The 44,931-nt window shown below is 71.6% G+C and carries 36 protein-coding genes (1 of these 36 cut by a window edge); 21 read left to right on the top strand and 15 right to left on the bottom strand.

Annotation, left to right across the window (positions count from 1 at the left end; all coding sequences use genetic code 11):
* Window positions 1-422: 422 nt before the first annotated feature.
* Window positions 423-902 (bottom strand): DUF2000 family protein, encoded by a 480-nt coding sequence (locus tag ACFZAX_RS18195; RefSeq protein WP_390962591.1) that lies wholly within the window; start codon window positions 900-902, stop codon window positions 423-425.
* Between the two features lie 49 nt (window positions 903-951).
* On the opposite strand from ACFZAX_RS18195, the gene ACFZAX_RS18190 reads away from it, so the two are divergent.
* Window positions 952-1,857: a helix-turn-helix domain-containing protein gene (locus tag ACFZAX_RS18190; RefSeq protein ID WP_390962590.1), complete on the top strand. Its 906-nt coding sequence runs from the start codon at window positions 952-954 to the stop codon at window positions 1,855-1,857.
* Here ACFZAX_RS18190 and glgB read toward each other — a convergent pair.
* The 4 genes from glgB to ACFZAX_RS18170 form a co-directional block, all read right to left on the bottom strand.
* On the bottom strand, window positions 1,808-4,246 hold the full coding sequence (gene glgB, locus ACFZAX_RS18185) for a 1,4-alpha-glucan branching enzyme (protein WP_390962589.1): 2,439 nt from the start codon (window positions 4,244-4,246) through the stop codon (window positions 1,808-1,810). The two genes, ACFZAX_RS18190 and glgB, sit on opposite strands and share 50 nt — an antisense overlap.
* Before the next feature lie 131 nt (window positions 4,247-4,377).
* The gene (locus ACFZAX_RS18180; RefSeq protein ID WP_390962588.1) at window positions 4,378-5,820 is read right to left on the bottom strand and encodes a maltokinase; all 1,443 of its coding nucleotides are present in this window, start codon (window positions 5,818-5,820) and stop codon (window positions 4,378-4,380) included.
* Between the two features lie 239 nt (window positions 5,821-6,059).
* Window positions 6,060-7,766, bottom strand: a complete 1,707-nt coding sequence (gene treS / locus ACFZAX_RS18175) for a maltose alpha-D-glucosyltransferase (protein WP_266709274.1) — start codon at window positions 7,764-7,766, stop codon at window positions 6,060-6,062.
* Window positions 7,763-9,763 (bottom strand): maltotransferase domain-containing protein, encoded by a 2,001-nt coding sequence (locus ACFZAX_RS18170; RefSeq protein WP_390962587.1) that lies wholly within the window; start codon window positions 9,761-9,763, stop codon window positions 7,763-7,765. The genes treS and ACFZAX_RS18170 overlap by 4 nt, the downstream gene beginning before the upstream one ends.
* A gap of 696 nt (window positions 9,764-10,459) precedes the next feature.
* Between ACFZAX_RS18170 and glgP the strand changes: the two genes are divergently transcribed.
* Window positions 10,460-13,195: an alpha-glucan family phosphorylase gene (glgP, locus tag ACFZAX_RS18165; protein WP_390962586.1), complete on the top strand. Its 2,736-nt coding sequence runs from the start codon at window positions 10,460-10,462 to the stop codon at window positions 13,193-13,195.
* A 137-nt stretch (window positions 13,196-13,332) separates the two neighbouring features.
* On the opposite strand, the gene ACFZAX_RS18160 is transcribed toward glgP, so the two are convergent.
* Complete coding sequence (locus ACFZAX_RS18160) at window positions 13,333-15,375, bottom strand: M4 family metallopeptidase (RefSeq protein ID WP_390962585.1); 2,043 nt, start codon at window positions 15,373-15,375, stop codon at window positions 13,333-13,335.
* 917 nt (window positions 15,376-16,292) lie between these two features.
* Here ACFZAX_RS18160 and ACFZAX_RS18155 point away from each other — a divergent pair.
* From ACFZAX_RS18155 to ACFZAX_RS18135, 5 genes are read left to right on the top strand one after another with little or no spacing between them, the layout of a single operon-like run.
* The gene (locus tag ACFZAX_RS18155; RefSeq protein ID WP_390962584.1) at window positions 16,293-17,756 is read left to right on the top strand and encodes a nucleotide sugar dehydrogenase; all 1,464 of its coding nucleotides are present in this window, start codon (window positions 16,293-16,295) and stop codon (window positions 17,754-17,756) included.
* Window positions 17,753-19,297, top strand: coding sequence for a glycosyltransferase (locus ACFZAX_RS18150; RefSeq protein WP_390962583.1), 1,545 nt, complete (start codon window positions 17,753-17,755; stop codon window positions 19,295-19,297). The genes ACFZAX_RS18155 and ACFZAX_RS18150 overlap by 4 nt, the downstream gene beginning before the upstream one ends.
* On the top strand, window positions 19,294-19,488 hold the full coding sequence (locus tag ACFZAX_RS18145) for a hypothetical protein (protein WP_390962582.1): 195 nt from the start codon (window positions 19,294-19,296) through the stop codon (window positions 19,486-19,488). The genes ACFZAX_RS18150 and ACFZAX_RS18145 overlap by 4 nt, the downstream gene beginning before the upstream one ends.
* Entirely contained in the window at window positions 19,485-21,149 is a 1,665-nt protein-coding gene (locus ACFZAX_RS18140) for a polysaccharide deacetylase family protein (protein WP_390962581.1), read from the top strand. The genes ACFZAX_RS18145 and ACFZAX_RS18140 overlap by 4 nt, the downstream gene beginning before the upstream one ends.
* A complete protein-coding gene (locus tag ACFZAX_RS18135) occupies window positions 21,146-22,132 on the top strand; it encodes a hypothetical protein (RefSeq protein ID WP_390962580.1) in 987 nt (328 codons plus the stop codon). The genes ACFZAX_RS18140 and ACFZAX_RS18135 overlap by 4 nt, the downstream gene beginning before the upstream one ends.
* Before the next feature lie 26 nt (window positions 22,133-22,158).
* Here the strand turns inward: ACFZAX_RS18135 and ACFZAX_RS18130 are convergent, their stop codons facing one another.
* A complete protein-coding gene (locus tag ACFZAX_RS18130) occupies window positions 22,159-22,605 on the bottom strand; it encodes a VOC family protein (protein WP_390962579.1) in 447 nt (148 codons plus the stop codon).
* Window positions 22,606-22,798: 193 nt separating this feature from the next.
* Here ACFZAX_RS18130 and ACFZAX_RS18125 point away from each other — a divergent pair, with 193 nt between their 5' ends.
* The 7 genes from ACFZAX_RS18125 (at window position 22,799) to ACFZAX_RS18095 (ending at window position 28,547) form a co-directional block, all read left to right on the top strand.
* Window positions 22,799-23,686 (top strand): DUF6461 domain-containing protein, encoded by an 888-nt coding sequence (locus tag ACFZAX_RS18125; protein ID WP_390962577.1) that lies wholly within the window; start codon window positions 22,799-22,801, stop codon window positions 23,684-23,686.
* A gap of 448 nt (window positions 23,687-24,134) precedes the next feature.
* A complete protein-coding gene (locus ACFZAX_RS18120) occupies window positions 24,135-25,346 on the top strand; it encodes a MarR family transcriptional regulator (RefSeq protein WP_390962576.1) in 1,212 nt (403 codons plus the stop codon).
* A 327-nt stretch (window positions 25,347-25,673) separates the two neighbouring features.
* Window positions 25,674-26,837 carry a helix-turn-helix domain-containing protein gene (locus ACFZAX_RS18115; protein WP_390962575.1) on the top strand — a complete coding sequence of 388 codons (1,164 nt, stop codon included), beginning with the start codon at window positions 25,674-25,676 and terminating at the stop codon, window positions 26,835-26,837.
* 221 nt (window positions 26,838-27,058) lie between these two features.
* Window positions 27,059-27,274, top strand: coding sequence for a hypothetical protein (locus ACFZAX_RS18110; protein WP_390962574.1), 216 nt, complete (start codon window positions 27,059-27,061; stop codon window positions 27,272-27,274).
* An 11-nt stretch (window positions 27,275-27,285) separates the two neighbouring features.
* Entirely contained in the window at window positions 27,286-27,480 is a 195-nt protein-coding gene (locus ACFZAX_RS18105) for a hypothetical protein (protein WP_390962573.1), read from the top strand.
* 300 nt (window positions 27,481-27,780) lie between these two features.
* Window positions 27,781-28,212 carry a hypothetical protein gene (locus ACFZAX_RS18100; protein WP_390962571.1) on the top strand — a complete coding sequence of 144 codons (432 nt, stop codon included), beginning with the start codon at window positions 27,781-27,783 and terminating at the stop codon, window positions 28,210-28,212.
* Window positions 28,209-28,547 (top strand): hypothetical protein, encoded by a 339-nt coding sequence (locus ACFZAX_RS18095; protein WP_390962570.1) that lies wholly within the window; start codon window positions 28,209-28,211, stop codon window positions 28,545-28,547. The genes ACFZAX_RS18100 and ACFZAX_RS18095 overlap by 4 nt, the downstream gene beginning before the upstream one ends.
* Window positions 28,548-28,771: 224 nt before the next feature.
* Here the strand turns inward: ACFZAX_RS18095 and ACFZAX_RS18090 are convergent, their stop codons facing one another.
* Complete coding sequence (locus tag ACFZAX_RS18090; protein ID WP_390962568.1) at window positions 28,772-29,743, bottom strand: SDR family NAD(P)-dependent oxidoreductase; 972 nt, start codon at window positions 29,741-29,743, stop codon at window positions 28,772-28,774.
* 63 nt (window positions 29,744-29,806) lie between these two features.
* Here ACFZAX_RS18090 and ACFZAX_RS18085 point away from each other — a divergent pair, with 63 nt between their 5' ends.
* Window positions 29,807-30,379, top strand: a complete 573-nt coding sequence (locus ACFZAX_RS18085) for a TetR family transcriptional regulator (RefSeq protein WP_390962567.1) — start codon at window positions 29,807-29,809, stop codon at window positions 30,377-30,379.
* Between the two features lie 35 nt (window positions 30,380-30,414).
* Here the strand turns inward: ACFZAX_RS18085 and ACFZAX_RS18080 are convergent, their stop codons facing one another.
* A complete protein-coding gene (locus ACFZAX_RS18080) occupies window positions 30,415-30,906 on the bottom strand; it encodes an ArsI/CadI family heavy metal resistance metalloenzyme (protein WP_390962566.1) in 492 nt (163 codons plus the stop codon).
* 80 nt (window positions 30,907-30,986) lie between these two features.
* Here ACFZAX_RS18080 and ACFZAX_RS18075 point away from each other — a divergent pair, with 80 nt between their 5' ends.
* From ACFZAX_RS18075 to ACFZAX_RS18065, 3 genes are read left to right on the top strand one after another with little or no spacing between them, the layout of a single operon-like run.
* Window positions 30,987-31,451: a metalloregulator ArsR/SmtB family transcription factor gene (locus ACFZAX_RS18075; RefSeq protein WP_390962565.1), complete on the top strand. Its 465-nt coding sequence runs from the start codon at window positions 30,987-30,989 to the stop codon at window positions 31,449-31,451.
* Window positions 31,448-32,584, top strand: a complete 1,137-nt coding sequence (arsB, locus tag ACFZAX_RS18070) for an ACR3 family arsenite efflux transporter (protein ID WP_390962564.1) — start codon at window positions 31,448-31,450, stop codon at window positions 32,582-32,584. Before ACFZAX_RS18075 ends, arsB begins: the two co-directional genes overlap by 4 nt.
* A 28-nt stretch (window positions 32,585-32,612) precedes the next feature.
* On the top strand, window positions 32,613-33,080 hold the full coding sequence (locus ACFZAX_RS18065; RefSeq protein WP_390962614.1) for an arsenate reductase ArsC: 468 nt from the start codon (window positions 32,613-32,615) through the stop codon (window positions 33,078-33,080).
* 130 nt (window positions 33,081-33,210) lie between these two features.
* On the opposite strand, the gene ACFZAX_RS18060 is transcribed toward ACFZAX_RS18065, so the two are convergent.
* On the bottom strand, window positions 33,211-33,372 hold the full coding sequence (locus ACFZAX_RS18060; RefSeq protein WP_390962563.1) for an MFS transporter: 162 nt from the start codon (window positions 33,370-33,372) through the stop codon (window positions 33,211-33,213).
* 121 nt (window positions 33,373-33,493) lie between these two features.
* On the bottom strand, window positions 33,494-34,339 hold the full coding sequence (locus ACFZAX_RS18055; RefSeq protein WP_390962562.1) for an alpha/beta fold hydrolase: 846 nt from the start codon (window positions 34,337-34,339) through the stop codon (window positions 33,494-33,496).
* Window positions 34,340-34,430: 91 nt separating this feature from the next.
* Between ACFZAX_RS18055 and ACFZAX_RS18050 the strand changes: the two genes are divergently transcribed.
* Entirely contained in the window at window positions 34,431-35,504 is a 1,074-nt protein-coding gene (locus tag ACFZAX_RS18050) for a LysR substrate-binding domain-containing protein (protein WP_390962561.1), read from the top strand.
* Here ACFZAX_RS18050 and ACFZAX_RS18045 read toward each other — a convergent pair.
* The 3 genes from ACFZAX_RS18045 to glgX form a co-directional block, all read right to left on the bottom strand.
* Window positions 35,443-37,320 (bottom strand): ATP-binding cassette domain-containing protein, encoded by a 1,878-nt coding sequence (locus tag ACFZAX_RS18045; RefSeq protein ID WP_390962559.1) that lies wholly within the window; start codon window positions 37,318-37,320, stop codon window positions 35,443-35,445. The two genes, ACFZAX_RS18050 and ACFZAX_RS18045, sit on opposite strands and share 62 nt — an antisense overlap.
* Entirely contained in the window at window positions 37,317-39,131 is a 1,815-nt protein-coding gene (locus ACFZAX_RS18040; protein WP_390962558.1) for an ABC transporter transmembrane domain-containing protein, read from the bottom strand. The genes ACFZAX_RS18045 and ACFZAX_RS18040 overlap by 4 nt, the downstream gene beginning before the upstream one ends.
* 99 nt (window positions 39,132-39,230) lie before the next feature.
* Window positions 39,231-41,519, bottom strand: a complete 2,289-nt coding sequence (glgX, locus tag ACFZAX_RS18035; RefSeq protein ID WP_390962557.1) for a glycogen debranching protein GlgX — start codon at window positions 41,517-41,519, stop codon at window positions 39,231-39,233.
* Between the two features lie 153 nt (window positions 41,520-41,672).
* On the opposite strand from glgX, the gene ACFZAX_RS18030 reads away from it, so the two are divergent.
* Together ACFZAX_RS18030 and ACFZAX_RS18025 are read left to right on the top strand one after the other, a co-directional pair.
* On the top strand, window positions 41,673-42,893 hold the full coding sequence (locus tag ACFZAX_RS18030; protein ID WP_390962556.1) for an Ig-like domain-containing protein: 1,221 nt from the start codon (window positions 41,673-41,675) through the stop codon (window positions 42,891-42,893).
* A 255-nt stretch (window positions 42,894-43,148) separates the two neighbouring features.
* The gene (locus ACFZAX_RS18025) at window positions 43,149-44,414 is read left to right on the top strand and encodes an Ig-like domain-containing protein (RefSeq protein ID WP_390962555.1); all 1,266 of its coding nucleotides are present in this window, start codon (window positions 43,149-43,151) and stop codon (window positions 44,412-44,414) included.
* 173 nt (window positions 44,415-44,587) lie between these two features.
* Here the strand turns inward: ACFZAX_RS18025 and ACFZAX_RS18020 are convergent, their stop codons facing one another.
* On the bottom strand, window positions 44,588-44,931 hold the final stretch of the coding sequence (locus ACFZAX_RS18020; protein ID WP_390962554.1) for an alpha/beta fold hydrolase. 538 nt of this gene lie beyond the right edge of the window; the window shows 344 of its 882 coding nt (coding positions 539-882); the start codon falls outside the window, past its right edge; its stop codon occupies window positions 44,588-44,590.

Raw genomic sequence — 44,931 nt, 5'->3', positions numbered from 1 at the left:
CAGCGCCGATGGTACTGCAGGGGGGACCCTGTGGGAGAGTAGGACGCCGCCGAACAATTTTTCCGGGAGACCCCCGTGCCTTGTGGCACGGGGGTCTTCTGCGTTTACGGGGCACTGACGAGACGAGGTCGAGCGTGTATACGAAGGGTTGGAACGGAGCGCATGTCCACGCGGCGCCCGTCGGGGAACGCGTCCCACAACGCACGCTCCGGTGAGGTCAGCTCGTCGTAGGTGACATCCCCGCAGCCTGAGGGCTGCCCTGGTGGGGTCGCCGCGTGCAGCTCATCGGCAGCGCCTTCGTGAGCGCTGCAGGCGGACGACTTCGTTGCCGGCAGGCGACGACCCCTGTGGTGCGGCATGTCCTCGGAGCGGCCCCGCCCGGTGTGGACGGCGAGGTCCTCGCGCACGACGGACGCCCCCGCTCAGGGGTGCATGCGGGCGCCCTTGAGTACCTTGTCCACCGCGTTGCGCGGCCCGTACACCGCGAGGCCCACCAGGTCGAGCGCGCCCGTGCCCACGGCCCGTACGGCCGCCCGGTTGTCCCGGTCGTTGCCCGTGGCGAACAGGTCGGAAGTGAACAGGGACCTTGGCAGCGCACGGGAGAGCGCCCGGCTGTGCGCGGCCGTCAGTACCTCCTTCGTCCCCTCGAAGACCAGGACGGGCTGGCGGAACATCGGCATGTACGGGGTTCCGTCGGCGTCCTCGTACGGCTCGCCGACCACCTCGGGCGCCACCGTGCCGAGCCCGCTGACCAGGAAGGCGGTCACGTTCAGGCGCTGCCAGGTCTCCAGGTCCTCGCGGAGCAGGACGGCGATCTTGTTGTCGAAGCGGACGGGGGCGTTCTCGTCCGGGGCGGTGACCTGGGTGGCGTTCGGGGCTGCGTTCTCGTTCTCGGTGTTCATCCTCCGAGACTCCGCGATGCCGTCCCGTCCCGTCTTGTACGTTCTTTGCGTGACGTCCGAGCAGGAGATCTCCGCGTGGCGCCCGCACGTCGCGGGCGTCGTCGAGGTCCTGCACGCCCACTTCACCGAGCACGCCTACCCCATGCACGTCCACGACTCCTGGACCCTCCTGATCGTCGACGACGGAGCCGTCCGTTACGACCTCGACCGGTACGAGCGCGGCACCCCGCGCGACACCGTGAGCCTGCTGCCGCCGCAGGTCCCGCACAACGGCTCGCCCGCCACGGCGCACGGCTTCCGCAAGCGCGTCGTCTACCTCGACATGACGCAGCTCGACGCGAGCCTCATCGGGCCGGCCGTCGATCACCCGGACTTCACCGACCCGCTGCTGCGCGCCCGCGTCGGGCAGCTGCACGCGGCGCTCGCGCACCCCGGTGACGCCTTCGAGGCGGAGAGCCGGCTGGCCTTCGTCGGCGAACGGCTCCGCACGCTCCTGAGCCCCGCAGCCGAGCACAGCAGTGCTGTAGCCGACGGCCACGGCGTCGCCCGGGACCTGCGTGACCTGCTCGACGAGCGGCTGCCCGAGGGGCTCACTCTGACCGAGGCCGCGCGGCTGGTGCACGCCCACCCCACCCATCTCGTGCGGGCCTTCAGCGGCGCGTTCGGCATCGCCCCGCACCAGTACCTGACCTCCCGCCGCGTCGACCTGGCCCGCCGCCTGCTGCTCGACGGGCTGCCGCCGGGTGAGGTGGCCACCGCCGCCGGGTTCCACGACCAGTCGCACCTCACCCGGCACTTCAAGCGGATCATGGGCACCACCCCGGGCCGGTACGCCGGCGGGACGCCGGGAAGCCCGGACCGCGGGGTCCGGGCTTCCGGTGGTGCGGGGGTCCGACCGCGGCGGGTCAGGCCGGGCGGAACCAGACCGTCGCCAGCGGCGGCAGGGTCACCGTGATGCTGGCCCGGCGGCCGTGCGCCGGTACCTCCTCCGGCTTCAGCGGCTCCTCGTTGCGGACGTCGCTGCCGCCGTAGCGGGCCGCGTCGGTGTTCAGCACCTCGACCCAGCTCTCGGCGGACTCCGGAACTCCGAGCCGGTAGTCGTGGCGGACCACCGGGGAGAAGTGGGAGACCGCGAGCAGCGGGGAGCCGTCCGCGTCGTAACGGAGGAACGCGAGGACGTTGTCCTCCGCCGCGCCGCCGTCCACCCAGCTGAAGCCGCCCGGGTCGGTGTCGCGCTGCCAGAGCGCGGGGACCGCGCCGTACACCGCGTTCAGGTCGCCGACCAGGTCGCGTACGCCGCGGTGGTCGCCGGACGCCTCGTACGCCGGGTCGAGCAGCCACCAGTCCGGGCCGTGGCCCTCCGACCACTCGGCGCCCTGCGCGAACTCCTGCCCCATGAAGAGGAGTTGCTTGCCCGGGTGGGCCCACATGAAGCCGAGGTACGCGCGGTGGTTGGCGCGCTGCTGCCACCAGTCGCCGGGCATCTTCGAGACCAGCGACTGCTTGCCGTGCACCACCTCGTCGTGCGAGATCGGCAGCACGTAGTTCTCGCTGTACGCGTACACCATCGAGAAGGTCATCTCGTTGTGGTGGTACTTGCGGTGTACCGGCTCCTTCTCCATGTAGGTGAGGGAGTCGTGCATCCAGCCCATGTTCCACTTCAGCCCGAACCCGAGCCCGCCGAAGCCGTCCGGGCCGGTGTGGTGGGTGGCGCGGGTGACGCCGTTCCAGGCGGTGGACTCCTCGGCGATCGTCACCACCCCGGGGTTGCGGCGGTAGACGGTCGCGTTCATCTCCTGCAGGAAGGCCACCGCGTCCAGGTTCTCCCGGCCGCCGTGCTCGTTGGGCGACCACTGGCCGTCCTCGCGGGAGTAGTCGAGGTAGAGCATGGAGGCGACCGCGTCGACCCGCAGCCCGTCGATGTGGAACTCCTCGCACCAGTAAGTGGCGTTGGAGACGAGGAAGTTGCGCACCTCGGTGCGGCCGTAGTCGAACTCCAGGGTGCCCCAGTCCGGGTGTGCCGCGCGGGACGGGTCGGAGTGCTCGTACAGCGGACGTCCGTCGAACTCCGCCAGGGCCCACTCGTCGCGCGGGAAGTGTGCGGGCACCCAGTCCATGATCACGCCGATGCCCGCCCGGTGCAGCGAGTCCACCAGGTGGCGGAAGTCGTCGGGGGTGCCCATGCGGGAGGTCGGCGCGTAGAAACCGGTCACCTGGTAGCCCCAGGAGCCACCGAACGGATGCTCGGACACTGGCATCAGCTCGACATGCGTGAAACCCAGTTCCTTGACGTAGGCCGGCAGTTGGTCCGCGAGCTGGCGGTACGTCAGGCGCGGGCGCCAGGAGGGGAGGTGGATTTCGTATACGGAGAACGGGGCCTCGTGCACCGGACGGTCGCCGCGCCGGTCCATCCAGTCGCCGTCCTGCCACACGTAGTGCGAGGCCGTGACGACCGAGGCGGTGGCGGGCGGTACCTCCGTGGCGCGGGCCATCGGGTCGGCGCGCAGGGTGTGCGAGCCGTCCGGGCGGCAGATGTCGAACTTGTAGAGCGCGCCCTCGCCCACGCCGGGGAGGAACAGCTCCCACACCCCCGTCGACCCGAGCGAACGCATCGGCAGCCCGGTGCTGTCCCAGTAGGTGAAGTCGCCCGCGATCCGCACCCCCCGTGCGTTGGGCGCCCACACCGTGAACCGCGTTCCGGCGACCCCCTGGTGCTCCATGATCCGTGAGCCCAGCGCGGTCCACAGCTCCTCGTGCCTGCCCTCGCCGATCAGGTGCAGGTCCAGCTCACCGATGGCGGGCAGGAAGCGGTACGGGTCGTCGATCTCGACCTCGTCGTCCGCGTAGGCGACCAGCAGCCGGTACTCCGGCACGGCCCCGAGCGGCAGCACGCCGGAGAAGAAGCCGTCTCCGTCGTCCAGGAGTTCGGCGCGGAGCCCGTCCGCGAGCACCGTCACGGCACGCGCGTACGGACGCAGCACCCGCACCAGCACTCCGCCGTCGTACGGGTGTGCTCCCAGCAGGTCGTGCGGGGCGTGGTGCTCGCCGGCGAGCAGCCGGCCCCGGTCCGCGTCGTGCAGCGCGGGCGCGGGCCGGACGCCCTCGCGGACGTCGGTGCCGCCGCGTCGGGGGTGCGGCGGCACACCGGTCTGCCGCTCGGCCTTGGGGCGCTTCGCCGGGGGAGCGTCTGCCGGGGCGGGCGCGGTCGTGGTGACCGTGGCGGTCGCGGCGGAGGCCGCAGGCTCCGGCACGTCGGCCGTCCCGGTCGTCACCGGCTGCGGGGCTGGTACGACCTCGGTTTCGACGGGGGTGGGCTTCTTCCTGGACGGCTTACGGGCGGTCACGGGGGACGGCCTCCTCGGGGGGTCGGTCGGTGCGGGGGAGGGGCGGGGCGTGCGGAAGGGGCGGACCGACGGGCCGGGGTGCGCCCGCGGGTCCACCGGGCCGCGCGGCGGGGATGCCGCGCGGACCCGGATCAGGTGGACGCGGCCAGCCGCTGGATGGCGGCCATCGGGACGGGCAGCCAGTCGGGGCGGTGCCGTGCCTCGTACAGGACCTCGTACACCGCCTTGTCCGTCTCGTGGGCGCGCAGCAGCTCGGGTTCGCTGCGCGGGTCGGTGCCCGAGACGTCGGCGTACCCCTCGCAGTACGCGGAGCGGCAGCGCTCCGCCCACGCGTCGCTCCACGGGCGGTGGGAGCGGGCCGCGTAGTCGAAGGACCGGAGCATTCCGGCGACGTCGCGCACCGGCGGCTGCGGGCTGCGGCGTTCGGCGAGCGGCCGGGCGGGTTCGCCCTCGAAGTCGATCAGTGACCAGAACCCGTCGGCGGCGCGGAGGGTCTGTCCGAGGTGCAGATCGCCGTGGACCCGGTGGGTGGCCCAGGAGCGGCCCCGGTGTCCGAGCTCCGCCACCGCGTCGAAGGCGGCGCGCAGCGCGGGGACGTACGGCAGGAGCGCGGGGACCGCCTGCGCGGTCGACTCCAGCCGCTGGGTCATCCCGGCGACCAGCTGCTCGATGGCGGGCAGGCGCAGGTCCGGGCCCGGCAGGGCGGAGGCGAGCGCGGTGTGGACCTCGGCGGTGGCCCGGCCGAGCGCGTGCGCTTCGGGGACGAAGTCGCGTCCCCCCGCGAGCGCGGCGAGCGCCAGTTGCCAGCCGTCCTCGGCACCGCGCAGGAAGGGTTGCAGCACTCCGAGGGTGAGCGGTTCCGGGGTGGTGGCCTCGAACCAGGCGACGGGTGCGGGCACCCGTCCGCAGCCCTCGCCGACGAGGGCGAGCGGCAGTTCCAGGTCCGGGTTGGTCCCGGGGAAGACTCTCCGCAGGATCTTCAGGATGTACGCGTCGCCGAAGACGAGCGAGGAGTTGGACTGCTCGGTGTCCAGCAGCCGGGGCGCGAGCCCCGCCGGAATCGTTTCCGCGCGCTCGAAGCGGAGCGCTCCGAGCGGCCCCGGGCGGCGGAACCGTTCCAGCAGCAGTCCCGCGAGGCGGGGGTCGTGGAGGCCCTCGTACACGGTGCGGCCGGCCAGCGGGCCGTCCGTCACCCGCCCGATGAGGGCGGAGGCCAGGCTCGGCGGCAGGTCGGTCCGGACTCCCAGCAGGAGCTGGTAGCAGTCACCTGTGGCGCGGGCGGGCAGGCCCGGCTGGTGGACCCGGACCAGGAGGTGGAGCAGTCCGGGGCCGGTCGCCGAGGAGTCCACCGGCAGTATCTCGGTCGCGGAGACCAGGGTGAACCCGGCCACCGGGTGGCCCTTGCCGGCGAACCACCGTTGCCGGGGCAGCCAGTCGTGGAGCAGTGGGGCGAGTGAGGGCAGCAGTGCCGTCCCTGCCGCGACGCCCCCGGGCCGCGGATGGGGTTGCGGGTGGGGCGCCTGTTTCGTGGTGCTCTTCGCCAGGGCGACGTGAGTGGATGCAGCCTCCGACATGGCATCGCGTCCTTTCCCCGGGCACACAGATGCGAGGAGTGTCCCGGATTGCGGCAATGGCTGTCCGGCTGTGCGGGACGTGTCGGGTGAGGATGGTCCGTACGGACTCGAATGGCCCAACGGCCGTCCGGGTCCTCCAGCGCTCGATGTGGGGGAGAGTGCCCCGTGCGGGACGGTGGAAACCGTCCCGCAGGAGCCGTGCGTACCGTTCTCCGGTCGTAACGACCCGGTGAAGCCCGTCAGATGGCCGGGGCTTCCTTCCGCAGGCGGAACCAGTAGAAGCCGTGGCCGGCGAGAGTGAGCAGGTAGGGCCACTCGCCGACGGCCGGGAACCGCACGCCGCCGATCAGTTCGACCGGGTGGCGTCCGTTGAACGAGCGCAGATCGAGCTCGGTCGGCTGTGCGAACCGCGAGAAGTTGTGGACGCACAGCACGAGATCGTCCCCGTATTCGCGGGTGAACGCGAGCACCGCCGGGTTGGACGACGGAAGTTCGGTGTACTCGCCCAGTCCGAAGGCCGGGTTCTGCTTGCGGATCTCGATCATCCGGCGGGTCCAGTGCAGCAGCGAGGAGGGCGACGCCATCGACGCCTCGACGTTGGTGACCTGGTAGCCGTAGACCGGGTCCATGATCGTGGGCAGGAAGAGCCGGCCGGGGTCGCTGGAGGAGAAGCCGGCGTTGCGGTCGGGTGTCCACTGCATCGGGGTGCGCACCCCGTCGCGGTCGCCCAGCCAGATGTTGTCGCCCATCCCGATCTCGTCCCCGTAGTAGAGGATCGGGGAGCCGGGCAGCGACAGCAGCAGGGCGGTGAACAGCTCGATCTGGTTGCGGTCGTTGTCCAGCAGCGGGGCGAGGCGGCGCCGGATGCCGATGTTGGCGCGCATCCGCGGATCCTTGGCGTACTCCGCGTACATGTAGTCGCGCTCTTCGTCCGTGACCATTTCGAGGGTGAGCTCGTCGTGGTTGCGCAGGAAGATGCCCCACTGGCAGTTCTTCGGGATCGCGGGTGTCTTGGCGAGGACTTCGGAGACCGGGTAGCGGCTCTCCCGCCGGACCGCCATGAAGATGCGCGGCATCACCGGGAAGTGGAACGCCATGTGGCACTCGTCGCCGCCGGCCTGGTAGTCGCCGAAGTAGTCGACGACGTCCTCGGGCCACTGGTTGGCCTCGGCGAGCAGCACGGTGTCCGGGTAGTTGGCGTCGATCTCCTTGCGGACCCGCTTGAGGAAGCCGTGGGTCTCGGGCAGGTTCTCGCAGTTGGTGCCCTCGCGCTGGTAGAGGTACGGCACGGCGTCCACGCGGAATCCGTCGATGCCGAGGTCCAGCCAGAACCGGAGGGCGGAGATGATCTCCTCCTGCACCGCCGGGTTGTCGTAGTTGAGGTCGGGCTGGTGCGAGAAGAACCGGTGCCAGTAGTACTGCTTGCGCACCGGGTCGAAGGTCCAGTTCGAGGTCTCCGTGTCGACGAAGATGATCCTCGCGTCGGGGAACTGCTTGTCGTCGTCGGCCCAGACGTAGTAGTCGCCGTACGGCCCGTCGGGGTCCGACCGGGACTGCTGGAACCACTCGTGCTGGTCGCTCGTGTGGTTCATGACGAAGTCGATGATGACGCGCATGCCGCGCTGGTGCGCGGCGTCCACGAACTCCACGAAGTCGGCGAGGTCGCCGAACTCCGGAAGGACCGCGGTGTAGTCCGAGACGTCGTAACCGCCGTCGCGCAGTGGCGACTTGAAGAACGGCGGCAGCCAGAGGCAGTCGATGCCCAGCCACTGGAGGTAGTCCAGCTTGGCGGTGATGCCCTTGAGGTCTCCGATGCCGTCGCCGTTGGAGTCCTGGAAGGACCGGACGAGTACCTCGTAGAAGACGGCGCGCTTGAACCAGTCGGGGTCCCGGTCCTTGGCGGGTGTGTCCTCGAAGGTGTCGGGAACAGGCTCATTCACGATCATGGTGTGGGTGACCCTCCGGTCGGCGGGGACGGTCGCAGGACGACGATGTGCGCGGGCGTGATACCCGGCTCTAGGCGCACATAGAAGGCCCTGCCCCAGTGATAGGTGGCGCCGGTGAGCTCGTCGCGCACCGGCACGCTCTCGTGCCAGTCGAGGCCGAGTTGCGGCATGTCCAACGAGACCGTGGCCTCCTGGGTGTGGTGCGGGTCGAGGTTCACGACCACCAGGAGGGTGTTCGATCCTGAGCGCTTGCTGTACGCGATCAGCGCGTCGTTGTCGACGGAGTGGAAGTGGACGTCACGCAGCTGCCGGAGGGCCGGATGGCGGCGCCTGATGCGGTTGAGCGACGTGATCAGCGGAGCCAGCGAGCGTCCCTCCCGCTCGGCCGACTCCCAGTCCCTGGGCTTGAGTTCGTACTTCTCCGAGTGCAGGTACTCCTCGCTCCCCGGGCGCACCGGGGTGTTCTCGCACAGCTCGAATCCCGCGTACACGCCCCAGGACGGGGAGAGCGTCGCGGCCAGCACGGCCCGTGCCTCGAAGGCCGGCCGTCCGCCCTCCTGGAGGTAACCGGGAAGGATGTCGGGGGTGTTCACGAAGAAGTTGGGCCGCATGTACGCGGCGGCATCGCCGGAGACCTCGGTGGCGTACTCCGTGAGCTCCTGCTTCGTGTTCCGCCAGGTGAAATACGTGTACGACTGCTGGAAACCGACCTTCGCCAGCGTGTGCATCATCGCCGGGCGGGTGAACGCCTCGGCGAGGAAGAGCACGTCCGGGTCGGAGCCGTTGATCTCCCCGATCACCCGCTCCCAGAAAACGACCGGCTTGGTGTGCGGGTTGTCCACCCGGAAGATCCGCACCCCCCGGTCCATCCAGAACCGCAGCACCCGCACGGTCTCGGTGACCAGCCCGCGCATGTCCTTGTCGAAGGCGATCGGGTAGATGTCCTGGTACTTCTTCGGCGGGTTCTCGGCGTACGCGATCGAGCCGTCCGGGCGGTGGTGGAACCACTCCGGGTGCTCCTTCACCCAGGGGTGGTCGGGGGAGCACTGGAGCGCGAAGTCCAGCGCGATCTCCATCCGCAGGGTGCGGGCGGTCTCCACGAAGTGGTCGAAGTCCTCCAGCGTGCCGAGGTCGGGATGGACCGCGTCGTGGCCGCCGTCCGCCGAACCGATCGCCCAGGGCACGCCCGGGTCGTCGGCGCCCGCCGTCAGGGTGTTGTTCGGACCCTTGCGGTGGGAGGTGCCGATGGGGTGGACCGGTGGCAGGTAGACGACGTCGAAGCCCATCGCGGCCACCGCCGGCAGCCGCTCGGCCGCCGTCCGGAACGTGCCGCTGACCAGCCGCGTTCCGCCGCCGGGGAGGGTTTCACGGCGGGCGCCCTCGGAGCGCGGGAAGAGTTCGTACCACGCGCCGTACAGCGCACGCGGGCGCTCGACGACCAGCGGAAGGGGGCGCGAAGCGGTGACCAGTTCGCGCAGCGGGAAGCGGGCGAGCGGGTCGGCCACCGCCGGGGTGAGCGCCGCCGCCAGCCGGTCGGCGGGCGTGCGCGTGGCATCGCGCAACGCGTCGACGGCGGCCAGAACCGCCTCCCGCCCGTCCTTCTTCGGAACGCCCGACGCGGCACGCTCGTGGAGCGCCGCACCCTCGGCGAGCACCAGTTCGGTGTCGATGCCGGCCGGGATCTTGATCTGCGCGAGCCGCCGCCAGGTGGTCAGCGGGTCGCTCCACGCCTCGACCTTGTACGTCCAGCGCCCCTCGGAGTCCGGGGTGACGTCGGCTCCCCACCGGTCCGTGCCGGGGGCCAGTTCGCGCAGCGGCACGAAGGGGCCGCGCCGACCGCTCGGGTCGCGCAGTACGACGTTGGCCGCCACCGCGTCATGGCCTTCGCGGAAGACGGTGGCGGAGACCTGGAAGGTCTCGCCCACCACCGCCTTCGCCGGGCGTCTGCCGCAGTCGACGAGCGGGCGGACGTCCAGGACGGGGATACGACCGATCATGACATCACCTGAAAGCTGGAGCGGGGCGTGCGGGGATGACGGCACGCGCGGCGAGGACCGCATCCGCGTGCCGCGAGAATGGGGATCAGTCCTTTGTAGCTGCTCAGCTGTCTGCTGACGGGCTGTGGGCATGGCCGCTCCTGTCCGCGTTCACTCGAATGGCACTCGAATGGCTGGCATGCGCGGGGACGGTGCGCACGCTGCGGGGTGTGCGCGAGGACGTGTGATGCCGGGTCGGCTGCGTACGCGGGTAGCCTTCCCACCGATTTCGCGTGGTCAACCCGTCGCCGTGTTAACTACTGGGTCGTCATCCGGACGCCGCGCGCGTCCGACGCCGGACTCCGGGCGTGCGGCGTCACACGAGTCACCGGGTACCCGCGCTCAGGCGACTCGCACCTCCCGGTGGGTTCGCCACCCCGGAAGCCTCTCCCGGCCGGCCCGGGCCCACAAGGTCGCCCGAGGGGGTGAAATCAGCCATATCCGTTCGGAGCGGCCGGGGTTGCCGGGACCAACGGGGCTTTTGGGGCGGCCGAGGAGGGCGGCGCGAGGGCTCGCGGACGTGCGCCGGACCGCGCCGCCACTCCGTGCGCCGTGGCCGTGCGGGGCGGCAGGCCGTTACCGTCGTCGTGGTGGAGCGGCGCACACCGTGGTGCGGCGTCCCCTCGGATTCGCAACTCCCCTGTAAAGGTGGAACGCGTGAAGGCCATTCGTCGGTTCACCGTACGTCCCGTCCTCCCCGACTCCCTGCGACCCCTGCACGACCTCGCGCGCAATCTGCGGTGGTCGTGGCATACCGAGACCCAGGAGCTCTTCCGGTCCGTCGACCCCGAGGGGTGGCGGCCGGAGGACGCCGACCCCGTGCGGCTCCTGGGCTCCGTCTCCGCCTCCCGGCTGGCCGAACTCGCCCGCGACGAGGAGTTCCTCCGCCGCCTCGGCGAGGCCGCCGACGAGCTCGACGGGTACCTCACCGGAGACCGGTGGTACCAGAGCCGGCTCGACCAGGGCAGCCAACTACCCAGCTCCATCGCCTACTTCTCACCCGAGTTCGGAGTGACGGCCGCGCTGCCGCAGTACTCCGGCGGACTCGGCATCCTCGCCGGCGACCACCTCAAGGCCGCCAGCGACCTCGGCGTCCCGCTCATCGGCGTCGGCCTGCTCTACCGGCACGGCTACTTCCGCCAGTCGCTCTCCCGCGACGGCTGGCAGCAGGAGACCTATCCGGTGCTCGACCCCAACGAGCTCCCGGTCACCCTGCTGCGCGAACACGACGGAACCCCCGCCCGGGTGGTGCTCGCCCTGCCCGGCGGACGCTCCCTGCACGCCTGCGTCTGGAAGGCCCAGGTCGGCCGCGTCCCCCTCCTCATGCTCGACTCCGACGTGGAGGAGAACGCCCCCGGCGAACGCGACGTCACCGACCGGCTGTACGGCGGCGGCAGCGACCACCGGCTCCTCCAGGAGATGCTCCTCGGCATCGGCGGGGTGCGCGCCGTGCGCACCTGGTGCCGGCTCACCGGCGCACCCGCCCCCGAGGTGTTCCACACCAACGAGGGCCACGCCGGGTTCCTGGGACTCGAACGCGTCCGGGAGCTCATCGGCGCCGACCGGGCACCCGGACACCCTGGCGGACCGGACCAGGCGACCGGACAACTCGGGGGCGGAGAACTCGACTTCGACTCCGCGCTCGAAATCGTCCGGGCCGGTGCCGTCTTCACCACCCACACCCCCGTCCCCGCCGGGATAGACCGTTTCGACCGCCAGCTCGTCGCCCGGCACTTCGGTGACGACGGGGAACTCCCCGGAGTCCCCGTCGACCGCGTCCTCGCCCTCGGCGAGGAGACGTACGAGGGCGGCACCCCCGGCATCTTCAACATGGCGGTCATGGGACTCAGGCTCGCCCAGCGCGCCAACGGCGTCTCCACCCTCCACGGGGCCGTCAGCCGGGAGATGTTCTCCGGGCTCTGGCCGGGATTCGACCCGGCGGAGGTGCCCATCACCTCCGTCACCAACGGCGTGCACGCCCCGACCTGGGTCGCCCCCGAGGTGCTGCGCCTGGGCGCCCGGCAGGTCGGCGAGGACCGTGCCCGGGACGCGCTCGCCGGCGGGGAGGTGGCCACCGGGAACGGCGTCGACCGCACCGGCACACCCCGCCGCTGGGACGCGGTCTCCGCCATCCCCGACCGCGAGATCTGGGACCTGCGCCGGGTGCTGCGCGAACAGCTCGTCACCGAGGTCCGCAAACGGCTCTACGCCTCCTGGCGCAGGCGCGGCGCCGGCACCGCCGAACTCGGCTGGATCGACGGGGTCCTCGACCCCGACGTCCTCACCATCGGCTTCGCCCGCCGGGTCCCCTCGTACAAGCGGCTCACCCTGATGCTCCGGGACAAGGACCGGCTGACCCGGCTGCTGCTCCACCCGGCCCGGCCCATCCAGATCGTCGTCGCGGGCAAGGCCCACCCTGCCGACGACGGCGGGAAGCGGCTGATCCAGGAGCTGGTCCGCTTCGCCGACGACGCCCAGGTCCGCCACCGGATCGTCTTCCTGCCCGACTACGGCATGGCCATGGCGCAGAAGCTCTACCCCGGCTGCGACGTCTGGCTCAACAATCCGCTGCGCCCGCTGGAGGCGTGCGGCACGAGCGGGATGAAGGCCGCCCTCAACGGCAGTCTCAACCTCTCGGTGCGCGACGGCTGGTGGGACGAGTGGTTCGAGCCGGACTTCGGCTGGGCGATCCCGACCGCCGACGGCAGTGCCGTGGACGACGACCGGCGCGACGAACTGGAGGCCGACGCCCTCTACGCGCTGATCGAGGACAGGATCGCCCCGCGCTTCTACGACCGGGGCGAGCACGGGCTGCCCGAGCGGTGGATCGAGATGGTCCGCCGCACCCTGGTCGCCCTCGGTCCGAAACTCCTCGCCGGACGCATGGTCCGGGAGTACGTGGAGGGGCTCTACGCCCCCGCCGCGGTGTCCCGGCGGGCGCTCGACGCCCCGGCCGCGCGGGACCTCGCCGCGTGGAAGTCGAAGGTACGGGCAGCGTGGCCGCAGGTGGCCGTCGACCACGTCGAGACGGTCACCGAAGCCGCCGCGAGCGGCTCGGCCGAGCTGGGCGCCACCCTCGCGCTGCGGGTCCGCATCGCGCTGGGCGGGCTCGCCCCGGAGGACCTGGAGGTGCAGGTCGTCGCCGGGCGCGTGGACTCCGGCGACGCTCTCGTCGACGCCCAGACCACCCCGCTGAAGGTCACCGGTACCGGTGACCTGGCGGACCACCGGATCTACGAGGGCCCGCTCTCGCTGGACCGTACCGGTCCGTACGGCTATACCGTCCGCGTCCTGCCGTCGCACCCGCTGCTGGCCTCCGGGGCCGAGCTCGGCCTGGTGGCCCTGCCGGACGCGACGGTCGGGGAGGAGGAGGGCGGCCCGGTGCTCCGCTGACCGGGAGCGCCCTTCGGGGAACGCGTGGACGGCCCGGGAGGAGAGGTGATCCCCTCCCGGGCCGTCCGGTGTGCGTGACCGGCCGCCCGCCCGGCGGCCGGTGGCCGTCCGGTTCGTGACCGGGCCGGCCGGGTGGGTCAGAAGGTGAGCTTGAAGCTGTTGATCTTGCCGGTGTCGCTCGAGGCGACGTCCTGCACCTTCAGCTTCCAGACACCGTTGGCGACCTGTGCCGAGGCGTTGACCGTGTAGGTCGCCACCACGTTGTCGGCCGAGTCGCTCGACGAGGAGCTCTTCAGCCGGTACGAGGTCCCGTTCGGGCCGACGAGGTCGACGACCAGGTCACCGCGCCAGGTGTGGGTGATGTCCACGCCGACCTGGAGGGTGCTGGGGGCGTTGCCGGTGACACCGGAGACGGTGATCGAGCTGGTGACCGCGGCGCCGTTGTCCGGGATCGAGACGGCGGTGCTGTTGGTGAAGACGGTCCCGGTGGGGGGCGTCGTACCACCGGGACGCGTGCCGACGTTGATACCGGCCCAGGCGTTGGCCACGGCGGTGTACTCGGCGCTCGTCGTGCCGTACAGCTCACCGGCGGCGGCGAGGGTACCGGTACGCGCGGAGGCGTAGTTGGTCGTCGTGGTGAACTTCGTGGTGAGCGCCCGGTACCAGATCGCCAGCGCCTTGTCGCGGCCGATACCGGTCACGGCGAGGCCGTCCGAGGTCGGCGAGTTGTAGGAGACGCCGTTGACGGTCTTGGCGCCGCTGCCCTCGGAGAGCAGGTAGAAGAAGTGGTTCGCCGGGCCCGAGGAGTAGTGGACGTCGGAGCTGCCGATGCCGGAGAACCACGAGTCGTACGACCCGCCGTCCTTGCTCGGCTTGTCCATGTAGCGCAGCGGGGTGCCGTCGCCGTTGATGTCGATCTTCTCGCCGACGAGGTAGTCGCCCGGGTCGGCCGTGGTGTTGGAGTAGAACTCCACACCCGCCGCGAAGATGTCGCTGGTCGCCTCGTTGAGGCCACCGGACTCACCGCTGTAGACCAGGCCGGCGGTGGCGGCGGTGACACCGTGCGACATCTCGTGGGCCGCGACGTCGAGCGAGGTCAGCGGGGCGGCGTTGCCCGACCCGTCGCCGTACGTCATGCAGAAGCAGCTGTCGGTCCAGAAGGCGTTGACGTAGTTGTTGCCGTAGTGGACGCGGGAGTAGGCGGCGACGCCGTTGCCCTTGATGCCGGTGCGGCCGTGGACGTTCTTGTAGTAGTCCCACGTCTCGGCGGCGCCGTAGTGGGCGTCCGCGGCGGCGGTCTCGGTGTTGGTGCCGACGCCGTTGCCCCAGACGTCGTCCGCGCCGGAGAAGAGCGTCCCGGTGCCCGAGGTGCCGTGGTTCAGGTTGTACGTCTTGTGCCCGCCACGCGTGGAGTCGGTCAGGTTGTACGAACCCGTGGTGCCCGAGGTGCCGAGGGTGACGGTGCCGCTGTACTGCGTGTTGCCGGTACCGGTCTCGATGCCCTGCCACTCGAAGAGCTTGGCACCGGAGGTGGCGTCGGTGACGACGTGCAGCTCGTTGGGGGTGCCGTCCTCCTGGAGGCCGCCGACCACCGTCTCGAAGGCGAGCTTCGGGGTCCCGCCCGCCAGCCAGACCACCTTGCGGGGAGCCCGGCTCGCCGCGGTGGCCTTCGAACCGTCGGCCGAGGCCGCGCTGAGCGCCTGCTTCTCAGCGGTGGCCGGGGCGACGTCGGCGACGGTGCCGACGGCCTTCAGCTGCGCGGTGGTGGCGGGGGACGCCTTGGTGACGGACTCGGTGGTGCCGGCCGTGTCCGACGTGACGACCAGGTCGCCGCCGAGGACCGGCAGCCCGCCGAGGGTGCGCTCGTAACGGGTGTGCACCGTGCCGTCGGCGTCCTTGACGACGTCACGGACGACGAGCTTCTCCGTCGAACCGAGCCCGAGCTCCTTGGCGGTGGTCGCCTTGTCCGCGTCGGCCGCGGAGATCAGGGCGGCACGCTGGGCGGGGGAGAGCGCCGCGGGAAGCGCACCCGAGTCGACCTTGCCCAGAGCGGGGGAGACCGCCGGGGCCGAGGCGGGGGTGGCGGTCGCCGAGGGCGAGGTGACTCCCACGGCGACCAGGGCCGCCGCGGCTATCAGTGCGCCGGTCGCGGTGGTGCGACGGCTGTGCGTGAGTCTCACGCGGACTCCTTCTGCGAGGGGGGTACCGGCGGGCAGTGGCCCGGTCGGCAGTGCAGGCGGTGCGCGGAACGACGGAAGAGTGACAGTCGCGGCGGGTCCGTGTCAGGAGCGCGTCAATGATTTGGCCAGAACTCGTCCGTTGCCGGGTGGTCGGTGTTCGTTAAGCGGACGTTTCGTCGATCTTCGTCGCACCTACACCTGCCGACCGTCCGGCCCCGTAACCACCGAGAACGGCGGGGCACGGCCGCATGCGGCCTGTTCGAAAATTTCGGGGTTCCGGGGCTGCGGCTCACGTGCTGAGACGCTCGGGGCGCATGGCTCATAACGAGCCATGCCTGGCGCGTGGTGAGCGGGGGTGCGGGGAGTGGCTGAGCGCGGCACGGGCCGGGGTGCGGGGCCCTGCGGGTGGGGGTCCGGGGGCGGGGGGCCGGGGGTGGGGGCTGGGAGGTTGCCCGGGGTGCGTACAGCCGTACGTATGACGACTCGCCGGCATGGTCGTACGATCATTTCATCGTCGAATTGCCGGGGATGGCGCCCGTATTCGCCATCGGGCAGGGCTCATTGAAATGATGAGTATGCGAACGGATGGCGGGAAATACCCGATCGCGCTCTCGCGCCGTGTCCGTCCCCCTCTTTCGTGACGAATCGGGCACGATTCGTCCGTGGTGACAGGACGACATCAGAATCCGGTCGAGCCGGGCGCGAACTCCGGGCCGGAACATCCGGCATCTCCCGCTCCGGCGGGCGACGTTCCCGCCCAGGGGCGTACCGAACCCGAGCGGATTTCCCCAACGCCCTCGCAACCGAGCGCCTTTACCGGCCCGGGTGCCCCGCCCGGCCCCGATCCGGCGCCGGAGGAGGGTACGCCGTTCCGCGTTCCGCTGTCCCGGACGGAGCGCCACGGAAGAGCCGTCGCCGTGATCGGACTGGGGTACGTCGGGCTGCCGACGGCCCTGGCGCTACGGGCGTCGGGGGTACGGGTGATCGGGATCGACGTCAGCGCGGACCGGCTGCGCGACATCCGCGCGGGCGCCGTGGACCTGGCGCCGCGGGACCGTGAACGCCTGGCGGACGCCCTGCTCGACGCGGCCTTCCTGCTCACGGACGACCCCCGGGCCTCCGCCTGGGCGGACACCGTGGTCATCTGCGTCCCCACCCCCGTGGACCGCCACCAGGTGCCGGACCTCTCCATGCTCACCACGGCCTGCGCCTCGGCGGTCGCGTACGCGGTGCCCGGCCAGCTGCTGGTGCTCACCTCCACCAGCTACGTGGGGACGACCCGCGATCTGCTGCTCGCGCCGCTCGCGGCCCGGGGGATGAAGGTGGAGACCGATGTCTTCGTGGCGTTCGCCCCCGAGCGGATCGACCCGGGCAACGCCGACCACAGCCAGGACCTCACCCCGCGCGTCGTGGGCGGCGCCGGGCGCCGCTCCACCGTCTCGGCCGCCTCGGTGTTCTCGCGGATCGCCCCCTCGGTCCACACGGTCGGAAGTCCGGAACTCGCCGAGATGACCAAACTCTGGGAGAACACGTTCCGGGCCGTCAATATCGCGCTGGCGAACGAATTGGCCGACAGTTGCGCGGTTTTCGGACTGGAACCCCGAGCGGTGATCGACGCGGCGGCGACCAAGCCGTACGGCTTCATGCCCTTCTACCCGGGCCCCGGGGTGGGCGGTCACTGCATTCCGTGCGATCCGCATTACCTGCTCTGGCAGTTGAGGGCCGAACGGATTCCGTCGCCGGTCGTCGACGCGTCGATGCGGGCCATCGCGGAACGCCCCGGCCGTATGGCGGGGCTCATCACGGCGAAGCTCGCCGCACGGGGAATTCCGGTCGCCGGGGCGCGCGTGCTGATGGTCGGGATCGCGTACAAGCGGGGCGTCGCGGACGTCCGCGAAAGCCCCGCGCTGGAGATCATGGGGCTGCTCGCGGACTGGGGCGCGACGGTCGCCTTCACGGACCCGTTGGTGCCCCGCGCCCAGCTGCGCGGCGCCACGCTGACCGGCCTCGCCGACCCGTGGGAGCAGCGGTGGGACCTGGTGGTGCTGCACACCCTGCACCCCGGCGCCGATCTGAGCCGGCTGGGCCCCGAACACACGGTGCTGGACATCTCCCAGGACCGCAGGGGGCCCGGCACCGCCGGGACCTACCGGGCGGGCGGGGTGTCCGGAGCGGCGCAGGCCGAAGCGGGAGCGCACCGGGCGGCCGGGTCCGGGTCGGTCGGTTCGGTAGGGCCGGCCGGTTCGGCCGGTTCGGCCGGTTCGGCCGGGTCTGCCGTGTCGCAGGGCGTGGCCGCGTCGGTCGGGCCGCAGGGTTCGGTCGGTTCGGTCGGGCCGCAGGGTTCGGCCGGGCCGGTCGGCCCGGTGGGGGAGCCCGTATGACCCTGACCGACCGCACCACCGCCGACCGGACCCCCGCCGACCGCACCCCCGGCGCCCCGCCCCGCCCGCCCGCCGCCCGACGGTCCGTCCCCGGGCGCGCCCCCGCGCCCGCCCGCCCTGTCCACCCCGTGCGCCGGCTCGCCCGGTCCCTCACCCGGTGGCTCGCGGCGGCGGCCCCCGGGGCCGGGCGCGGGGTGCGCCGGCTGCTGGTGCTGCTCTGCCTGATGCCGCTGACCGTCCTCCTGGCCCGTCAGGCGCTCCGGCTGCCGCGCCTGACCACCGTCCCGGTGTACGGCCTGGTGGTCCTCGCGGGCACGATCGCCGTGCTGTACCTCGCCTACAGCCGGTACGAGGACCCCTCGACGACCTCCGGGCCCCGGGAGCCCGACCCCGGCTTCCCGCCGCTCGCCGCCCGGCCGCGCGTCGACTTCCTGCTCGCTGTGAAGGACGAGGCCGGTGCCATCGAGGCGTGTGTCCGCTCCATGGCCGCCTCGGACTGTCCCGGGGTGCGGATCATCGTGGTGGACGACTTCTCCACCGACGGGACCCGCGAGATCCTGGTCCGGCTGCGGGACGAACTCGGCGTCACCGTCATGCTGTTGGACGAGAACGTCGGGAAGAAGCACGCCCTGGTCGCCGCGTGCGCCCACGCAGACGCCGAGGTCATCGCGTTCACCGACTCCGACTGCGTGCTGGCGCCCGACGCGCTCCGCCGCTGTGTGGACGCCCTCGACCGCCATCCGGACCTCGGCGCCGTCAGCGGGCACTGCAGGGCGCTCAACCCGGACGCGTCGCTTCTGACCCGTGTACAAGACGTCTGGTACGAGGGCCAGTTCAGGATCGCCAAAGCGGCGGAGTCCTCCTTCGGCTCGGTCTCCTGCGTCTCCGGACCGCTCGCCGTCTTCCGCCGGGAGGCGATCGTCAACTACCTCCCCGCCTGGGCCGGGGACCGCTTCCTGGGCGCCCCCTTCCGGTTCGCCACCGACCGCCAGCTGACCGGATACGTCCTCGGGCAGGCCTGGATCGGCCGGTCCCTGAAGGACCGCTACCGCGACTCCCCGTTCGTCTCGGCCGAGGACCACCCCGAACGCCGCTGGCGGGTCGGTTACGTCCGGTCGGCCCACGTCCGTACCAACGTCCCCGCCCGCCTCGCCCCCCTGATGCGCCAGCAGGTCCGCTGGAAGAAGAGCTTCGTCCGCAACCTCTTCTTCACCGGCTCCTTCATGTGGCGCAGGGGCCCCGGACCGGCCGTCCTCTTCTACGGACACGTGCTCTGGGTGCTCGCCGCGCCGCTGATGGCCCTCCTCCACCTGGTCCGGGCCCCCCTCCAGGGCGCGTACGTCCTCACCCTCCTCTACGTCTGCGGGGTCCTGCTCAAGGGCTGCGTCTGGGGCCTCGCCTACCGGGTCGACCACCCCGGTGACACCCGCTGGAGATACCGCCCCCTGATGTCCCTCTTCTCCTCGGTGGTACTCGCCTGGCTGCTCCCGTACTCCCTGCTCACCGTCCGGCGCGGTATCTGGTCGAGGAGCGCGACGTGAGGGCGGGCGACCGGAGGTCCAGCGGCTGGCGGCTGGGCGAGGAGAACCGGGGTGGCGCGGGGGCGGGTGCTCCGGGGGCGTCCGACGGCGGCGCGGCCCGCCGCGCGGGCCGGCTGCTGGCGGGGGCGCTGACCGCCTGCGCGGTCCTCGTGCTCTACCTGCTGGTGCTGTTCCGGGGAGACCTGCCGTGAGCCGCGACGTCCCGGCCCCCGCGCGGGTGCGGGCGGCGGCGGTACGGGCCCTGCTCGGGCTGCTGGCCCTGGCACTGGTCGCCCTGCCGTTCTACGCGGCGTGGCGGTACGAATCCCACCGCAGGGCGGTCACCCCGCAGGCGGCCCCGCCCGCCGGAGGACCGCCCGCCGGAGGACCGCCCGCCGTCGGAGCGGGCGGACCGGCATCGGACGCGGCGGCGCCCCCCGTGGTGCTGGCGTACCACGACATCGGGCCCGGGGGCCGCGGCAAGTACACCGTGACCCCCGAGGACTTCGACGCGCAGCTCGCCACCCTGGCGAGGGCCGGCTACCGGAGCCTGACCACCGAGGAGTTCGTCCGCTACCTCGACGGGGGAGCCCCGCCCGCCCGCCGGTCCGTCTACCTCACCTTCGACGACGGCACCCACGGACTCTGGGTGCACGCCGACCGCATCCTCGCCAAGTACCGGATGCACGCGGCGGCGTTCCTGATCACCGGATCGGTGGGCCGCCACCGCCCGTACTACCTCTCCTGGCAGGAGATCGGGCGCATGGCCGCCACCGGCCGGTGGGACTTCGAGGACCACACCCACGCCCAGCACCGGCGGGGCGAGGTGGACGCGGCCGGTACGCGGGCGTCGGCGCTCTCCAGCCGCCTCTGGCTGCCCGGGGAACGGCGGCCGGAGCGCGTGGACGAGTACCGGGCGAGGATCGCCGGGGACCTGGACACCTCGCTCGCGGAGATCGCCCGGCACGGACTGCCCCGGCCGCGCCTCTTCGCGTACCCCTTCTCCGAGGCGTCGGAAGCGTCCGACCCCGTCGGCTCCCGTACCCCCAACGACGTCCTCCGGCGCGAACTGGCCCGCCGGTTCACCGCCGTCCTGACGAACAACTCCGGCCGGCCGCTCCCCGCCGGACGGCGCGCCGCGGCGGCGGGGGAGGTACGGCGCATGGAGATCACCCGGGCGACGGACCTCCCCGGGTTCCGCGCCGGACTGGAACTCTGGACCGCGGTGTCCCCGGCCGCCTGCCCCGACCCGCTGAAGGACACGGACCGCTGGGAGCCCACGGGTACGCCGGCCCGGGGCGGTGCCGGGGACTTCACCGCCGTCTTCACCGGCCGGGGGCCCTACCCGGGCAGGACGGGGTACGCGGAGGCCGCCTACCGGCCCGTCGCCGCGGCGGACTGGACCGACTACACGGTGGACGCGACGGTCGACCGGCTGCGCGAGGCGACGAACAACGTCGGCATCGTCGTACGCGACGGCAGCCTGGCACCCCTCACGGTCTCCCTGAGCCACAGTTACGTCAGCCTCTTCGCGGGCACCGGGGACCGGCGGGCCGAAGTCGCGCGGCGCACGCTCCGCGACGACACCGTGCACCGGGTGCGCGTCACCGTGCGGGGCGACCGTACCGAGGTCGTGGTCGACGGACGCTTCCGGATCGACTGGACCGAGCCGGGGGCCGCCGGCGGGAACGGCCGGGGCGGCCTCGCCCTCAACATCCGCAACGGCGACGCCGAGGGGGAGTGGCCCCGCTTCGCCTCCCTCCGGGTCGCCGCACTGCCCGGAGCCGGAGCGGGAGCCGGTACGGACACGGCGGCCGTGACCCGAGCCGGTACGGACACGGCCGGGGCCGCCCCGGCGGGGGAGGCGCGGTGAGCCGTCGGCGGCAGGAAGGGCCCGCTCCCGGGTACAGCCGCCGCGCGGTGGTCGGGCTGGGGCTCGCGGCCACGACGGGCGTCCTGCCGCTGACCGACGGGCCGTCGGCCGGAGGCTCGTCGGAGACCGGGGCGCAGACCGGGGCGGGAACCGGGGCGGACTGGGCAGGAGCCGGGGGACCGCGAGGCGCGGAAGCCCGCGACACCGAGGGCGAGACAGCACTCCAGGCTCCGACTCCGGCCCCGGCGCGAACCGGCAGAACCTCTCTCACCTGCGGAGTTCCGGACGCCACCACCTTCCTCGCCGTCTTCCCGCGCTCCGGCCTGATCACCAACGAGTACGCCCACCGGCACCCCGGTGCCGCCGACGCCCGCACCCACCCCGACTGGGCCGTCACCAGCGGATCGCTCTTCGCGGACCGGGGCACCGCCTGGAGCGGAGTCCCCGACGGGCTCTCCCCGGACCCGCTCTCCCTGCTGCACACCGGCTCCTCGGTGCTGCGCGCGGTGACCGTACGACGGGACTTCGCGGACACGGCCGTACACGCCCGGGTCCTGCTCCGGCCCCCCGGCACCACCGCCCGTACGCCCGCGACGGACTGGGACGGCGGACACCTCTGGCTCCGCTACCGCAGCCCCCAGGAGCTGTACGCGCTGAGCTTCCGGCGGCGCGACGGCCTCGTCGTCATCAAGCGCAAGTGGCTGCCGCCCGGAGCCGCCGACGGCACGGAGGGCACGTACACGACCCTCGCGCAGGCGCCCTGCGCGATCCCGTACGACACCTGGCACCTCGTCGAGGCGCAGGTACGCACCACGGCCGAGGCCACCGTCCGCCTGCGGCTCCTCGTCGACGGGCGGGCGGTCGCCGAGGCCGTGGACACCGGACCCGGGGTACTCGCCGGCCCCGGCGGGGTCGGAGTGCGAGGCGACAACACCGAACTGCGGTTCGCCGCGTTCACCGCCGTACCGTGCCCGGCTCCGTGAGGTCGTCTGCAGGTCGTGCCGGTCCCTCAGACGAGGGTCGTGGCCGGGCCCGCCGCGACGCAGAACTCGTTGCCCTCGGGGTCGGCCAGGACGAGATGGTGCCCGGTGAACTCCTCCCGTACGACCCCGCCCGCCGCGACCAGACGTACGGCCTCCGCCATGATCCGCGCCCAGCGCTCGTCGGGCGTGCCGTGGCCCGGCACCCGGATGTCGATGTGGAGCCGGTTCTTGGCCGTCTTGGGCTCGGAGACCTTGAGGATCGCGAGCCGGGGACCGATACCGTCCGGATCGCAGAGCCAGGCCCCGTCGTCCACGGACTCGCCCTCCGGCAGGTCGAACTGGGCGAGCCACTCCGCGCGCGTCGCGAAGGGGGCGGGCGGCGGCTCGTCGACGTAGCCCAGCGCCTCCCGCCAGAACCTGGCGAGGAGCTGCGCGTCCGTGCAGTCGAGCGTGAGGTCGATTCTGGCTGCCATGGGCGGACTGTACCGGGCGGGGCGGGGTGGTGACGGGGGCGGTACGACCGGGGGCGTTGCGGTCGGGTGCGTGGGTGCGCGGGCGGGCTGGTTCGCCGTTCGCCCGTCGAGCAGCGTCCGGGCAGGCGCGGCGGCAGGCACGGCAACCGGCTCGCACCGGGCATTGTCAGTGGCGTCGGGCACACTGCGCCGTATGAACTCGGTGACCGCCCACGACTACGCCTGGATTCGCAACTCGCCGCTTTTCGACCACATGTTGGACGGGGGATACACCGTGACCCTGATACAGCGGCGGAGCCCGCACGAGGTGCTGCGCGCGGTGGAGGCGGAACCGCGCGGCACCGGAGAGGGGGCGGCCGGGCTGGCCGAGGCGGACGACGCCCACCGCGCCGAGGGGGGTTACGACTACGGGGACGATTCCTTCATCGCGGGCGCCTTCAACACCCATGGTCTGGACGGTGACTGGACGGTTGTTCTCGGTTTCGACGGCGGCCTCGGTCTGCCGCGCGTGGAGAAGTTGTCGGAGGGCGGCCGGGTGGTGGTGCATTCGAGCAACGGCGGCAAGCCCATCCATCTCTTCGACTGGTACGAGGAGGGCGAGCTCCGTACGTCCTTCGAGGGCCCCTCGGCGCGCCACGGCAGCAGCCCCGACGAGCTGGTGCCTCTGCTGCGGGAAGTCGGCTTCCCGCTGACTCCCGAGGGAGAGCACGACGAGAACGCCCCGGACACTGACCGGTTCGACGGGAAGGCAGCGGTCCTCGCCCTGGCCGAGAGACTCACCGGCGTACGCGTCACCGAATCCTTCCTCCGGGACGCCACGTACGAACTGGGCCTCGTCCCCGAACAGCCTGCCGAGGAGTGGACGAGCGTGGTCATCGACATCACCGATGCCCACGGAGAGCGGCTGTACAAGGAGTGGACCTACGAGGAGGTCGCGGCGGCCTCCGAACGTGCGCGGGCGGAGGCGAACGCACCGGTCGTGATCACCTACGACGAGCCGTTCGTGATCACCGACGACGAGCCGTCCGTGATCACCGGGCTGCCGGCCGTGGATCGTTCGGAGCGCGGGGCGGGTGAGTAGGGAAGCGAACGGCGCGCAGAGGGCGCCCCGGGGCGCCCGTGGTTCCACGAGGCGGACCCGAGTCTCGGACCCCGAGGCTCGACCCCCGACCCTCGAGTCCCGAGTCTCGGGGTTCGAGGGTCGATCACTCTCCCACCACTCGTTCGAGGGGCGCGACAGGAGACCGAGTTGACGCTTGAGCCGACGCTTGAGCTCCGGGATTCGGGGGTCGGGATGCGAGGTCCGGGCTTCGAGCGATGTTGTTCATCCGGGAGGTAGGTAGGGGGATTTGAGGAAACCTCCCCCACCTCCCACCCCCGTCACGGCCAGCAAGTATGACTAATGGTGAGCAAGTTGCGGCAGAGAGTCACGCGCGCTTACGGTGCCCTCAATGAATCGACCCCGACGCGGTGTTGTCGCACCAGGCCGGGGTCTCACCAAAGATCGCACCCTAAAGAAAGACGATCTCGTGGCTACCCAGCACCTTAGCTCCGCCCTGTCGGCCCCCGCAGCCTCCCGCCCCTACCGCAGGGCCAACACCGGCTACGGCAAGCAGACCATGTCCGGCCAAGTCGCTGCCGGACTGCGTGACTTCGCGTTCCTGCCGGAGCGTGAGCGGTATGTCGCCGCCTATGTCGATCACCTGCCCGACGGCGCTGCGATGGACATCAAGTCGCTGGCCAAGGACCTGCCCCTGTACGGGCAGATGGCCATCGGTACCGCTCTGCGCGCCCTCGGCGTGGCCGGTCACCTGCGTCGCGTACGCAGGCGGGCGGAAGGCGGCGGCCCGTGCCGGTGGGTGACGCTCACCTTCTGGTCGCGCACCGCCCACGACAACGAGTGGTGGACCGCCAGGCTCGAAGGTGAAGCCGCCGCGTGCGCGCATCCGTGCGCGCCCTCCGAGCCCCCCGCGCAGGAGCAGCCGTGCGCGCCCTCTGCGCCCGAGCAGCCGTGCGCACCCTCCGTCGAGCCGCGCCTTGCGTCCCGGCCCGACCCGGTCGTCCCCCGCCGGCGCCCGACCGAATCGACCCCCGGCCGGCCTCCGTCCCCGGCCTGGACATCCGAGGCGGTCGCCCCGGCCGACCCCGGCCCGGACCTGCCGGTGTCCTCGGCGTCGCTGTCCTCTGCGCCGCAGGGTGTGCCGGTTGCCGCGCCACCTGCCGCCCCACCTGCTGCTGGTGTTCCTCCCGTTGCCGCGGGGCCCTCGCCCGCCTATGTCGCCCTGGCCGAACTCGGGCGCCGCGAGCCTCGCCTGGCGCTCTCCGCCGCGGACTGCGCGGCCCTGGAGCCGCTCGCCGCCGCCTGGTTCACGCGAGGTGTCAGCGCCGGGTACCTGACGTCGGCGATCATCGCCGGACTTCCCGAGCAGGTCGGATCACCCGTCGGCCTGGTGCGCCGCCGCCTCACCGACAAGATGCCGCCCCACCTGCCCGCGACCCCCACCCCGCCGCCGGTCCCGGCACCGGGCACCCCCGACGCCCCCGCACGCCGCCTCCTGGTGGAGTGCACCGACTGCGGACGCCCCGCCCGCGCCGAAGCACTCCCCGACGGCCTCTGCGCCTCCTGCCGCAAAGCCCACCAAGCCCCGGAACCCGCCGAACCGGCTGTGGTTCCGGCACAGGTCGAACGCGATGTCCCGGCCCTCGTCGCCGGTCTCCGCAACCTGATGCGGACGCCGTGATGCGGCGCCACCTGGCTGGGCGCCGTGCGGTACGGCCAGACGGTGGGTCGGGGATTCGGTAGCCGGTGAAGTTACGGAGCACGCCCGCCGACGCGGAACGCGTGAAAAGCCCGCGCCGGTGTGGCGTCCCAGGTCAGCCGGTGACCTCACCAGTCTTGACGCCTGCCACGAAGCCCCCGCTGCCCGGTCTGACTGGCTTCGTGTCCCAGTGCATCTGGGGGCCGTTGCGTGGGCTGACCGTCCCGCCGTGAGCCCGTGCCAGGGGGCGTCGGAGGTACGGAAGTTCACTCTCCGTGTCTGCGTCGTGCTGTCCCGTACCCTGGTGATATGACCTACGCGGGGAAGAAAGTTCAGCAAGCCCGCAAGCTAAGTGGGCTCACGCAGAAGGAGTTGGCCTCCGCTTCGGGCGTCTCCCTCTCCACTATTCGGAACCTGGAGCAAGGCGATCGGCGCGACGCGCGCATGGAGACGCTACACAAGATCGCTAAAGCGCTTCGCCTTCCGACCATGGCTCTGGTGGCGGAGCCGCGAGAGGAATCGGCAAGCAGCGACATTCGTGACCTGTGGGCGCCCGTACGCGCCGAATTGATGCGTCCCCCGTCCCGGGAAGGCGGCGACGCGGCCACACCCCAAGGAGTGGCAAAGATCTTCGAAGGTGCGGCGGCGCTCTATCGGGACCACCACTTCGCCGAACTCGCCGCCCTCCTGCCGCCGTTGCTGCGTGATGCGGACACGCTCGACGCAGAAGGGCGTGGGATGCGAGTGCGGGTCCTGCAACTCGCTGCCGGAGCGCTCACGCACACGCGGCAGTTCGATACTGCGGAACTCGTTGTTCGACGGTCCTTGGCCGACTCGCAGGACCGGCTGGAGGCGTCCGCGAGCATCAACACGTTGTCCTGGCTGCTGATTCGGCAAGGGCAACTCGATGAAGCCCAGGCGCTAGCCACGCAGTGGGCAGACGATTTGGAACCGCGCATCAGCCGGGCGACGGCTTCCGAGCTCTCGGCATGGGGCTTGCTGCTTCTCCGGGCGTCCGGTGCCGCCGTCCGCAACAACCAGCCGGAGGCCGCTGCGGACATGAAGCGACTGGCCCGCAGTGCCGCGACGGCCATTGGGCGGGAAGTGCAGGTCGGTCACGAGACCGTTCGTACGTTCGGTCCCACGACAGTTCGGATGCTCTCGGTTGAGGACGCCGTGGTCCATGAGCAACCGGATCGGGCGCTGAGGCTGGCGGAGCGGATGCCCTGGTTCGTGGTTCGACCGTCAAGCAGTGTCAGGGGCAGGCATGGGCTGGACGTGGCCATGTCCCACGCACTGCTCGGCCAGTACACGGAGGCCTTCGGCAAGCTGTCCGAGGTGCAAGCGGCATCCCCGGAGTGGTTCCCCAACCAGATGCCGGCACGGGACACGTTGCGAAAGATCGTCAAGGGGCGACGTACGTTGACGCCGGAAATGCGGCTCATGGCCGATACGCTGCAACTACGTCTCTAAGGTGGTATTTCCCAGCTTTCAGTAGTCGAACTACCACTGACAGTGCTCGGTGCGAGGTTCTAGCTTCGGCTCATGACCGGACGTAGCCCCGCTGCACGAGCCCGGCGCCGAGCACTTGCCGACGCCGCATTCGGAGACTGGCCGACTGGCCCGTACCCCTCGCCGCCCCCTTCCGCGCGTCTTCGGGAAGGGTGCGGCACCTCGAATCCGAAGGCTGCGCAGTGACCGCCCCGGAGCGCGGCACGCTGCTGGTGGACGCGCGGGGCCGAGTCGGTGTGTTCATGGGGATGGGCGGCCCTCGCTACATGCTGCGCCCCCTCGGCGGCGGGCTCGAATGGGAAGCCGACCCCGGAGTCGTCCGGCCGGCCACCTCGACAGAGCGGCTGCGGGCCGAGAACGCCCGGTGCAACGCACGGAGTCGGGGTGACGTGCTGTGAAGGTGCCGAGCGTGCGTGAGCCGGTGGCCGCCCGCGTTGCCGTTCCCGAGGGCGCGGAAGACCGGGTCGCCGAAGTGCGTTGGGTTCCGCTGGATCAGGTGGAGCCGGTCGCGGCCGGTCTCCTGGCGCGGCGTATCCGTGAGGCCGTGGCCGCGTTCGGGCACGGGCGGCAGCCGTTGTCGCTGAACGGTCTGGTGGCCGTGTGACCCCCTGAAGGCCGTCTCCCCGGCCTCCCCGGCCGCCCCGACCGGCCCTTTTCGGCGCCGTAGCCCTGGGGTCGTAGCCCTGGCGCCTCAGCCCCGGAGTCGTAGCTCCGGCGCCGCAGCTCCGGCGCCGTAGCCCCCGTAAAGCCCCGTCCGCCGGTTCTGCCCCCACCGGGATCGTGCGGACGGCCCGCCCCGCTGCACCTGGTCCTTGCAGTGCGCGCGGGTGCGAGCCTCGCTCGGCCCTCCCTCCGGGGGGCGGGCGGGGCTTCCCTTGTCCCTGACACTTCCGTGAGGCCTCTCGTGCTGCAATGCACCGCTGTACGCCGTATCCCCGAGATCGAAGCGCTGGTCGCCCTGACCACCATGGAGAGAGCGCCCGAGCAGCCCATCGACCACCTCTCCTTACTCGACGAGTACGCGCTCTGCGAGCTGGGCGAGCACGCCGAAGACGTTGAGCACGCCGCCTTCGTCGGGGGTGCGGAGGACGGCTCCGACATCGAACTCTGGATGTACTGGGACGACGGTCTCCCGGTCCGGTTCGAGGAGTCCCGCTCATGCCGTGCCGTCATGTGGCTGATCAGCCGGCCCGACCGGGCAGACCGGTGCACTCTGCCCCCGGGGCACCCTTCGGGGCATTCCTGGGACGTGACCGACCCGCTCGGTGACCTGTTGGACGAGGTCGCCCGCCCCCTCCTGGGCGGGCACGCGGACGACCAGGGCGACACACTGTGACGGACGCGCTGTACTTCCACTGCAACGACTCCCGCCGCGCCCCATGGGCCGGAACGGCCGAGCACCACATGCTGACCGACGTACCCCGCTCGGTGACCTGCGAACTCGCGCAGAACCACGACGGTGACCACGCGGACCACCTCGACTACCTCGGGCTCGAGCACGGTGACCTCTGGGCGTACTGGAACGACGCCGACCACGTCACGTACGCGGTCGCCCTGCCGTGCGGAGTGGTGGACCGGACGCTCCCGGCGATTCACCAGGACCCCTGCCACCTGTACGCCGGTCACCCTCCGGGGCACTCGTGGGACTTCGTCGACATGCTCCACGACTGACGGCTGTCCCGGGGCCCCGGGCCTCAACCGACCAGTCGGCGCCGCCAGCTGCTTGCGCAGCTTCTTCTGGTTCCCCTCGACCACCTCTCGGAGAGGAACCGACCGGGTTCTGGCTCTGCGCATCGGGCACGGCCATCGTCGCGGGCCACGTGCTACCGGCCTGGTGGGTCGATGCGCCGGCCAACCAAGAAGGCGGCGATACCGCTTGCTGTGGCGTCGAGAGGTCAGACGCGGAGCAGGTCGGTCGAGACCGTCCAGAGGCGCTTGGCGGTGGCGGGATCCAGCGCCCATTCCTTGACACCGTGCGGGTGCTCCGCGAGGTCGGCGTCGTTCGTCACGGTGCAGGCCTCTTGCGCATCGTCGAGGTAGTGGCCTCCGGAGTGCGCGAACTCCGGGGCGACGGCCGCAACGATGCTGGTGGCAGCCCCCTGCTCGACCGTTTTGTACGTGAAGACTCCGGCGGCTTCGGCCGCATCGAGCGACTCCTTCTGCTGTGTGGTGAAGTTCCGCTGCAGTCCCGTCGCGACACCGCCGGGGTTCACCGCATTGGCGATGATGCCGTCGGACGCCCAGAGGCGACTTGCCTCGACGGCGAACAGCGAGTTCGCCGTCTTCGACTGGGCGTAGGCAATCTGCGGATCGTAGCTGCGACGCTCGAAGTGGAGGTCGTCGAAGTCGATGCCGGCACGCATGTGCGCCGTCGAACTGACGGAGACGATCCGCGCTCCGTCGCGGTCTGCCGCTCCCCGGGCCAGGGCGTCATGAAGGCCGACGGCGAGGGCGAAGTGGCCAAGGTGGTTCGTCGCGAATTGCAGCTCCCAGCCCTCACGCGTGCGTTCCAGGCCACCAGTGACCACGCCCGCGTTGTTGATCAGCAGGTGCAGCGGGCCGTCCCACGCGTCAACGAACCGCGTGACGGTGGTCCTGTCGGCAAGGTCGAGCCGGACGACTCGGGGCCGTATCCCTGTGGTCGACTTCTCGATCGTCTCAGCGACGGCGTCCCCCGCCGTCGTGTTCCGGACGGCGAGCGTCACCTCCGCCCCGGCAGCGGTCAACGCGCGAGCCGTCTCGATCCCGATTCCGGAGGAAGCTCCCGTCACGATCGCGCGGACGCCGGTGAGGTCGACGCCCCGCAGGACCTCGTCCGCAGTGCTGGAGGCGGTGAAGGGCGTGGAGACGGGTTCGCGAGTGGCCATGACGGTGACTATACTTACTAGTCTCTATTTGTATAGTATGACTCCCGCTCGTATGCTCGGTCCATGAACAGTCCCGCTGCCAGTCACCCGCCGTCGACAGTCGCCGACACCGACCGTCGGACGACGGTTCTGGACTCCGCCATGGTCACGTTCGCGCGATTCGGTTACCGGAAGACCTCGATGGAGGAGGTGGCGCGGGCGGCGGACATCTCCCGGCCCGGGCTCTACTTCCTCTTCTCCTCGAAGGAGAGCCTGTTCCGCGCCGCCGTCACCCAGGCGTTGGAGCGTGACATCGCGGCGATCGAACGCGTCCTGGCCGACACCGGCCGACCCCTCGCGGAGCGCCTCCTCGACGCGTTCGACCAGTGGGCGGGCCGCTACATCGGCCCGCTGACACGCGATGTGGCGGTGGTCATCGAGGACAACTCCGGCCTCCTGGGGGAGATCGTCGAGACCACGCCGCAACGTTTCGAGCAACTGATCACGGACGCGATCGCCGTCGACGCGGGACAAGTGACGGCCCGTCAAGTCGCCCAGACGATGATCAGCGCATCGACCGGCCTCAAGCATCAGGCGGCATCGAGGGACTTCTTCCTCGAACGGCTGGAGGTCGCCATCGGTCTCCTGGTGCGCTGAAGCTGGGGGCCGTCGCCCGTTCCGCCCCGATCGGTTCATTCCCCGCAGGTGCAACCCTTCGCTGCCGTCGCGACCGTGGTCGCGCCCTCGGTCGCCTCCGGCCGGTCCGCGCAGCAGGCGCCCCCGCCGTGCGCGAGTGCGGGGCTCTTGCCCAGCTGATCGGCATCGGCCTTGACGGTGTAGACCTCCCAGGGTTCCTTGCCGGGGCCGTGGACCCACACCTTGTCCTGGAGGGCGTAGCAGCAGGAGGTGTCGTTCTCCTCGAAGGTGGCGAGCCCGGCGTCCGTGAGGCGGGTGGTCGCGGCGGTGACCTCGTCCGTGCTGTCGACCTCGACGCCGAGGTGGTCCAGGCGGGTCTCCTGGCCCGGCTCGCCCTCGATGAGAACGAGCTTGAGCGGTGGCGTGGTGATCGCGAAGTTCGCGTAACCGGGGCGCCGCTTGGCAGGCTCGGTACCGAACAACTTCGAGTAGAAGGCGACGGACGCTTCGAGGTCCGCGACGTTGAGCGCGAGCTGGACACGGGACATGGTGTACCCCTGGATCAGGTTGTATCGATGTCTGTCGATTCAAGGTTGCATCCTGAATCGAGAAACGTCAATATAGAAGCATGTCGAAACAAGAGCTCGTGGTATTCGACCAGGACGGTGCCGGACGTGCCGGGGGATGCTGCCCCGGTCTGCTGACCAGCCCGTTGGACGAGGAGCGCTCGCAGGAGCTGGCGAAGGTGTTCAAGGCGCTGGGCGACCCGGTGCGGCTGAGGCTGCTGTCGATGATCGCCTCGCGGGCGGGCGGCGAGGTCTGCGTCTGCGACCTGACCCCGGCCTTCGACCTGTCGCAGCCGACGATCTCCCACCACCTGAAGCTGCTCAAGCAGGCCGGGCTGATCGACTCCGAGCGGCGCGGGACGTGGGTGTACTACCGGCTGCTGCCCGAGACGACCGACCAGTTGGCCCAGGTCCTCTCCCGCCCCGCAGGTCCTGCCCCCGCAGGTCCCGCCGGGGCGTCTCTGCCCGTGGCGCCCGTGGCGCCCGTGGCGCCCGTGGTGCCCGTATCGGCGGGGACCGCTTCATGAGCGCCGACACCGCTCCCGGCGCCGGGGCCACGGCGTCCGCACTGCCGGTCGCCGGGCGGCTGTCGTTCCTGGACCGCTTTCTCGCCGTGTGGATCCTCGCCGCGATGGCCGCCGGGCTCGGACTGGGCCGCCTCGTACCGGCGTTGGGCGACGCGCTCGCCAGAGTGACCGTCACCGGGGTCTCGCTGCCGATCGCGCTCGGCCTGCTCGTGATGATGTACCCGGTCCTCGCGAAGGTCCGTTACGACCGCGTCTCCACCGTCACCCGCGACCGGCGCCTGCTCGTCCCGTCCCTGGTGCTGAACTGGGTCGTCGGCCCGGCGCTGATGTTCGCGCTCGCCTGGATCTTCCTGCCCGACCTGCCCGAGTACCGCACCGGGCTCATCATCGTCGGCCTGGCCCGCTGCATCGCCATGGTCGTCATCTGGAACGACCTGGCCTGCGGCGACCGCGAGGCCGCCGCCGTCCTCGTCGCCCTCAACTCGGTGTTCCAGGTGATCGCGTTCTCCGCGCTCGGTTGGTTCTACCTCAGCGTGCTGCCCGGATGGCTCGGACTGGAGCAGACCGCCCTGGACGTGTCGGTGTGGGAGATCACCCGCTCCGTGCTGATCTTCCTCGGCATCCCGCTGCTGGCCGGATTCCTCACCCGGCGCCTGGGCGAGAAGGCCAAGGGGCGCACCTGGTACGAGACGAAGCTGATCCCTCGGATCGGGCCGTTCGCCCTGTACGGACTGCTCTTCACCGTCGTCGTGCTCTTCGCCCTCCAGGGCGACGCCATCACCTCGAAGCCCCTGGACGTCGTCCGTATCGCGCTGCCGCTGCTGGTGTACTTCGCGGTGATGTGGGCCGGGTCCCTGGCGGCCGGCCGCGCGCTCGGCCTCGGCTACCCGAAGGCGGCCACGCTGGCGTTCACCGCCGCGGGCAACAACTTCGAGCTCGCCATCGCGGTCGCCGTCGCCACCTTCGGCGCCACCTCCGGCCAGGCCCTCGCCGGAGTCGTCGGCCCCCTCATCGAGGTCCCCGTCCTCATCGGCCTCGTCCATGTCGCCCTCGCCGTACGCCACCGCTTCCCCCGGTCCGCCGACACGGCGGCCGGACCCGTCACCGCTCCGGAAGGTTCCGCCCGTGTCTGAGTCCGTGTCCGAGTCCGTGTCCGAGCCGATGGCGGAGACCAGGCCGTCCGTCCTGTTCGTCTGCGTCCACAACGCCGGCCGCTCCCAGATGGCCGCCGCCTGGCTCACCCACCTCTCGGGGGGCCGGGTCGAGGTCCGCTCCGCGGGTTCCGCACCCGCCGACACCGTGAACCCGGCCGCCGTACGCGCGATGGCGGAGGTCGGCATCGACCTGTCCGCCGAGACCCCGAAGGTGCTGACCGCCGACGCCGTACGGGCGTCGGACGTGGTCATCACCATGGGTTGCGGCGACACCTGCCCCGTCTTCCCCGGCCGGACCTACCTCGACTGGGAACTCGACGACCCCGCAGGACGAGGCGTCGACGCCGTCCGCCCGATCCGCGACGAGATCGAGCGGCGGGTACGGGACCTGTTGGCCGAGCTCCTGCCCGGGAGCGCAGAGAACGCCGAGAACGCCGAGAACGCCGGGAGCGCGAACAGCGCCGGGAGCGCCTGAACCAGTCGTCGCTCACAGGCCGAAGGCGCGCGGCCGGTGCGTCGCGGGAGTGGCGGCCTCGATGAGCGACAGGCCCCGGGGGCGGCCAGACAGCTTCCCGCGCCCTGCACCAGCCGGGCGCCGATCAGCGTCACGGCGTCGGGGGCACACGCACGCCGGCCGGCGAACCCGCGGTGAAGACCACGGTGCCCACCACGAACAACCGGCGGTGGCCGTACCGGTCGCCCAGGCGTGCTGAGGGGATGAGCAGGCACGCGTACGTCAGGGTGTATGCGGCGAGGGCCAGTTGCACGGCGCGAGGACCAGCGCCCGGGCCGGCCCGTATCGCCGGCGCAGCCACGTGGGCGACGGGACGTCGAGCAGTTGCACGAAAGTGGAGCTGAGCACCACCGGCAGTACGAGGCGTCCGCCGCTCACGGCAGCAGAACCGCGGCGAGCTCACGGGGGCGGGCGGCGAACGGGCTGTGGCTGCCCGGCAGGGTGCGTACGGTGAACGGGTTGCCGGGCATGGCCCGATCGGCTTCCGCGATCATCAGATCCTGCACGGCCGCAGGCAGCGCCCGATCGTCCGCGCAGCGCAGGAAGGTCCGCGGGACGCGCCCCCAGTGCTGCGGAGTCACGGTGACCGGGGTCGTCGGGATCGCCAGCGGCAGATCGGGGCTCAGCGCCGAGCGCCAGCGGTCGAAGCGGTCCGGAGCAGTGTCGTGGTAGTGCGTCTGCCGCAGATCCTCGACGTAGGCGGGATCCTGCGAGAGCGGGTTGATCCGCACGGCGCCCAGTTCTTCCGGGTCACCGAGATGGAGACTCCGGCCCCCTGCCGTGGCGTTCTCCGGTGAGCCGAGATAGTCGGAGAACCGGGGCCGCCCGGCGGGCACGAAGGCCGACAGGTAGACGATCTCGTCGACGAGTTGAGGTGCGCGCTCGGCAGCCAGTGACGCGGGGCCGCCACCCGCGCTGTGCGCGACGAGCACGACGCGACGGTGGCGACGGGCCCGGCGCAGTGTGTCGAGTACGGCCGTGGCGCAGTCGTCCATCGTCACGGTGGCGAGCGCGGACTTCTCGGTCAGCAGACCCGGCTGGCCAGGCTGGAGGTATCCGCTGGGCAGCGGCGCGTCGAAGCCGTGCCCCGGCAGGTCGACGGCCATGCTCGCGGCACCGAGTGCGGCGAGTGCGCGCTGCGTCGCCGCCCACTGTCCGGAGCCGTGCCAGGCGCCGTGCACGAAGACGAAGACGGTGTCCGTGGAGGAAGAATCGGTCATGACCGCATTCCACGCGACCCGGCCCCGATCATCCAGCGAAAGATCTGACAAGCTGTCCGGCGATACACGGGAGATATGACGGGAGGCTGACGTGGAGGCGCGGCACCTGCGGTATGCACTGGCCCTCGCGGAGCACGCCCACTTCGGCCGGGCAGCCCGTGCGCTGGGCATCGCGCAGCCTCCGCTGTCCAAGCAGATCGCCGACCTGGAACGGGACGTGGGTGCCCGCTTGTTCGATCGCACCCGCCAGGGGGTGTTTCCCACGGCCGCGGGCGCGGCCTTCCTCTCCCGGGCGCGCAGGGCGCTCGACGAGATTGCGGCGGCCTCGGTCGACGCGGCCAGGGCAGCACGCGGCGAGACGGGGCGGCTGCGCCTGGGGTTCATCGCCTCGGCGCTGCTCGAACCCCTGCCGGACGTCCTCGGCCGGTTCGGCCGCGAACGGCCCGACGTGCGGCTGGAACTGCACGAGATGGCGACCAGGCGCAGCACCGCCGCGCTCGTCGCCGGCGAACTGGACGTGGCGATCGGCCTCGGCCGGCCAGAAGGCGTCGGGGCCGAGCAGCTGGTATCGGTCCCGATCGGACACGACCACCTGGTCGCGGTCGTGAGCAGCACGCACCCCTACGCGGGTCAGGCGTCGGTGGACGTGGACCGACTGCGGCGACTGCCGCTGATCGTCGCGCCGGGGGAGGACGAGCCGGCCGTCGTCGCCGGGCTGCGGACCCTCCTCGGCAAGGACTCCCCGGCGCTCTCCGGCGCGACCATCGCGAGGGACATCCACACCATCATCGGCCTCGCCGCCTGCGGGGTGGGCGTCGGTCTGGGACCCTCCCGCATGCTGACGGCACCACGACGGGGCACGTGGTTCTGCGAGGTGACCCCGCGCACGCCCCTGCCCGATCTGGTCCTGTCCTTCAACGCCCGGGACCGTTCCCCGGCACTGAACGCCTTCCTCGACGTCATCCGGAAGAACTGCCCCGAGGTCGGCGCCGCCCTCGACCACCGGCTCGGCCCGCTCGGACCACAGGAAGAAGGCGACCGCGACTCGCCCCTGTCCGACGTCGCCCAGGCGGAGCGCATTGTGACGTCGCCCCAGCCGGAACTCAGGCCAGACTCTCCCGCCACGCCCGGTGCAGCCCCGCGAACCGGCCCTCGCCGCCGATGAGTTCGGCCGGAGTGCCGTCCTCCACGATGCGTCCGTGCTCCATCACCAGCACCCGGTCCGCGATCTCCACCGTGGAGAGCCGGTGTGCGATCACCACCGCCGTACGGCCGTGCAGCACCGTGTTCATGGCCCGCTGCACCGCGCGCTCGCCGGGGATGTCGAGGGAGCTGGTCGCCTCGTCGAGGATCACCACCGCCGGGTCGGCCAGCAGCGCCCGCGCGAACGCGACCAACTGGCGCTGCCCGGCCGAAATCCGGCCGCCCCGCTTGCGTACGTCGGTGTCGTACCCCTCCGGCAGGGACTCGATGAACTCGTGCGCGCCGATCGCCTTCGCCGCCCGCTCGATCTCCTCCGGTGTCGCGTCCGGGCGGCCGAGCGCGATGTTCTCCGCGACCGTCCCGGAGAACAGGAACGCCTCCTGCGTCACCATCACCACCCCGCGCCGCAGCTCCGCCGTCCCCAGCTCCCGCAGGTCCACACCGTCCAGCAGCACCCGGCCGCCGGTCGGGTCGTAGAACCGGGCCAGCAGCTTCGCCAGCGTGGACTTGCCCGCCCCCGTCGAACCGACCACGGCCACCGTCTGCCCGGCCGGCAGGGTCAGGTCGAAGCGCGGCAGCACCTCACCGCCCGTGCGGTACGCGAACCGGACCCCGTCGAAGACGACCTCCCGGCCCGGCTGCTCGCCGCGCAGCGGGGGCAGTTCCACCGGGGCGGCGGGCTCGGGGACGGACGGGGTCTGCGCGAGCAGACCCGCGATCTTCTCCAGGGACGCGGCGGCGGACTCCCAGGAGTTGAGGAACATGGCCAGCCGGTCGATCGGGTCGTACAGCCGGCGCAGGTAGAGCACCGCCGCCGCCAGCACACCCAGCGCCAGCGTGCCGGAGGCGACCCGGTAGGCGCCCCACAGCACCATGCCCGCGACGGCGATGTTGGCGACGAGCCGGGAGCCCGTCACGTAACGGGCCATCTCCAGCAGGGCATCGCCGTTCGACCGCTCGTGGCGGCGGTTGAGCTTCTCGAACACTGCGTCGTTGGACCGCTCGCGGCGGAACGCCCGCACCGGCCGGATGCCGTTCATCGTCTCGGCGAACTTCACGATCACCGCCGCCATCGCGGAGGAGCGCACCGCATACGCCTGTCCCGCCCGCGCCCGGTAGAGGCGCACCAGCAGATGGAGCGGTACGAAGGAGAGCACCGCGATGCCCCCGGTGCCCAGGTCCAGCCAGAGCAGCATCCCCGCGATGAAGGCGAAGGAGAGGACCACGGTGATCAGCTCCTGGAGGCCCTCGCTGAGGAGCTCCCGCAGCGACTCCACGTCCGTCGTCGACCGGGAGATCAGCCGGCCCGAGGTGTAGCGCTCGTGGAAGTCGACGCTCAGCGCCTGGGCGTGCCGGAAGATCCGGCCGCGCAGGTCGAGCAGCACGTCCTGGTTGATGCGGGCCGAACCCCGGATGAAGGCGTACTGGAGGAGGCCGCCGGCCGCCGCGCAGAGCGCGTAGCCGACGCCCACCGCGATCAGCGGGCCGTGGTCGGAGTCCCGGAACGCGGGCACCGCGCGGTCGATCGCGTACGCCACCAGCAGCGGGCCCGCCTGGACCGCGGCCTGCTGGACGAGCAGCAGCACCACGGTCACCGCGACCCTGGCGCGGAGCGGCCGGAGCAGCGAGACGAGGAGTGCCCGGGTGGCGCCCGGGGGAGTGGGCAGCGCGTCCAGGTCGAACGCGTCACCGGACGTCGGGGTGGTGGCGGGGCCGCCGGCCTCCGGGACGGGGGTGCCGTCGGCGGACGGGGCCCCCGCGGTGGTGGTACTGGTCATGGGGTCGTGGCCTCCTCGGCGACCGTGATGCCCGGGTGTTCGGAGCCCGACATCAGCCAGGCGTACTCGGTGTTCGTCCGCAGCAGCTCCTGATGCGTGCCGACGGCCGCGATCCGGCCGCCGGAGAGCAGCGCCACGCGGTCGGCGAGCATCACGGTGGACGGCCGGTGGGCCACGATCACCGCCGTGGTCTCCGCCAGCACCTGCCGCAGCGCCGCCTCCACCCGCGCCTCGGTGTGCACGTCCAGCGCGGAGAGCGGATCGTCCAGCACCAGGAAGCGCGGCCGGCCGACGACCGCGCGGGCCAGCGCGAGCCGCTGGCGCTGACCGCCCGACAGGCTCAGCCCCTGCTCGCCGACCTGGGTAGCGGTGCCCTCGGGCAGTTCGTGCGCGAACTGGGCCTGGGCGACCCCGAGGGCCCGCACCAGGTCCGCGTCGTCCGCGTCGTCCGAGCCCATCAGGACGTTCTCCCCGACCGTCGCGGAGAACAGCGTCGGCTCCTCGAACGCCACCGACACCAGCGACCGCAGCCGCGCCCGGTCCATGGTCACGACGTCCTCGCCGTCCAGGGTGATCCGCCCGCCGGTGAGCTCGTGCAGCCGGGGCACCAGGGCGGTGAGCGTCGTCTTGCCGGAACCGGTCGTGCCGACCAGCGCCATCGTCTCGCCCGGCCGGACGTGCAGGTCGATGCCGGAGAGCACGGGTACGGAGTCCGGGGCCGCGTCCGGGTAACGGAAGAAGACCCCCTCGAAGACCATCCCGGGGGCGCCCCCGGGCGCGGACGCGGAGCCTGCCTCCAGGCCCGGGGCGAGCCCGGTCTCCTCGGCCAGGTCCATGACCTCGAAGTACCGGTCGGTCGCGGTCGCCGCCTCCTGGCTCATCGCCAGCAGGAAACCGATCGACTCCACCGGCCAGCGCAGCGCGAGCGCCGTCGACAGGAACGCCACCAGCGTCCCCGCCGAGAGGTCCCCGTCCGCCACCTGGACCGTGCCGAAGACCAGCGCCGCGCCGATCGCCAGCTCCGGCACCCCGGTGATGAGCGCCCAGATCCCCGCCAGCAGCCGGGCCTTGGTCAGCTCGGTGGAGCGCAGCCGGTGCGAGAGCTCCTTGAACGCCCGCGCCTGGCTGCGGTGGCGGCCGAAGCCCTTGATGATCCGGATGCCGAGCACGCTCTCCTCGACCACCGTCGTCACGTCGCCGACCTGGTCCTGTGCGGTGCGCGCCGCCAGGGAGTACTTCGACTCGAAGACGGAGCTGAGGACCATCAGCGGAACCGCCGGGGCGAGCAGCACCAGCCCCAGCGTCCACTCCTGGAGGAAGAGGATGACGAACCCGATCGCGATCGTCACCGAGTTGACCAGCAGGAACGTCAGCGGAAACGCCAGGAACATGCGCACCAGCATCAGATCGGTGGTGCCGCGCGACAGCAGCTGACCGGACGGCCAGCGGTCGTGGAAGGCCATCGGGAGCCGCTGCAGCCGGTGGTAGAGGTCGGCCCGCATGCCCGCCTCGACCCCGGCCAGCGGCCGGGCCACCAGCCACCGCCGCAGCCCGAACAGCACCGCCTCCAGGATGCCCAGGAGCAGCAGCCAGAGCGCCCCGAGCCAGACCCCGCCCGGGTCACGGTCGGCCACCGGGCCGTCCACCATCCACTTGAGCACGAGCGGGATGACCAGCCCGAGTCCGGACGCGACCACCGCGACGAACGCGGCGGTGAACCAACGGGCGCGCACGGGACGGAGATAGGGCCACAAACGCGTGAGAGAGCGCACGGTGGACCGGTCCGTGCGCTCGGCGGGGTTCTCGGGCATCAGGGGCGATCCTATGTTTCACCACTGACAACCCTCATCGGGTTTTCCGGCCGTGCGGAAGCCCCGGGCCCCCGCTCGACGGCGTGGGCCCGGGAACCGTCACCCCGTCACCCGCAGCAGGAGCACCGAGCGCCCCGGCACCGTCAGCACCGTGCCGCCCGCGTGGACCGTGCCGGGTGCCTCGGCCTGGTCCTCCCGGGAGGTGTCGAGGACGAGTGCGTAGGAGGCGGCCCACGGCGGACCCGGCAGCAGGAAGTCGGCCGGGTGCTCCGCCGCGTGCAGGATCGCCAGGAAGCTGTCGTCCACGATCTGTTCGCCCCGCGCGTCCCGGCCCGGGATGTCCCGCCCGGAGAGGAAGAGCCCGAGCGTCGCCGCGGGCGCGTACCAGTCCTGTGCCGTCATCTCCTCGCCGTGCCGGGTGAACCAGGCCAGATCCCGCAGCCCGTCCGCGGTCTGCGGCCGACCGGAGAAGAACGCCCGGCGGCGCAGTACCGGATGGGTGTGGCGCAGCCGCAGCACCCGGGCGGTCAGCTCGGTCAGCCCGCGCCATCCTGGGTCCTCCAGCAGCGACCAGTCGACCCAGCTGATCTCGTTGTCCTGGCAGTAGGCGTTGTTGTTGCCGCCCTGCGTGCGCCCCATCTCGTCGCCGGCCACCAGCATCGGCACCCCGGTGGAGAGCAGCAGGGTGGTGAGGAGGTTGCGCAGCTGGCGTCGGCGGAGCGCGTTGATCCCGGGATCGTCGCTCTCGCCCTCCGTACCGCAGTTCCAGGAGCGGTTGTCGCCGGTGCCGTCGCGGTTGTCCTCGCCGTTGGCCTCGTTGTGCTTGTGGTGGTAGCTCACCAGGTCGCGCAGGGTGAAACCGTCGTGCGCGGTGACGAAGTTGACGGAGGCGTACGGGCGCCGCCCGCCCCAGGCGTACAGGTCGCTGGAGCCGGAGAGGCGGTAGCCGAGGTCGCGTACGTCGGGCAGCGCGCCGCGCCAGAAGTCGCGGACGGCGTCGCGGTAGCGGTCGTTCCACTCGGTCCACAGCGGCGGGAAGGCGCCCACCTGGTAGCCGCCGTTGCCCACGTCCCAGGGCTCGGCGATCAGCTTCACCCGTCGCAGCACCGGGTCCTGGGCGATCACCGCGAGGAACGGGGAGAGCATGTCCACGTCGTGCATGGAGCGGGCCAGCGCCGCCGCCAGGTCGAAGCGGAAGCCGTCGACGCCCATCTCGGTGACCCAGTACCGCAGGGAGTCGGTGATCAGCCGCAGCACGTGCGGCTGCACCACGTGCAGCGTGTTGCCGCAGCCGGTGTAGTCGGCGTACCGGCGGGCGTCGGACTGGAGGCGGTAGTAGCCGCGGTTGTCGACCCCCCGCATGGACAGGGTCGGACCCAGCTCGCCGGCCTCGGCGGTGTGGTTGTAGACGACGTCCAGGATCACCTCCATCCCCGCGTCGTGCAGGGCGCGCACCATCCGCTTGAACTCGCCGACCTGCGCCCCGGCGGTGCCGCTCGCCGCGTAGTCGGCGTGCGGGGCGAAGTAGCCGATCGAGTTGTAGCCCCAGTAGTTGTGCATCCCGCGCCGGAGCAGATGGTCCTCGTGCGCGAACTGGTGGACCGGAAGCAGCTCCACCGCCGTCACCCCCAGCCGCTTCAGGTGCCCGATCGCGGCGGGGTGGGCGAGACCGGCGTACGTACCCCGCAGCTCGGGCGGGACGCCCGGGTGCAGCTTGGTGAAGCCGCGCACGTGGAGCTCGTAGATGACGGAGTCGGCCCACGGCGTCTTGGGGCGCCGGTCGTCGATCCACTCGTCGCCCCGGGGGTCGTCGTCCACGACGACCCCCTTGGGGACGAACGGCGCCGAGTCGCGCTCGTCGCGCACGGTGTCGGCGACGTGCTGCTGGGGCCAGTCCCGCAGGTGTCCGTACACCTCGGGCGGCAGCGCGAAGGTGCCGTCCACGGCGCGGGCGTACGGGTCGAGCAGCAGCTTCGCGGCGTTCCACCGCGCCCCCGTCCACGGGTCCCAGCGGCCGTGGACGCGGTAGCCGTACCGCTGGCCCGGCCGCACCCCCGGCAGGAAACCGTGCCAGATCTCATGGGTCAGCTCGGTCAGCCGGCACCGCGTCTCGCGGCCCGCCTCGTCGAAGAGGCAGAGGTCCACCGCCTCCGCCCCACCCGCCCACAGGGCGAAGTTGGTGCCCGCCACCCCGTCCGGGCCCACCCGGAACCGCGCCCCCAGGGGCATGGGCGCACCGGGCCACACCCGGGGCGGTACGGCTCCGTCCGGGCTCCCCGCCGGGGCACCGGACTGCGGCACACGGGTGGTGTTTCCGGACGGTCCGTCACCTGCGCGCACCGGTCGTACCGGCTCCTGCACGGCTTCCTGCTCGGCTGCGCTCGACACTCCCGGCCTCCTGCGGCTCGTGGGGACGGGCAAGACGGGAGACGCACGCGGCGTCCCGGCCGCGGCCTCCCGGTGAAGTCCTCCCCCCTGTTCTGCCCACCGGGAGGCCCACACTCACGTTTCCCCGGAGCGACCCTGGTCGTTGGTGGGTGCGTGACTCACACAGCGAAGAGAGCACGGACCGGTCCGGCCGCCGTGCTGACATGGGCAGGACTACTGGTGGCCGTGGCCGTACTGACCGGCTGCACCGGGGGAATTCCGTTCGTCAACGGCAAGGCGCGCGCCCCCGAGGACGCGATCCTGGTCCTTCCGGCGGACGGTGCGAAGAACGTCCCGGCCTCCACCCGGATCGGGGTGGAGGTCCCGGACGGGCACCTGGAGAGCGTCGAGGTGTCGCAGATCGAGGACGCCCGCAGCGAGCGGATCACCGGAGAGATCTCCGAGGACGGCCGCCGGTGGACCCCCACCGGCGGCGCGGGGCGGCTGCGGCTCGCCGCGAAGTACAGCGTCGACGCGGTGGCGGTCGACCGGGCGGGGCGCAGGTCGGCCCGGCACACCACCTTCACCACACTGATCCCCGGGCACCGCTTCATCGGCTACTTCAAACCGGAGCACCGCTCCACGGTCGGCACCGGGATGATCGTCTCCTTCGACTTCAGCAGCCCCGTCACCCACCGTGCCGCGGTGCAGCGCGCCATCAAGGTCACCGCCGAGCCCGCCGTGGAGGTGTCCGGCCACTGGTTCGGCAAGGACCGGCTCGACTTCCGCCCGGAGAAGTACTGGAAGCCGGGCACCGTCGTCACCGTCGACATCGGGCTCCGGGACGTGGAGGGCTCGCCCGGTGTGTACGGCAGCCAGAACAAGCGCGTCCGCTTCACCGTGGGCCGCTCCCAGATCTCGGTGGTGGACGCCGCCGAGCACACCATGGAGGTACGCCGCGACGGCGAGCTCGTCAGCACCGTGCCGATCACCGCGGGAGCCCCGAAGACCACCACGTACAACGGGAAGATGGTGGTCAGCGAACTTCACGAGGTGACCCGGATGGACGGGCGCACGGTCGGCTTCGGCGGGGAGTACGACATCAAGGACGTACCGCACGCCATCCGGCTCACCGAGTCCGGAACCTTCCTGCACGGCAACTACTGGGCGCCCGAGGACACCTTCGGCAACGAGAACGTCAGCCACGGCTGCATCGGGCTGCGGGACGAGAAGGGCGGCAGCGGGTCCGCCCCGGCCGGCTGGTTCTTCGACCGCACCCTCGTCGGCGACGTCGTGGAGGTCGTCAACTCCGAGGACAAGACGGTCGCCCCGGACAACGGACTCGGCGGCTGGAACCTCGGCTGGAAGCGATGGAAGGCGGGTTCGGCCCTGTAGTCCGGCCCTTCAGGTGGTGTCCGGCGGCACCCGGAGGAGCGCCCCGCGCGGGCCGGTGACACCCCGGCGCGGTGAGCGTCTCCGCACCCCGTGTCACCTGCGTTTGTCCCGGCCGTACTTGGGACTGAACGGTGACATCCCCAGTACTTCACCGCGTTGTAGCGTGTGGTTTTCTTCTCGATAGGCGCGCATGTTCGACGCGCGGGGGTGTGCGGGGCCCGGTCGGGCCAGGCCGTGCGAGGGGAGACAACCACCATGAGCGGGAAGCCGATACGAGGGCGTGCGGCCGGGACCGGCGGGGGAACGCGCGGGCGCCGGGGCCCCGGAATCCTCGCGGTGCTGCTGGGCGCACTGCTTCTGCTGGTGACGGCCTGCGGCGGCTCCGGCGGAAGCGGTGCGGGCAGCGACAGCGGCGCCGGCTCGAAAGGCGGCAGCGCCCAGGTCCAGGACACCGCCGCCTCCGAGGCGGTCGTGACCGTGGCACCGGCCGACGGCGCCGCTTCCGTGGAGACCAGCGGAGCGCTCAAGGTCTCGGCCGCCAAGGGCAAGCTGACCACCGTCAAGGTGGTCGACGCCCAGGGAGCCGAAGTACAGGGCGCCCTCTCCGCGGACGGCACCAGCTGGACCCCCGAACGGCACCTCGCGGCGGCCACCAAGTACGCGGTCCACGCCATCGCCGAGGATTCCAAGGGCCGCCAGTCCGCCAAGGACACCACCTTCACCACGCTGGTCCCGAAGAACACCTTCATCGGGCAGTACACCCCCGAGGACGGCTCGACCGTCGGCGTCGGCATGCCGGTCTCCATCAACTTCACCCGGGGCATCACCGACCCCGACGCCGTGGAGAAGGCCATCACGGTCAAGGCCGAGCCCGACGTGCGGATCGAGGGTCACTGGTTCGGCAACGACCGCCTCGACTTCCGCCCCGAGAAGTACTGGGCCCCCGGCACCAAGGTGACCGTGGAACTCAACCTCGACGGTGTGGAGGGACGGCCCGGCGTCTACGGCAAGCAGGCCAAGTCCTTCAGCTTCACGATCGGCCGCAGCCAGGTCTCCACGGTCGACGCCTCCACCCACCGGATGGTCGTCGTCCGCGACGGCAAGACGCTCAAGGACATCCCGATCTCGGCGGGCGCCCCGGCCACGACCACGTACAACGGCCAGATGGTCATCAGCGAGAAGCTCCGGGTGACCCGGATGAACGGCGACACGGTCGGCTTCGGCGGGGAGTACGACATCAAGGACGTGCCGCACGCCATGCGCCTGTCCACCTCGGGCACCTTCGTGCACGGCAACTACTGGGGCAACTCCGGCATCTTCGGTACCACCAACACCAGCCACGGCTGCGTCGGCCTGAGGGACGTGCGCGGCGGGTACGACGGGCAGACCCCGGCCGGCTGGTTCTTCGACCAGTCGATCATCGGAGACGTCGTCGTGGTGAAGAACTCCAAGGACAAGGTCATCGCCCCGGACAACGGCCTCAACGGCTGGAACATGGACTGGTCCGAGTGGATCAAGTGACCTTGCTGAGCGGCTGAGCGGCTGAGCGGCTGAACAGCTGAACAGCTGGACGCGGGTGGTGGGTCCGGTGCCGTGGACGCGGCGCCGGGCCCACCGCCGTTCCGGGCCCCGATGCCGCTGCAGGCCGTGTCTCGCGGGCGGCACCGTCGGGGCGCGTCCGGCGGACGTCCCGCTCAGCCGGTGTGGGACACCAGGGCGTCGACGAGCACCGGCCAGAGCTCCCGGGGGCGGTCGTGGCCCATGTCGGGGATCAGCAGGAGTTCAGCGCCGGGTACGAGCTCCGCCGTACGCCTTCCGCCGCTGGGGGCGATCAGTGTGTCGTCCAGGCCGTGGATCACCAGCGTCGGCACCCGCAGTTCGCGGAGCGCGTCCGCGCGTGAGCCGCTCAGGACCATCGCGCCGAGTTGCCGCCCGATCCCCGCGGGGTAGAACGAGCGGTCGTAGCTCGCGGCGGCCAGCTCCCGCAGGGCCGTCGCGTCGCCGTAGCGCCTGGAGGCCCACACCAGCTCGTTCTCCG

The sequence above is a fragment of the Streptomyces sp. NPDC008125 genome, assembly GCF_042957125.1.
In the GTDB taxonomy this organism is placed as follows: domain Bacteria; phylum Actinomycetota; class Actinomycetes; order Streptomycetales; family Streptomycetaceae; genus Streptomyces.
Note: the sequence above shows the minus strand (reverse complement) of the source record. Positions and strands in the feature narration are given on the sequence as shown.

Bases quoted from the DNA above. Each gene is read 5' to 3' on its own strand.
- ACFZAX_RS18040 (WP_390962558.1), bottom strand. From the start codon at position 39,131: ATGCCCGAGAACCCCGCCGAGCGCACGGACCGGTCCACCGTGCGCTCT.
- ACFZAX_RS18125 (WP_390962577.1), top strand. From the start codon at position 22,799: ATGAACTCGGTGACCGCCCACGACTACGCCTGGATTCGCAACTCGCCG.
- ACFZAX_RS18180 (WP_390962588.1), bottom strand. From the start codon at position 5,820: ATGTCGGAGGCTGCATCCACTCACGTCGCCCTGGCGAAGAGCACCACG.
- ACFZAX_RS18045 (WP_390962559.1), bottom strand. From the start codon at position 37,320: ATGACCAGTACCACCACCGCGGGGGCCCCGTCCGCCGACGGCACCCCC.
- ACFZAX_RS18130 (WP_390962579.1), bottom strand. From the start codon at position 22,605: ATGGCAGCCAGAATCGACCTCACGCTCGACTGCACGGACGCGCAGCTC.
- treS (WP_266709274.1), bottom strand. From the start codon at position 7,766: ATGATCGTGAATGAGCCTGTTCCCGACACCTTCGAGGACACACCCGCC.
- ACFZAX_RS18055 (WP_390962562.1), bottom strand. From the start codon at position 34,339: ATGACCGATTCTTCCTCCACGGACACCGTCTTCGTCTTCGTGCACGGC.
- arsB (WP_390962564.1), top strand. From the start codon at position 31,448: ATGAGCGCCGACACCGCTCCCGGCGCCGGGGCCACGGCGTCCGCACTG.
- ACFZAX_RS18025 (WP_390962555.1), top strand. From the start codon at position 43,149: ATGAGCGGGAAGCCGATACGAGGGCGTGCGGCCGGGACCGGCGGGGGA.
- ACFZAX_RS18150 (WP_390962583.1), top strand. From the start codon at position 17,753: ATGACCCTGACCGACCGCACCACCGCCGACCGGACCCCCGCCGACCGC.
- ACFZAX_RS18170 (WP_390962587.1), bottom strand. From the start codon at position 9,763: ATGATCGGTCGTATCCCCGTCCTGGACGTCCGCCCGCTCGTCGACTGC.
- ACFZAX_RS18075 (WP_390962565.1), top strand. From the start codon at position 30,987: ATGTCGAAACAAGAGCTCGTGGTATTCGACCAGGACGGTGCCGGACGT.
- ACFZAX_RS18115 (WP_390962575.1), top strand. From the start codon at position 25,674: ATGACCTACGCGGGGAAGAAAGTTCAGCAAGCCCGCAAGCTAAGTGGG.
- ACFZAX_RS18065 (WP_390962614.1), top strand. From the start codon at position 32,613: ATGGCGGAGACCAGGCCGTCCGTCCTGTTCGTCTGCGTCCACAACGCC.
- ACFZAX_RS18080 (WP_390962566.1), bottom strand. From the start codon at position 30,906: ATGTCCCGTGTCCAGCTCGCGCTCAACGTCGCGGACCTCGAAGCGTCC.
- ACFZAX_RS18085 (WP_390962567.1), top strand. From the start codon at position 29,807: ATGAACAGTCCCGCTGCCAGTCACCCGCCGTCGACAGTCGCCGACACC.
- ACFZAX_RS18090 (WP_390962568.1), bottom strand. From the start codon at position 29,743: ATGGCCACTCGCGAACCCGTCTCCACGCCCTTCACCGCCTCCAGCACT.
- ACFZAX_RS18195 (WP_390962591.1), bottom strand. From the start codon at position 902: ATGAACACCGAGAACGAGAACGCAGCCCCGAACGCCACCCAGGTCACC.